43 protein-coding genes (1 of these 43 running past the window's edge) are annotated in these 57671 nt (G+C 58.5%); 24 read left to right on the top strand and 19 right to left on the bottom strand.

Features of this window, described 5'->3' with window-relative positions; genetic code table 11:
* Both KYK14_RS07295 and KYK14_RS07290 read right to left on the bottom strand, forming a co-directional pair.
* Window positions 1-393: the 5' portion of an anti-sigma factor gene (locus tag KYK14_RS07295; protein WP_219158134.1), read on the bottom strand. The gene continues 462 nt to the left of window position 1, outside the view; 393 of the gene's 855 nt are visible here — the first part of the coding sequence; it begins with the start codon at window positions 391-393; its stop codon lies beyond the left edge, outside the window.
* Window positions 394-395: 2 nt separating this feature from the next.
* Window positions 396-953 carry an RNA polymerase sigma factor gene (locus tag KYK14_RS07290; protein WP_343217066.1) on the bottom strand — a complete coding sequence of 186 codons (558 nt, stop codon included), beginning with the start codon at window positions 951-953 and terminating at the stop codon, window positions 396-398.
* Window positions 954-1187: 234 nt separating this feature from the next.
* Between KYK14_RS07290 and KYK14_RS07285 the strand changes: the two genes are divergently transcribed.
* Window positions 1188-2585, top strand: coding sequence for an NAD-dependent succinate-semialdehyde dehydrogenase (locus KYK14_RS07285; protein WP_219158132.1), 1398 nt, complete (start codon window positions 1188-1190; stop codon window positions 2583-2585).
* A gap of 149 nt (window positions 2586-2734) precedes the next feature.
* Here the strand turns inward: KYK14_RS07285 and KYK14_RS07280 are convergent, their stop codons facing one another.
* From KYK14_RS07280 to KYK14_RS07265, 4 genes are all read right to left on the bottom strand, one after another.
* A complete protein-coding gene (locus tag KYK14_RS07280) occupies window positions 2735-3508 on the bottom strand; it encodes a YdcF family protein (RefSeq protein WP_219158130.1) in 774 nt (257 codons plus the stop codon).
* A gap of 61 nt (window positions 3509-3569) precedes the next feature.
* The gene (locus KYK14_RS07275; protein WP_219158128.1) at window positions 3570-3911 is read right to left on the bottom strand and encodes a thioredoxin family protein; all 342 of its coding nucleotides are present in this window, start codon (window positions 3909-3911) and stop codon (window positions 3570-3572) included.
* A 215-nt stretch (window positions 3912-4126) separates the two neighbouring features.
* Window positions 4127-5917: a DUF885 domain-containing protein gene (locus KYK14_RS07270; RefSeq protein WP_219158126.1), complete on the bottom strand. Its 1791-nt coding sequence runs from the start codon at window positions 5915-5917 to the stop codon at window positions 4127-4129.
* A 229-nt stretch (window positions 5918-6146) separates the two neighbouring features.
* Window positions 6147-9743: an ATP-dependent DNA helicase gene (locus tag KYK14_RS07265; protein WP_219158124.1), complete on the bottom strand. Its 3597-nt coding sequence runs from the start codon at window positions 9741-9743 to the stop codon at window positions 6147-6149.
* Between the two features lie 397 nt (window positions 9744-10140).
* Between KYK14_RS07265 and KYK14_RS07260 the strand changes: the two genes are divergently transcribed.
* From KYK14_RS07260 to KYK14_RS07210, 11 genes are all read left to right on the top strand, one after another.
* The gene (locus KYK14_RS07260) at window positions 10141-10686 is read left to right on the top strand and encodes an RNA polymerase sigma factor (RefSeq protein ID WP_219158123.1); all 546 of its coding nucleotides are present in this window, start codon (window positions 10141-10143) and stop codon (window positions 10684-10686) included.
* A 199-nt stretch (window positions 10687-10885) separates the two neighbouring features.
* Window positions 10886-11920, top strand: a complete 1035-nt coding sequence (locus tag KYK14_RS07255) for a FecR family protein (RefSeq protein WP_219158121.1) — start codon at window positions 10886-10888, stop codon at window positions 11918-11920.
* An 18-nt stretch (window positions 11921-11938) separates the two neighbouring features.
* On the top strand, window positions 11939-13396 hold the full coding sequence (locus KYK14_RS07250) for a TonB-dependent receptor plug domain-containing protein (protein WP_219158119.1): 1458 nt from the start codon (window positions 11939-11941) through the stop codon (window positions 13394-13396).
* Window positions 13397-13477: 81 nt separating this feature from the next.
* On the top strand, window positions 13478-15397 hold the full coding sequence (locus KYK14_RS07245; RefSeq protein ID WP_219158117.1) for a TonB-dependent receptor domain-containing protein: 1920 nt from the start codon (window positions 13478-13480) through the stop codon (window positions 15395-15397).
* Between the two features lie 63 nt (window positions 15398-15460).
* Window positions 15461-16942 carry a SusD/RagB family nutrient-binding outer membrane lipoprotein gene (locus tag KYK14_RS07240; RefSeq protein WP_343217065.1) on the top strand — a complete coding sequence of 494 codons (1482 nt, stop codon included), beginning with the start codon at window positions 15461-15463 and terminating at the stop codon, window positions 16940-16942.
* A 104-nt stretch (window positions 16943-17046) separates the two neighbouring features.
* Window positions 17047-18681 carry an alpha-L-fucosidase gene (locus KYK14_RS07235; protein WP_219158113.1) on the top strand — a complete coding sequence of 545 codons (1635 nt, stop codon included), beginning with the start codon at window positions 17047-17049 and terminating at the stop codon, window positions 18679-18681.
* Window positions 18682-18849: 168 nt separating this feature from the next.
* Window positions 18850-21159 carry a glycoside hydrolase family 20 protein gene (locus KYK14_RS07230; protein ID WP_219158111.1) on the top strand — a complete coding sequence of 770 codons (2310 nt, stop codon included), beginning with the start codon at window positions 18850-18852 and terminating at the stop codon, window positions 21157-21159.
* A 6-nt stretch (window positions 21160-21165) separates the two neighbouring features.
* On the top strand, window positions 21166-22470 hold the full coding sequence (locus KYK14_RS07225) for a GntT/GntP/DsdX family permease (protein ID WP_219158109.1): 1305 nt from the start codon (window positions 21166-21168) through the stop codon (window positions 22468-22470).
* Between the two features lie 211 nt (window positions 22471-22681).
* Window positions 22682-23146 (top strand): RidA family protein, encoded by a 465-nt coding sequence (locus KYK14_RS07220; RefSeq protein WP_185283354.1) that lies wholly within the window; start codon window positions 22682-22684, stop codon window positions 23144-23146.
* 43 nt (window positions 23147-23189) lie between these two features.
* Window positions 23190-24296: a D-TA family PLP-dependent enzyme gene (locus tag KYK14_RS07215; protein WP_219158107.1), complete on the top strand. Its 1107-nt coding sequence runs from the start codon at window positions 23190-23192 to the stop codon at window positions 24294-24296.
* A gap of 3 nt (window positions 24297-24299) precedes the next feature.
* The gene (locus KYK14_RS07210) at window positions 24300-25373 is read left to right on the top strand and encodes a dipeptidase (RefSeq protein WP_219158105.1); all 1074 of its coding nucleotides are present in this window, start codon (window positions 24300-24302) and stop codon (window positions 25371-25373) included.
* A 61-nt stretch (window positions 25374-25434) separates the two neighbouring features.
* On the opposite strand, the gene KYK14_RS07205 is transcribed toward KYK14_RS07210, so the two are convergent.
* Both KYK14_RS07205 and KYK14_RS07200 read right to left on the bottom strand, forming a co-directional pair.
* Window positions 25435-26439, bottom strand: coding sequence for an endonuclease/exonuclease/phosphatase family protein (locus KYK14_RS07205; protein WP_219158103.1), 1005 nt, complete (start codon window positions 26437-26439; stop codon window positions 25435-25437).
* Window positions 26440-26576: 137 nt separating this feature from the next.
* Window positions 26577-28019, bottom strand: a complete 1443-nt coding sequence (locus KYK14_RS07200) for a M48 family metalloprotease (RefSeq protein ID WP_185283350.1) — start codon at window positions 28017-28019, stop codon at window positions 26577-26579.
* Between the two features lie 351 nt (window positions 28020-28370).
* On the opposite strand from KYK14_RS07200, the gene KYK14_RS07195 reads away from it, so the two are divergent.
* Both KYK14_RS07195 and KYK14_RS07190 read left to right on the top strand, forming a co-directional pair.
* Complete coding sequence (locus KYK14_RS07195; RefSeq protein WP_246601723.1) at window positions 28371-29780, top strand: DNA/RNA non-specific endonuclease; 1410 nt, start codon at window positions 28371-28373, stop codon at window positions 29778-29780.
* A 135-nt stretch (window positions 29781-29915) separates the two neighbouring features.
* Window positions 29916-31613 carry an ATP-binding protein gene (locus tag KYK14_RS07190; RefSeq protein ID WP_185283348.1) on the top strand — a complete coding sequence of 566 codons (1698 nt, stop codon included), beginning with the start codon at window positions 29916-29918 and terminating at the stop codon, window positions 31611-31613.
* A 98-nt stretch (window positions 31614-31711) separates the two neighbouring features.
* Here the strand turns inward: KYK14_RS07190 and bglX are convergent, their stop codons facing one another.
* The 11 genes from bglX to rsmA all read right to left on the bottom strand — a co-directional run bounded on the left by bglX (window position 31712) and on the right by rsmA (window position 47004).
* Complete coding sequence (gene bglX / locus KYK14_RS07185) at window positions 31712-34030, bottom strand: beta-glucosidase BglX (RefSeq protein ID WP_219158101.1); 2319 nt, start codon at window positions 34028-34030, stop codon at window positions 31712-31714.
* Between the two features lie 109 nt (window positions 34031-34139).
* Entirely contained in the window at window positions 34140-34937 is a 798-nt protein-coding gene (locus KYK14_RS07180) for a carboxylesterase family protein (RefSeq protein ID WP_219158099.1), read from the bottom strand.
* Window positions 34938-35107: 170 nt separating this feature from the next.
* Complete coding sequence (locus tag KYK14_RS07175; RefSeq protein ID WP_219158097.1) at window positions 35108-36469, bottom strand: glucoamylase family protein; 1362 nt, start codon at window positions 36467-36469, stop codon at window positions 35108-35110.
* Window positions 36470-36638: 169 nt separating this feature from the next.
* Entirely contained in the window at window positions 36639-38123 is a 1485-nt protein-coding gene (locus KYK14_RS07170; protein WP_219158095.1) for a RagB/SusD family nutrient uptake outer membrane protein, read from the bottom strand.
* 27 nt (window positions 38124-38150) lie between these two features.
* Window positions 38151-41444 (bottom strand): TonB-dependent receptor, encoded by a 3294-nt coding sequence (locus KYK14_RS07165; protein ID WP_219158093.1) that lies wholly within the window; start codon window positions 41442-41444, stop codon window positions 38151-38153.
* Window positions 41445-41569: 125 nt separating this feature from the next.
* Window positions 41570-42601, bottom strand: coding sequence for a FecR family protein (locus tag KYK14_RS07160; RefSeq protein WP_219158091.1), 1032 nt, complete (start codon window positions 42599-42601; stop codon window positions 41570-41572).
* Between the two features lie 148 nt (window positions 42602-42749).
* On the bottom strand, window positions 42750-43337 hold the full coding sequence (locus KYK14_RS07155) for an RNA polymerase sigma factor (RefSeq protein ID WP_185283342.1): 588 nt from the start codon (window positions 43335-43337) through the stop codon (window positions 42750-42752).
* A gap of 144 nt (window positions 43338-43481) precedes the next feature.
* Window positions 43482-44375 (bottom strand): nuclease A inhibitor family protein, encoded by an 894-nt coding sequence (locus tag KYK14_RS22425; protein ID WP_219158089.1) that lies wholly within the window; start codon window positions 44373-44375, stop codon window positions 43482-43484.
* Window positions 44376-44521: 146 nt separating this feature from the next.
* The gene (gene greA / locus KYK14_RS07145) at window positions 44522-44995 is read right to left on the bottom strand and encodes a transcription elongation factor GreA (RefSeq protein WP_185283340.1); all 474 of its coding nucleotides are present in this window, start codon (window positions 44993-44995) and stop codon (window positions 44522-44524) included.
* Window positions 44996-45139: 144 nt separating this feature from the next.
* Entirely contained in the window at window positions 45140-46090 is a 951-nt protein-coding gene (locus KYK14_RS07140; RefSeq protein ID WP_219158087.1) for an NAD(P)-dependent oxidoreductase, read from the bottom strand.
* A 128-nt stretch (window positions 46091-46218) separates the two neighbouring features.
* The gene (rsmA, locus tag KYK14_RS07135; protein ID WP_219158085.1) at window positions 46219-47004 is read right to left on the bottom strand and encodes a 16S rRNA (adenine(1518)-N(6)/adenine(1519)-N(6))-dimethyltransferase RsmA; all 786 of its coding nucleotides are present in this window, start codon (window positions 47002-47004) and stop codon (window positions 46219-46221) included.
* A gap of 132 nt (window positions 47005-47136) precedes the next feature.
* Here rsmA and KYK14_RS07130 point away from each other — a divergent pair, with 132 nt between their 5' ends.
* The 10 genes from KYK14_RS07130 to accB all read left to right on the top strand — a co-directional run bounded on the left by KYK14_RS07130 (window position 47137) and on the right by accB (window position 57589).
* Window positions 47137-48588, top strand: coding sequence for a leucyl aminopeptidase family protein (locus KYK14_RS07130; RefSeq protein ID WP_219158083.1), 1452 nt, complete (start codon window positions 47137-47139; stop codon window positions 48586-48588).
* Window positions 48589-48788: 200 nt separating this feature from the next.
* Complete coding sequence (gene pdxA / locus KYK14_RS07125; protein ID WP_219158081.1) at window positions 48789-49805, top strand: 4-hydroxythreonine-4-phosphate dehydrogenase PdxA; 1017 nt, start codon at window positions 48789-48791, stop codon at window positions 49803-49805.
* A gap of 104 nt (window positions 49806-49909) precedes the next feature.
* A complete protein-coding gene (locus tag KYK14_RS07120; RefSeq protein ID WP_219158079.1) occupies window positions 49910-52789 on the top strand; it encodes a glycoside hydrolase family 2 protein in 2880 nt (959 codons plus the stop codon).
* Between the two features lie 270 nt (window positions 52790-53059).
* Window positions 53060-53407 carry a helix-turn-helix domain-containing protein gene (locus KYK14_RS07115; protein WP_185283335.1) on the top strand — a complete coding sequence of 116 codons (348 nt, stop codon included), beginning with the start codon at window positions 53060-53062 and terminating at the stop codon, window positions 53405-53407.
* A gap of 77 nt (window positions 53408-53484) precedes the next feature.
* Window positions 53485-54018, top strand: a complete 534-nt coding sequence (locus KYK14_RS07110) for a YceD family protein (RefSeq protein ID WP_219158077.1) — start codon at window positions 53485-53487, stop codon at window positions 54016-54018.
* 48 nt (window positions 54019-54066) lie between these two features.
* Window positions 54067-54291 carry a 50S ribosomal protein L32 gene (gene rpmF / locus KYK14_RS07105; RefSeq protein ID WP_185283333.1) on the top strand — a complete coding sequence of 75 codons (225 nt, stop codon included), beginning with the start codon at window positions 54067-54069 and terminating at the stop codon, window positions 54289-54291.
* Between the two features lie 71 nt (window positions 54292-54362).
* Window positions 54363-55307: a phosphate acyltransferase PlsX gene (plsX, locus tag KYK14_RS07100; protein WP_219158075.1), complete on the top strand. Its 945-nt coding sequence runs from the start codon at window positions 54363-54365 to the stop codon at window positions 55305-55307.
* 58 nt (window positions 55308-55365) lie between these two features.
* Window positions 55366-56370 carry a beta-ketoacyl-ACP synthase III gene (locus tag KYK14_RS07095; protein ID WP_208306105.1) on the top strand — a complete coding sequence of 335 codons (1005 nt, stop codon included), beginning with the start codon at window positions 55366-55368 and terminating at the stop codon, window positions 56368-56370.
* A 125-nt stretch (window positions 56371-56495) separates the two neighbouring features.
* The gene (gene efp, locus KYK14_RS07090; RefSeq protein ID WP_187317753.1) at window positions 56496-57059 is read left to right on the top strand and encodes an elongation factor P; all 564 of its coding nucleotides are present in this window, start codon (window positions 56496-56498) and stop codon (window positions 57057-57059) included.
* 29 nt (window positions 57060-57088) lie between these two features.
* Window positions 57089-57589 (top strand): acetyl-CoA carboxylase biotin carboxyl carrier protein, encoded by a 501-nt coding sequence (accB, locus tag KYK14_RS07085; protein WP_208306104.1) that lies wholly within the window; start codon window positions 57089-57091, stop codon window positions 57587-57589.
* Window positions 57590-57671: the final 82 nt, after the last annotated feature.

Raw genomic sequence — 57671 nt, 5'->3', positions numbered from 1 at the left:
CAAGAAGTTGATGCCCACGCTCAGCAGCAGAAACGCAATAGAAGCGGCCATCAGCCAGTTGAAGCGAGGCGCAGCTGGTGCAGCTTCTTCTACCGGCGCCGAGCTGATGGAGCGCACCACCGGCTCGGGTGCGGCCACGGGCACCGGAGCAACTGCATCGGCGTCGATGGCAGCTTTCCAGCCGGCCAACACCCGGTTGCGCATGTCGGCAGGAGGTGTTTGGGCATACTGTGCCGCATAGCCGCTGAGGGCTTCAATCACGCTGTCCAGCTCCTGCCGGATAGCGGGGTGCATAGCAGACAGGCGTTCTACCTCTGCCTGTTCTACTGCTGGTAGCTCGCCGAGGGCGTACTGCTCCAGAATGCCTGATTCGATGTATTCCTGAATGTCCACGGCTATCGAATCAATTTTGATAATACCTTAATTGCTGCCCGGGCCCGAGTTTTTACGGTGCCCAACGGCAAGTCGAGTTCTTCTGCCACTTCGCTTTGAGTAAAACCGCCAAAGTATAACAGGTCAATCACTTGTTTCTGTTCAGGGTTGAGCTGATTTGTGATTTCCTGCAATCCAATATGCTCAGGCTGAAACCCGGAGGAGGCCGCCTGATGCATGGCACCACTATCCTCCAATGGTGTCATGCGAGTACCTACGCGGTACTGTCGAGAGCGGATTTTATCAATGGCTAAATTGCGGCAAATATTCAGTACCCACGTAAAAAGCCGCCCTTTGGACGAATCGTAGAACTGAAAGGAATGCCAGATTTTGACCAGACCTTCTTGCAACACGTCTTCGGCTATTTCTTCCTTCTTTACGATGCGCAGGATGACCCCGTACAGCGCTGCCGAATATTTGTCATAAAACAAGGTCATGGCTGACTCGTCGCGGTCACGCAAGCGCTGTACGAGCAGTTCCTCCGGGTAGGAGGTCGATGACTCTAGGGTAGTAGCTGACACAGATTAGTACAATAAATGGGCGAGTGAAGCAGCGGTGGGGAGGGCCCGATAGGGTGGCAAAATACGGGATAAAGTTTTATTCGCGCAGTGCGACTTGCTTTCCCCGGTGTGGCCCCTGCCCTACCCAGCCTTCTACGTGCTTTATGGTTGTGGTTGTGTTATAAGTTTTCGGGTGGGGTGGCCGCAAGCGTAAAGCCCGCGTAACTATATCCTTTCGACGCTTGTTTTTCTGTAATGGCTATCACCTCTATCAATCCTCATACCGGACAGGTGCTGCAAGAGTTTGCACCCTTCGCCTGGTCCGACACCGAAGAAATTCTGCGGCAGGCCCACGAGGCTGCCGCCACATGGCGCACCACCTCCTTTGCGCATCGCGCCGAGCGAATGCACCGCGCCGCCGCTCTGCTGCGGGAACGGGAGCAAGAACTGGCCCGCCTGATGAGCATCGAAATGGGCAAGCCCATTGCCGATGGCCGCGCCGAGGCGCAAAAGTGTGCCACCACCTGTGACTACTACGCCGAGCATGCTGATGCCTTTCTGGCTGATGAAGAAATCCGGACGGAAGCCCAACGCAGCCTAATTGCCCACGAGCCGTTGGGCGTGGTACTGGCCATTATGCCCTGGAACTTTCCGCTGTGGCAGGTTATTCGCTTTGCCGCGCCGGCGCTGATGGCTGGCAACGTGGGCCTGCTCAAGCACGCGCCCAACGTACCGCAGTGCGCCCTAGCGCTGGAAAAGATTTTTCACGATGCCAGTTTCCCGCCTGCTACCTTCCGCACCCTACTTATCGACACGGACCAAGTAGAAACGCTGCTGGCCGACGACCGGGTGCGGGCCGTGACCCTCACCGGGAGTACCCGCGCCGGTGCCAGCGTGGCGGCACTGGCTGGCAAATACCTCAAGAAAAGCGTACTGGAGCTGGGCGGCTCCGATGCGTTTATTGTATTGGCCGACGCTGATTTGAACGTGGCAGCCAAGAATGCTGCCCAGGCGCGCATGATCAACGCAGGGCAGAGCTGCATTGCGGCCAAACGCTTCATTGTGGAGCAGCCGGTAGTGGACGAGTTCACCCAGAAGCTGAAAGAGCACATGGCGGCCTTTCAAACTGGCGACCCACTCGACGAAGCCACGCAATACGGCCCCCTCGCCCGCCCCGACCTGGCCGATACGCTTACCCAGCAAGTGCAGGATTCCGTAGCCAAAGGCGCCCACGTTGTGCTGGAAGGCGGTCAGGATGCGCCTGGCGCTACCCTGTTCCGCCCCATGATTCTGACCAACGTACAACCCGGCCAGCCGGCCTACCACGAGGAGTTCTTTGGCCCGGTGGCGCTGGTGCTGGAAGCCCGCGACGCCGACGATGCCATTCGCCTCGCCAACGACTCGCCCTACGGCCTGGGTGGCTCCATCTGGACCCGCGACGTGGCGCGCGGCGAGGCCCTGGCCCGCCGCATAGAAGCCGGCGCAGTATTCGTCAACGCCATCGTGAAGTCGTCACCCGAAATGCCGTTTGGGGGCGTGAAGCAGTCGGGCTATGGGCGGGAGCTTTCCTACCTGGGTATTCGCGAGTTTGTTAATCAGAAGAGCTTGTGGATTGCGGCGGAGGAGAAGCCGGAAGAGAAGAAAACGGAGTAAGTTGATATAAAGGCATCTGTCATCCTGAGCAGAGCGAAGGACCTTCTCACGCCTGAGCGACAGGCGTAACAACTACTCGTTCAACTGGCAGAAGGTCCTTCGCTCTCCTCAGGATGACAGACGTTTTTTCTACTTACCATTTCACCATTTCAACAATACCCCAGCACCTTATACACCACATACCCAACCAATTCGTGGAGCAGTATACTCCAGTTGGCCAGGGCGCCGGCATCGGGTAGCAGCCAGTAAGCGAGGGTTGCCTGACGGTTAGCGGAGTAGTAGCCCGCCGGAAAAGGTATGGGGTGCAGCCCTACCTGCTGGAAGCAGCCCAGTGCCCGGCGCTGGTGAAAGGCGGAAGTCACCAGCACCAACGATTTGATTTCCGGGTGCTGAGTGAGTAGCTGCCGGGTGTACAGCGCATTTTCGCGGGTGTTGCGGCTGCGTTCCTCCAATAGAATGTCCTGCGGCGGCACGCCCGAGAGGCGCAGCAGCGTAGCCAGTTGGGCAGCCTCGGAGCGTCCGGTTTTGCTACCCCCTACCTCCCCCGAGCCACCCGACACGATGATGCGCCGGATGCGGCCGGCCCGGTACAGCCACAGGGCATTGGTGAGGCGGTCGGCACCGGTGCTGAGGTATACCCGATCGTGGGGCGACTTGCTGCCCTTGGTGATACCCGTGAGCAGCACACCGGCATCTAACCGAGTTGGCAACTGCGTGGGCCGCACCGGCGGCAGCTCCCAGGCCAGCAGCGCTTCGTTAAGGAGGGCGCCGTTGGTGAGCACCACAAACAGCACGGCGCAAGCCACCAACAACCGGCGCGACCACCTGGGACGGCGCACAACCACAGCACCCAGTAGCAACGCCAGCAGCCACACGGCTGGCATAATGGCGTAGAACAGAATCTTGGAAAGCAGAAAAAACACGCCCGCAAAACTACACAAGTGTAGAGTTGCGGGCGTGTTTAACGCGCAGATAACATAATCCTTACACGACTGGCGTAGGCGTGTAATTCAGTAGCTGAACAAGATACGCCTTCACTTCCTCTTCCGTTTTCAGCGTATCGCACTCCAGCATACGGCCTTTGTAATAAATGACAAAAAACGGAGCAACACGCTCATCCATCATCTTCTTCGCCACGGGGTTCTGGTCCGAATCGAGGCGCAGGAAGGCGATGCCCTGATACGATGGCTCGGCAGCAAACTTCTCGAACGGCGGCGCCAGCAGTTCGCAGACAGCGCAATTTGCTGAAGTGAACTTGGCAATCACCTTGGGGTAGTCATGAATCAGCGTGCGCAGGCCTTCGTCGTTCGTATCGATTATTTTCATGGACAGCATATTTCGGGCGGCAAAGGTAGGGGGTTGAGTGGGTGTCTGTCCTGCGCAGACACAAAAATGAACCCATAAATTCCCATATTGACATATTGCGTGGGCACACGCTACCATAGGAAGTAGATAGTCTACATGGAAAAGCCAGACGATGGAGTTGCTTAAACACCGTCGTCTGGCTTTTCCATGTAGACGATCAAGAAGATTCCTCTACGCTACTCAGCCTTTCTCAGCATTAGCTGCCGGATGTATTTCACCGGGGCGTTGCCGTAGCTCAGGAATTGTTCGTTGAACTTCTTCACGCTGAAATCGTTACCCTCGCGCTTTTTCACTTCTTCGCGTAGGCCATAAATATCGGTGTAGCCGCTGAAGTAGCTACTGAGCTGCACCTGGCTGAGGGTAGCGCGGCGCCACTTGTTGCGGGCCTCCGTTTCTTCCTGAAAACCGTCGCGGCGCAGCATGGCCACGGCTTGCGCCTCGGTGATGTTGCCGGCGTGCACTTCGTGGTCGAGGATGGCATTCAGGGTCACGCGCATGTTCCATTTGTCCCACATCAGCCAGATTTCGTCGGAGCCGCCAGCGTAGCCATTTTCCAGCATCATGCGCTCCGAGTACACGGCCCAGCCCTCAATCATGGCGCCGTTGCCGAAGATGCTCTTGATGAGCGAGGGCGCGCGGTTAGCATACACCAGTTGCGTGTAGTGGCCCGGAATAGCCTCGTGGATGTTCAGGATTTGCAGGGTGTAGTCGTTGTACTCGCGCAGGTAGCTCTCGGCCTGAGCGTCGGTGAGGTTGTCCAGGGGCTCCACGTTGTAGTAGGTGTCGGCTCCCTTATCGTAGGGGCCGGGGGCTGATACGCTGGCACCCGCGCCACCGCCGCGCATATATTTGGGCGTTTCGCGCACTACCAGCGGCTTGCTGGGGTCCTGGGTCAGCAGCTTCTTGTCGTCGACGAACTTGGTGAGGGTAGGAATCTGAGCCTTCACCGCCGCCACGAAGCCGTCCTTTGCCACGTGCTTAGCGGATAGCTTGCTGATGACCTGCTGAATCAGGGCCAGCGTGTCGGCGGGCTGGGGCTGATTGGGGAAATATTTGGGCCAGAGACGGGTAGCGCGCACTTGCATATCGCGCAGTAAGTCCTGCTTATGCGCCAACGCCTTCTGATACACCTGCTCAGCGGTGTAGCTCGACTGAATATCGTAAGCGAACTTCTTATCAAACAGCGCTTTGCCCAACCGGAAGCTGCGGAAATTCTTTTTCGGCAGCACTTCTTCCTTCAGAAAGCGCACGTACTCCTGCATGGCCAGCCGCGTCACGCCGATACGCGTGGTGAGCTGCTGCTTTTCCTGCTCCGACAGCCCCGAGCGAGCCACTGAATCGGCCAGTGCTTTCCCGAATACGTCCATCCCGCCCTGCGTTTGCAGAATGGCCAGTTCGGTGTGCTCTTTTGTAGGTCGACTAATATTGGCTTTGGCCGCTTCGTAATAGTCCGTGGTGCGGTTGATTTTCAGGGAGATATTGCGCAGGCGGCGGTCCAGGGGCTGGTAGCGGCCGTTCAAGATTTCGGCTACCCCCCCGCTAACGTTGTAGTTCGAGGGGTCCCACTGCCAGGCTTGCAGGGTGTCGTTGTACCAGCGGGCGCCGTGCAGGTAGTTCTGCATCAGCTGGTAATCAATCTGGTTGTCGGTTGATAGCTCGTTGAGCTGCCACGTTTGCATCTCTTTCAGGCGACGCGCCACAAAGGCGGCCTCTACCTGCCGCCGCCCTGCCGAGGGAATGGTCAGCAGCGAATCGTAGCGGTGGTAGCCGGCGCCGGAAGCCCACTCTGGGTTGTAATACCACAGCGAATCAATGAATTGCGTTTTGTATCGACCAAAAGCAGCATCGGGCTTGGCTTCGGCCTCCGCTATTTTACGGCTTTCCGAATCGCCTCCACAGCTAGCTAGCAAGGAAGTGGCAGCCAGCAGGGTAGGCAGGATAAGTTTTGAAGAGAAAAGGTGTGGCATAGGGGGTGGTTGAATGGGGAGGCAAGGTAGGAAGGTGAGAGATAATAGTTTATATGAGTCGTTTGTCATCCTGAGCGGAGCGAAGGACCTTATGCCCGCAGAACGGGCGTATGCGTGTCGTTCTGCGGGCATAAGGTCCTTCGCTCCGCTCAGGATGACAGGTATTTTTCTATTCCTACCCTGTTCTTACGATGGGCGGCTGCAAGCCGCCCCTACCCCAACCTTTCTCCTACCCTCCCAGCAACCCCACCAGCTTCTCCAGGCTCAGGCCACGGCGCTGGAACTCGGTGCCGAGCTTGAGCAGATGCAGCAGCGGGCCGGTGGTGCGCGTGAGTAGGGCGTGGGCGTGTGGGTCGGGGGTGAGGGGGATTTCCAGTTCCTCCAGCACGTCGGCGTAGAAAGTAGCGGCCACGCGGGCGTCGAGGATGACGAAGGCACCCCGGTCCTTCTCGCGGCGCACGAGGCGGCCGAAACCCTGGCGCAGCTTCAGGCGGGCCGCTGGGCGGTAGAACTGATTCCAGAACACGTCGTCGGCCTCGTAGCGCTTGCGGTGGCTGATAAGTACGTCGCCGAGCGAGGGGAACGGCAGGCGCCACACAATCACCTGCGAGAGGGTAGGCCCGGCGAAGTCTACGCCCGTCCACATGCGGTCTACCCCCAGCAGCACCGACTGCGCCACCCGCCGAAACCGCCGGATCTCCCACTGGCTGGCCCCACGCTGACAAATCAGCTCGATATCGTGCGCAGCCAGCGGTGCGGCCAGCCAGTCAGCGGCAAAGCGCAGGTCTTCCACGGAAGTGAACAACACCAGCGTACGGCCTTCCAACGCCACCAGCAGCGGCAGCAACGTGCGCAGCTGGGCCACGCGCCAGTTTTCCAGCGCCGCCGGTGTCAGCCCCGCCCGAAACGGCGGCAGGTAGGCCGGCACGCTGCCCAACACCGGCTCACGCTCCTCATCCTTGAAATCGAACACCGAAGCAATGCGCTCCTCTGCCACAAACGGCACCCGCTGATCCAGCTGACGGCGGAAGTAGTCGAGCTTATTCTCCACATACAGCGTGGCGGAGGTGAAGATGACCGTGCGAAACAGGTCGAACAACGGCGTAGCGGGCTCGTTGGCCAAGCGACCGGCGGCCTGCCGGGCTACGGCCTGGCGCTCTGCGAAGGTGGCGGCTGATTCATCTTCCAACTGCTCCAGCACGGCCAGGGAGGTAGGGTCGTGGGTGGTAAGGTAGGGCCAGAGGTCGTAGGGCTTGCGGATGAGATTCCAGCCCAGTTCGTCGTGGTCGCGGGTGCGCTCCAGCACCGGCACGAAGCCCCGGCACGGGAACTCCCCCAGCAGGCGCGTGAGCACTTCCACCTGCCCTAGCGCCGTATCGACCAGGCGCACGGTGCGCAGGCGCAGGCGCTCGTCGTGGTCGGGCGGCGAGTCGGATTCTTCCTCGTCCATGTCCACGGCATTGCCCAGGTTGAGGGCCGTGCCGAGCTGACGGGCAATAAGGCCCAGCTCGCGGGCGGCGGCGGTGAGTGGCGCCAGCAGCGGCCGAAGTGCAGCTTGCAGCGGCTCGGCCAGGGCCATGCGCCCTCCCCTACCCCCGTAGGCCGGACGTACCCATACCTCATCCTGCCAGTGCGTTTCGCCCAGCGGAAACGGCAGCCGCACCGCTTCTCGTCCGGCTGGCAGAAAGTGCTGCCCTACCTCCTGCAACGCATTCCGACTCACTAGCAACGGCTCGCGCACTGCCTCTACCGCTTGCCGCACCGTGCGTAGTGCACGACGGCGGCGCAACGGATCGGCAGCAGCAGCGGCGGCCGCTGAGGCCAAGTGGGCCGTATGGAGGGCATCGGCAGCGGCAGGTGTGTCGTGCATGGCTTCGGCTACCTGGTGCAGCAGGGCGGCCTGGTTCACGAGGTCGTGCAGACGGGCTTCGTCCCAGGCTTCGTAGGCGCGCTGCTCGGCGTCGGTAGCACCCGGGCGCTCGTCGAGCGGGATTTTGCTCCAAAGGGCGTATTCTTCGTCGCTGAAACGGGCGTCCAGCTCACGCAGCAGGCCTTCGGGCGGACGGCGCGTGCGCTCTTTTTCCGTTGGAGCAGCTTCTTCCGGCCGGCGCGGCACGGCGCTGGGGCCACCCAGCAGCGGCTCCACGATTTCCTCCACCAACTCACGGGCGTTGAAGGTGCGGGCCAGCGCCGAGCGGAAGTTGTCGGGGAAACGGTCGGCTTCGTCCACAATGCACACCTTGGCGCGTTCCAGCAACTGAGGGGGTAGGAGCGCCAGCTTGTGGTGATTCACGATAATTAGATTAGCTTCCTCGGCGCGTTTGCGGTGAGCGGGGTACACGCAGGCGGTGCGGTCGGGCAGCTTGCCGTGGCGGCAGGCGCGGTCGGCCGTCACGCGGCGCAACAGCCCGAACAACGCCCCGCCGAGGCGGTCGGCCACTTGGGGCGCAATGTTTTCTACCTCGCCGTGGGTGTCGCGCAGACGCAAGGCCAGGTACAGCCACGCCAGCCGCTCGGCCCAGTCGGCGGTGCGCTCGAAGCCGGCCTCGAAGTTCCTACCCAACGCCTCGGCGCAGAGGTAGCAGTTCTTGCCCTTCAACATGGCCGTGCGAATGGCCGCATAGCGGGGCACGCGCTTGCCATCGGGCTGACGCAGCAAAGCCGGCAATTCGCCGTGCTGCATCTGCTCCTGCAAGTTTTTGGTGGACGTAGCCACAATCACGGCCGCACCGGGTGCGATGCGCAGGTATTCCAACGCGGGCACCAGGTAGCCGAAGGTTTTACCCGTACCTGTGCCGGCTTCTAGGGCATACGGCCCTTCCTCGCCCGCAATGGCCCGCGCCACGAAGCGGGCGTAGCGCAGCTGGGGCTCGCGTACTTTCAACTCCTCGGCGCCTACCTGCTTGCGCAGCTCGGCAAAGGCTTCGGTTGCGTGTTCTTCTTTGAGCACCTGGTTGATGCCCAGGCCGGGCGTAGCAGCATCGTCGGGCTGGTCGCGCCAACGGGCCAGCCACTCCAGCAGCAGCTGTTGCGCCTGCTGGGCCTGGGGGCGCTCAGGAAACGGGGCAGGCTGGGGTAGGCGGCGCGGGGCAGCCGCGCTGAGCACGGGCGCATCGTCGCAGCAATTAGGCTGCTGGGCCAGGGCGCGCAGCAGCCGGAAGCCGCGCAGGGCCACCGGCCGGCGGGTCGCATCGGCTACAATGCTGTGCAGCAACGCGTAGGCAGGCAGCCAGGAGCCGCTGCCGGCGCCCTGCACGCGCAGCAGACTGGCCAGCACCCAACGCACGCTGCGGCGCATGGCGTGCAGCACGAAGGGCAATTGGGGTAGGCTTTTTTCGTAGCCGAGCCGCTCACGCCAGGCTTTGTCGGCGAGGAGCTTCTCCTTGAGGTCGTCGGCGTCATCGAGCACCTCGTGGGGTAGGAAAAACGCCAGAAGCTCATCTAGAGCCACGCAGATGGGCGCTTTCGGCATGTCGGCCAGCACCACCTGCTCCAGCCAGAGGCGCTCGGGCGAGGGCTGCCCGGCGCGGTCCAGGATCAGCAGGGCGTCATACTGCGCGAAAGCAACTTGCACCTCTGCTTTGCTTTCCAGCCAGGTAGGGGCTTCGGCGGCTTTTTCGTTGCTGATGCGGCAGGCCTGAAACACGGCCGCCGAATGCTCCCGCTCGGGGTTCAACAACCACGCTTGCACCTGAGCATCGGGCACCAGCGGCAGCAGGCCCACGTGCAGCAGCCCGTGCCCGTTGCCGGGCTGGTAGGGGCCGGTGGCAAACACGTGCACCACGGCCGCCCGCACAGGTTTCGCCGCCGAATCGAATAAGCTCATACTTCTTTGATCCGGCGCGAAGAGGGTGATGGCGCGCCGGGAGAAGCTTCAAAGATACGGTACATGCGTCGGTACTACACATGGCTATTACACGACGCTACACTGTTACTTGGTAGTTTCTGTGTCACCGTTAGCTGTACTGTTCAGGACTTCCGCTTTAAACAGGAATGACTCACGGCACCACAACTATAGCATCTCATACTTCTTGCGAATTTTATAAAAAATATTATATCAAAATAAATAAAGTACCATTACAATCTGTTTTTATTAAAAAAAGTTAACCAGGATTTAAGATTCATTGAATTAAATGGTATTTATGAGTTGGCATAGTAGGCTTTACTGTATCATACGGCTCCATTCATCGCGCAAACTTTATTTCTGATTCTACTAATTTCTCATGCCTTCAACTGAAGAAGTATTGGTGTTATGGAATCTTTTCAAGCAAGGTGACTGGAGCGCTTACACTACTTTGTATGATCATCATTTTACCCTATTAAATAATTACGGCTATAAATTCACTAAGAATGTTACTCTAATTGAAGATGCTATACAAGATTTATTTATTGGCTTATGGACTAATAGACAAAACCTAAGCACTCCTGTATCAGTCAAAAACTATTTATACAAATCCCTACGTAATATCTTACTTCGAAAAGCGCAAAATCAATCCCGCTTCGTTGAGCTTTCCGATGACAGTTCAATACTGTTTGAAATTTCTTTCGATCAACAAATAATAGTAGGAGAAGAAGAAAAAGAGCTACAAACTAAGGTTAATTTTTTCCTTACTAAGCTTCCGCCCCGGCAGCAAGAAATTATTTTTCTTCGTTTTTACGAAGATTTTGATTATCAAGAAATTGCCGATATCATGGGTATAACGGTATCCTCAGCCTATAAACTCCTTTACAAAGCGTTGCATAGCATGGAAGTGGCCTTAAACAAGTAACGCCACAGTTTGAGTGCTTTCACGCGGCTGGTAATCCAGCACTTCCTTACAACACATAATGCGTTGATATTCAATTTATTTGGCAAATAAATTTCTATTGTCGTTACGTCATCGTTATGTTTTTCTTATTTTTTCTTCTGGGGGAGGGATAATTCAGTACCCCCCAAGTCTATAGGAAGTGTACAGTTCGTGCGCTTCTATGGATTTTGCCAAATACGCTTCCTTCACCACAACCGACCTACTGGCAGACGATGACTTCGTTGCTGCGGTGCTTCGTCCCACAGCCGAGTCTACCTACTTCTGGCGGCAGGTAGCAGAGCGCTACCCAGCTGTACAGGTGGCCATGACGGAGGCAACCAGTGTTATTCGCGCTTACCGAACGCAGGACACGTTTTCCAACCAGGCACGGCAAGCAGCTGTTTGGCAGCGTATTGCGGCGGAGGCAGGGCCAGTAGCCCGTCCTACCCGGCAGCTTCCCCTACCCATGCCCAGACGCCGATTGGCGAGGGTGCTGCGCGCCGCGGCCGTGGCCCTACCCGTGGGTCTAGGCTCTCTCGCACTCTGGTACAACCAGGAGCAGCGTTTTCAAACGGCGTTTGGCGAGCTGAAAACCGTAGTGCTGCCCGACGGCACGAGCGTATTGCTAAACGGCAACTCGGTGCTGACTTACCAGCGGGGCTGGGGGAAAAACAGTCGCGAAGTATGGCTGCAAGGAGAAGGCTTTTTTCGAGTAGTACACCTCAATACGGACCCTGCGCACATTAAGCCCACCGAACGTTTTGTAGTGCATTGCCACGATTTATCCATTGAGGTACTGGGAACTACATTTAATGTGTACAACCGCCGCAAAAAAGTTGATGTGGGATTAGTATCGGGCAAAATTAAGTTAACCGACACAACAGCAACTGCGCCTACCTCGATGGTTTTAGCGCCAGGCGACTATGTAGAATATGCTGCCCACACCATTACGGCTAAACAAAAGTTAGCTCATCCCGAAAAACTAACTACATGGTCGAAACGGCAATTTGTTTTTACCAATGCTAGGTTAGTAGATATTTTACAGACGTTAGAAGATTCTTATGGCTACCAAATTAAATACGCAGATAACGCCATTAAGCAGTTAAAAATCGAAGGAGAAATACAGGTTACAGGGGTAGCGCCCTTATTAGAAATTATTTCAACCTCCTTACACGTGAACATCTACCAAAATGGAAAACAAATAATTGTTCACTAACTCTTTCAATTTAACTGCATGAGAAAACTTGACTCTACGGGTTCCGGTAAGTGGTGCGTTCCATTGCTGGTCGTTTTATTGAAGAGTGTTCCTACCCACGCGCAAGTGGCGTTTGCAGCACACACTACACCTCAAAAATCGTCCTATGATCAGCAGGGGCAATACTCCGCCGAAACCGCAAAAAAGCCGTTGCGGGAGGCTATCGACGAGTTGAAGTCCCGCTATCAGATTCAGGTGGCTTTCCAACAGGGCCTACTGGATGATAAGTACGTAGTGGCAGCGGCTGTTGCAGACCTTGGCAGTTCAAAACGAACAGCAGAAAATAGCCTGGCCCAGCTGCTGGTTGCGGTGCATTTGCAGTTCAAGCGCATTGGTGCTAAGCAGTATGTTATTTACTCCTCAACTAACACCCAACTTGCCGATGAAGTGGTGAAGGGGAAGGTGGTGCTGGAGGATGGCTCGGGTGTGCCGGGCGCCACGGTGGTGGTGAAAGGCACGCAAATTGGCACCGGTACCGATACCGAAGGCAACTTTGAGCTGAAGCTCCCTCCTGCCTCCCAGGGCCAACCCGTGGTGCTGGTGGCGTCCTTTATTGGGTATGCCAAAATGGAGGTGACGGTGACAAATCGGGCGGCTCCCCTCACCATCAAGCTCGCCAAGAGCGACCAAACCCTGGACGAAGTGGTGGTGACGGCACTGGGTATTGCCAAGCAAAAGCGCGATTTGGGCTACGCCGTGGCCGAAGTGAAGGGTGAAGACCTGGTGCAAGCCCGCGAAAACAACGTGGCCAACGCCCTCACCGGCAAGGTAGCGGGCGTGAACGTGGCGGGACTTTCCACGGGGCCAGGCGGCTCCAGCCGGGTAATTATTCGCGGCAACGGTTCGTTGTCGGGCTCGGCCAACAACCAGCCGCTGTACGTGCTGAACGGTATGCCCATGGACAACTCGGTGCCGGGCCAGGCGCCTACTGCCAACGGCGGGGGCACCAACGTGGACCGTGGCGACGGCATTGCCAGCATCAACCCCGATGATATTGAATCGATTACGGTGCTGAAGGGCGGTACCGCGGCGGCGCTGTACGGCTCGCGCGGCGGCAACGGCGTTATCCTGATTACCACTAAAAAAGGTAGGGCGCAGAAGGGTATCGGGGTGGAATTCAATTCGACCTCTACCATCGAATCCATTTCTGTTATTCCTGAGTTTCAGTACGAGTATGGACAGGGCGACGGGGGCGTGAAGCCGACTACTCTGGCCGCCGCCCAATCGACGGGGCGCCGGTCGTGGGGCGCGCGGCTCGACGGTTCCACTGACTATGTGGGCGTAGACGGGCAGACCCACCCCTACGTGGCGCAGAAGGACAACCTCAAGCACTTCTACCAGTTGGGGCGCACCTTTACCAACACGCTGGCCTTATCAGGTGGTAACGAGGGCATTGCCTACCGCTTTTCGCTATCGAACCTGGATAGTGAAGGCTAGCTGCCAGGCAGCACTTACAACCGCAAAACCGGTAACCTGAACCTGAGCGGGAAGCTGAGCCCACGGCTCAGCTACGAGGCTTTGGCCCAGTATAACATCGAAACGGCGAACAAACGCCCTAGTGCCGGCGACGCCCTAGCGAACCCCAACTGGTCGCCCTACATGATTGCCAATAGTGCCGACGTGCGCTGGCTGAAGCCGGGCTATGATGCGAATGGCTACGAAACCGTGTGGAACGACGCCAGCGTGGCCACCAACGGCTATTTCGTAGTCAACAAATTCCAGCAGGACGACCGTAAAAACCGCTTTATCGGGCAGGCCTCGCTGAGCTACGAGCTGGCGAAAAACTTGGTGCTAAAGGGCACCGTGAGCCAGGACCACTACGATTACAACTACCGCAACATCACGCCCACGGGCACGCTCTACGCGCTTACGGGGCAATACGCGGGCATCAAATCGGATGTGAGCGAAACCAACGCTTTGGCTACCCTTACCTATAATAAGCAGATTAAGGAGGTAGGGCTGTCGTTTTTGGCCGGGACTAATAAGCGGCGCTCGTCGCTGAACGAGTTGGACCAAGCAGGCACGGGCTTCACCATTCCGTTTTTCTATAGCTACAACAACCTGGCGTCGGGTACTACGCTCGCCCTGGCTCAGCGCCAGGATGTGAACTCGATTTTTGGCTCCGCCGATTTCAACTACAAGAGCTTGTTTTTCCTGACAGTGACTGGCCGCAACGATTGGTACTCCACGCTCAGCCCCAGCAACAACAGCAAGTTCTACCCCAGCATCAACGGCAGCTTTATCGTGTCGGATGTGGTGGACATGCCGCGCGCCGTGAACCTAGTGAAGCTGCGCGGCGCCTACGCCCAGGTGGGGCAGGGCGCGCCCGAGCCCTACGCCGTGAACCTGACGTACAGCAACGTACCCAGCTCAGGTAGGCCGTTGCAGAACGTGAGTAGCAACGTGCCCGGCTCCGGCCTGGCGGGTATTACCAACGCCAACCTGGGCCCGGTGCTATCGACTACCACGGAGGGCGGCCTGGAAGCCCAGCTGCTGGACAACCGCCTCAGCCTCGACCTGACGTATTACAACCGTCTGACGGACAACGACATCGTCAACACGACCATTAGCCCTACCTCGGGCTACAACAGCGTGTATCTGAATGCGGGCAAAGTGCGCAACCGCGGCATTGAAGCCCTGGTGAGCGGCACGCCTATTCGGACGGCTAATTTTTCGTGGAACACCAGCTACAACCTGGCCTACAACGACAACAAGGTGTTGCAGCTGGTGGAGGGAATCAACTCCATCAACCTAGCCTCGACGGTGGGCAACTGGGCCTACATCAATAACACGGTAGGGCAATCGGCCTTCGAGATTGTGGGCACCCGTATTCAGAAGGACGAAAACGGCAACACCGTGTTCGACGCGGCCAGCGGCTACCCGGTGGCTACCGCCCTGCAACCGCTGGGCAAGAGCGTGGCACCGCTGACCATGGGCTTCAGCAACGATTTCCGCTACAAGCGCTTGTCGCTGAACGTATTGCTCGACGGCAAGTTCGGCAACAAGGTATTCTCCATTAGTGAAGTGTACGAAACGCGCCTGGGCCTGCTGAAATCGACGCTACCGGGCCGCGAAAATGGGTTGCAGCTGACAGGCGTAACAAGCACCGGCGACGCCTATTCCCGCTTGGTGCCGGTGAGCGGCCTGCGCGCCTACTACGACAACTACAAGAACTACTCGGAGCTATTCCTGCACGATGGCGGCTTTATCAAGCTGCGCCAGGTGATTCTGGCCTACAACCTGCCGGCGTTTCAGATCAGCAGCTTCAAGCTGCAATCGGCCACTATTGCTTTCGTGGCGCGCAACCTGCTGATTCTGATGAAGCACACCAACTTCGACCCGGAGCAGAGCTTCAGCAACAGCAACTACCAGGGATTGGAGTCCATTGGCCTACCCCGCACCCGCTCGTACGGCCTGAACTTGTCCGTGAAATTCTAACTCTCAGCCCCCACAACGATGCATAGATTTTTCCTTAAGTGTGTTCTACTGGTCGGGGTTGGTGTGCTGACGCTGACCGCGTGTACTAAGGATTTCGAGGAAATCAACACCAACCCCAACGCCGTGGGCACCATCACGCCGGAGTACGTCTTCACCAAGGCGCAGTACGATGGGGTAGCCAACATGCTGTACTTGCTGCTGGGCACCATGCAGTACACCACTAGCTTCAACGATGTGGCCGGGTTTGGCTCCAAGTACATTGCCAGCCAGGTGAACTCGTCGTCGGCAGCCTTTAGCACCGCCTACCCCAATGCCTTGAACGAAATAAACCTGGTCATCAACGCCGTGAAGGACGACCCCGCCAAGGTAAACATGCTGGCCGCGGCGCGCATCTGGCGGGTGTACTGCTACAGCCGCCTCACCGATGTGTATGGCGACGTGCCTTACTTTCAGGCCAACCAGGGCTACACCGGCGCGCAGTATACCCCCGCCTACGACCCGCAGAAGGACATTTACGCCGATATGCTGAAGGAGCTGGACGAAGCCGCCACGAGCCTGGACCCCGCCAAGCCGACCTTCGGTGCCGCCGACCTGCTCTACAATGGCAATACCGCCCAATGGAAAAAGTTTGCCTACTCCCTGATGTTGCGCCTGGGTATGCGCCTGACTAAAGTAGATGTGGCCGCCGCCCAAACCTGGGCTACCAAGGCCCTGGCCGGGGGCGTGATTACCGAAGACATCGACATTGCGAAGGTCAACTACCTAGCTAGTGGGCAGATTATCAACCAGAACCCGCTGGCGTACAACCTGCTCATCAGCGACTACATTGCCGCTAACGGCAATACCAACCAGGAGGGCGGCAAGTACCAGAAGGTGTTTATCGACTACCTCAAGCAAACCCGCGACCCGCGCCTGGGCATCATTTCGGTGGTGTATACCGGGGGCACGCCCAACCAGACCGACACCGCCTTTGCCAAGCAGCAGGGCATGCCGGCCAACCTGAGCGCCAAGCCCGCCAACTTTGCCCAGCTGAGTGAGCCAAACCCCAAAACGGTCTTGCTTCTGAACTCGCCCCGCCTGGTTTTCACGGCGGCCGAGTCGTATTTCCTGCAAACCGAAGCCGCCCTGCGGGGATGGTCGAGCGGGGCAGCCCCTACCCTGTACAGCAACGGCGTGCGGGCAGCCCTGCGGCAGTGGGCCATCATCAGCCCCACCGACGGCGCCCTTTCAGCCCAACGGATTACGGCGTACGTGAACAACAACCAGTTGGTAGCGGGCAGCTTTGAGGAGCAGATGCAGCAGGTGTACACGCAGTTTTGGGTGAGCATTTTTCCGGATGCGCAGGAGGCCTTTGCTACCTACCGGCGCACGGGCTACCCCGCCCTCACGCCCAACAACTACCCCGGCAATGCTACCGGCGGCCAGTTTCCGCGGCGCTTTCTGTACCCGGTATCCGAGCAAAACCTGAACACGGCGGCCTATAACGCGGCCATTGCCCGCCAGGGCCCTAATACGTTGCTCACGCGGGTGTATTGGGATAAGTAGAATACTAGAAGCTAGTCCCCTCTCCTTTTTGGGGAGGGGGTTAGGCGCCCGCCAAGACGGCACGCCTACACGACGTTTCCACCCAGACACCTTACGCTTTCCGCATGAATCGAATACTACGGACCAGTCTACTCTTCTTTCTACTCTTTGGCGGCCACATTGCCCTAGCGCAAAACGACGTGGTGAACGACGACGAGAAAAGCAGCTACAATCTGAACAAGCCCGAGCGCGAGCAATGGCTAAAAAACACCGCCGCGGGCTTGTTTATCCACTTCAGCGTAGATGCGCAGTTGGGTGTAGTTATCAGCCACTCGCTGGTAGGCGCTTCGGATGAGTACGCCGACCGGTTTTTCAATGAGTTACCCAAGACCTTCAACCCCAGCCAGTTCGACCCCTACCAGATAGCGGTGCTGGCCAAGCTGGCGGGCATGAAGTACATTGTGTTCACCACCAAGCACCACGCGGGCTTTTGCATGTGGGACACCAAAACCACAGACTTTAACATCACCAAAACCCCTTATAAAAAGGATCTGCTGAAGGAGTTTGTGACGGCCACCCGCGCCGCGGGGCTGGACGTGGGCTTCTACTTCTCGCCCGAGGATTTCTACTTCCTGCACGCCAACCACTTGCCCATCAGCCGCGACAATGTGAAGATGGATGCGGCGCTGGCGAAGAAATACGAGGACTACAATCGTCGGCAGTGCGAGGAGCTGATGACCAACTACGGCAAAATTGACGTGTTCTTTATTGATGGTGAGCCCAAGGAAGTGGTGAAGGAAACCTGCTGGCGCTTGCAGCCCAACATTCTGATTACCCGCGGGGCCATCAAAACGCCCGAGCAAACCCTACCCGGCACGCCCATCACGCAGCCGTGGCTGTCGCCCATCACCATTGGCACGGCGTGGCAATACCAGCCCACCAACGAGCGGTATAAATCGGGCACCCAACTGATTGATTTGCTGATAGAAGCTCGCTCAAAGGGCGGCTCCTTGCTGCTGAACGTGGGCCCTAAGCCTAATGGCGCCCTACCCCAAGAGCAGGAAGACCGCCTGCGTGAGATGGCCGCTTGGTATTTTCTCAACCACGAAGCCATCGACAGCACCCGCGCGTGGGTGGTGAACAAGGAAAACAACGTGCTATTCACCGCCAAGGGTGACGCCCTGTACGCCATCGTGACGGACGTGGCCGACTGGAAGGAAGGCGAGCGGCGCACCTTTACGCTGCACTCGGTGAAGGCGCAACCCAATACCGCGGTGAGCGTGCTGGGCCAGAACAGCAAAATCATGGAATACAAGCCGAACCTCGACGTGAGCGCCCGCCACAAGCAGACCACCAACGGCCTGGAGGTATCGGTGGTGAAGGCCCAGCGTATCTACGACGACCACCGCTGGCCCAACGCCGTGGTCATCAAGCTCGACCACGTAGCGCCCGCCATGGCCGAGGCTGTAACCGTGGAAACCGGCACCGCCAAACCCGGCACTGCCGGCACTGCCCTGAGTGGCCGTCTCTACAACTACAAAGGCAAGCAGGTGACGCGCGCCCGCTTCGCCTACCGCGCCTACCGCGGCCGCGTGGAAACCCTCTACGCCGACCCATGGAAATATTCTGACTGGGTGAAAGTAGGACCCGACGGCCGCTTCACCGGCACCCTAAAATCCACCAAAGGCGCTATTGAGTACAAAGCTGTGGCCGAGCAGACCGGGGTAGCCGTGGAGGGCGACACCAAGCTGGTAAACTAGTAGCATGTACCGCACAGCGCTGCTTCGCAACCCGGCTGCCCCTTTACACTTCTTGCGCCTAGTTGCGAAGCAGCGCTGCGCGGTACATTCTGGCCTTAAGCGCAACGGCGACCCTCTTTGGGTGTCTCTCCCCTATCTGTATTTCCTAAACGCCCCATTTTGCTGCACTTGCTTTCCTCTTCCTACCGCCTCTGGATATTACTACTGCTGGTAGTGCTAGGGTGGGTAGGGCTGCTACCCACAAGCCAGGCACAGGCCACCGAGTTGCCCCTACTTCCGCGGCCGGTGCAGGCCACTACCACCGGGCAGGTGTTCACCCTTAGCCGGCACACAGCGTTGCGAGTAGGCCCTGGCCTATCGGCCGGGCCAGCTACCCGCTTTCGGCAATACGTGCGCCAGGTGAGCGGGATGGTCTTAGAGCTAAAGCCCACGAAGCGGCGTACCGATGTGCTAGTGCTGCAATTGGACAGCACGGCCGTGCCGCAGTCCAAAGGGTACACGCTCACCATCGACCAACGCCGCGTGACAGTGACCGGCCACGACGAGGCGGGCGTGTTCTACGGCTTGCAGACGCTAAGCCAGCTGGTACCGCCCGGCAAGGCTAACCGCGTATCGCTGCCCGGTTGCACCATCACCGACTATCCGCGCTTTCCCTACCGCGGCATGCACCTGGATGTGAGCCGGCATATGTTTCCGGTGGACACTATTAAAAAGTGGCTCGATGTACTGGCGTTCTACAAAATCAACACCTTTCACTGGCACCTGACCGACGACCAAGGCTGGCGCATTGAAATCAAGAAGTACCCGCACCTGCAAACCGTGGCTGCCTACCGCGACGAAACCCTGATTGGACACAAGCGCGACCTACCCCACCGCTTCGACGGGCAGCGCTACGGCGGCTACTACTCGCAGGAGGAGGTGCGGGAACTGGTGCGCTACGCCGCCCAGCGCCACATCACCATCATCCCCGAAATTGAAATGCCGGGGCACGCCTCGGCGGCGCTGGCAGCCTACCCCGAGCTGGGCTGCACGGGCGGCCCCTACCATACTGCTACTTTCTGGGGCGTGTTTGATGACGTGTATTGCGCCGGCAATGAGGCCACGTTCACCTTTCTGACCGATGTACTGGACGAAGTAGCGGCGCTGTTTCCAGGCCAATACCTGCACATCGGCGGCGACGAATGCCCCAAAACCCGCTGGCGGGCCTGCCCCAAGTGCCAGCGCCGCATACAGGAGGAGCACCTGCGCGACGAGCGGGAGTTGCAGAGCTACTTCATGCGGCGCATCGGTCGGCACCTGGCTACGCTGAATAAGCGGCTGTTGGGCTGGGACGAAATTCTGGAAGGCGGCCTACCCCCCGCGGCCACCGTGATGAGCTGGACCGGCGAGCAGGGCGGCATTGAGGCTGCGCGCCTGGGCCACGACGTGGTGATGACGCCCGAAAAACAGGTCTACTTCGACTATTTCCAAACCCTCTACCCCACCGACTCGCTGGCGGCCGGCGGCTACACGCCCTTGCAGCAGCTCTACCGCTACGAGCCCGTGCCCACCGAGCTAACGCCCGCCCAGGCCCGCCACGTGCGGGGCGTGCAGGCCAACGTCTGGACCGAATACATGCCCACGCCCGGCAAGCTGGAGTACATGGTGTTTCCGCGACTATTGGCTCTGGCCGAAATAGCGTGGTCGCCGGGGGGCGGGCGCAACTACCCCGCGTTCCTGCAACGCGTGCGTACCCACAATGCTGTGCTACACGCCCAAGGTGTGGCGCCTTCCCGCACCTACGACTGGCTGACCGATTCGCTCTGGGCTGGCCCCAAAGGGCTACCCATGCTGCAACTGCGCACTACCGCAGCTAACGGGGTCATCCGCTTCACCACCGATGGCAGCGCGCCTACCCCGCAAAGCCCTGTCTACCAGGCACCGCTGGCCATTCGACAGAGCTGCGTGGTGCAGGCCACTGTGTTTGAGGGCCCTACCCAGGTGCAACCTGTCTACCGGCGGGAGTTCACCCTGGGGCTTTCCACTGGCAAGCCCGTCGCGCTGGCCTACCCGGTGGCGGGCAGCTACCACCAGGGCCGCCCGCTGTGGGGCTTGGTGAATGGGGTAGCGGGCAGCCCCCGCTACAACGAAGGGCAGTGGTACGGCTTCAGCGGCACCGACCTGGTAGCGACCCTGGATCTGGGCGATGTGCAGCAGATTCGTACCTTGGGCACCCACGTGCTCAACTACCACTGGCAAAAAATGTGGCCGCCTACTGCGCTGGTCTTCGCCGTTTCCACCGATGGCGTGCACTACCGCGAGGTGTACCGGCACACGCAGTTTCCCGCAAACGGCATCAACCCGGTGTGCGCCACCATTGCCCCGGTGGCGGGGCGTTACGTCCGAGTTACGGCCCTCAACCAGGGTACTATTCCGGCCGGGGAGTACGGGGCGGGCGGCAAGGCCTGGCTGCTGGTAGATGAGCTGTACGTAAACTAAAATCTCATGACCCTCGCTCTTGTTCTGCTCTGCATTGTAGGCCTCGTCTTGCTGATAGCAGTTGGTAAAATCAACGCGTTTTCGGCCTTTCTGCTAATTTCCGTAGTCGCCGGGGTGGTGCTGGGCATGCCGCTGGCCGATATTCCGAAATCCATTGAAAAGGGCATTGGCGATACGCTGGGCTCGTTGGTGATTATCCTGTGTTTCGGGGCCATGCTGGGCAAACTACTGGCCGAAAGCGGCGCCGCCGAAAAGCTGGCCGCCGCCCTGATGCGCGCCTTCGGCCCGCGCTACATTCAGTGGGCCATGGTGGTGGCCGGCTTCGTGATTGGCATTCCGCTGTTCTACGGCATTGGGTTTGTGCTGCTGGTACCGCTCATTTTTTCGGTGGCGTATCAGTACAAACTACCTACTATCTACATCGGGCTGCCTATGTTGGCGGCCCTGTCGGTCACGCACGGTTTCCTACCCCCCCACCCCTCGCCTACGGCCTTGGTGGTGCAGTTTGAGGCGAATATGGGCCTGACGCTGGTCTACGGCCTGGCTGTGGCCATCCCTACTATCATCATTGCTGGGCCGCTGTTTGCCCGCACACTCAAGAGCATTGTGGCCCAGCCCTTGCAGGCGTTTGCCGCTACCACGCCCGCCGCCAACCCACCCGGTACGGCCAACAGCTTTTTCACGGCGTTGCTGCCGGTACTGCTGCTGATGCTGGCCGCCGTTTATCCTTTTCTGACGGGCCTACCCTTCCAGCGCCTGATGGCCCTGCTGGGGCAGCCGTCGGTGGTGATGCTGCTGGCCGTGGCCTACGCCACCTACTCACTGGGGCTGAAACAGGGCCGTAGCATGCCGCAGATTATGGGCATTTACGGCGACGCCGTGAAGGATATCAGCATGATTCTGCTCATCATTGGAGCCTCGGGGGCGCTCAAGCAGGTACTCACCGACAGCGGCGCTAGCCTGGCCATTGCCGAGCAGCTCCAGCACGTGGCCCTCCCCCCGCTGGTGCTGGGCTGGCTGATGGCGGCCATCATTCGGGCTTGTGTGGGCTCGGCCACCGTGGCGGGCCTCACTACCGCCGGCCTCATCGCCCCTTTGCTGGTGCAGACGCACACCAACCCCAACCTGATGGTGCTGGCCGTGGGCGCTGGCAGCCTGATGTTCTCGCACGTCAACGACTCGGGCTTCTGGCTATTCAAGGAATATTTCAACGTGAGCGTGAAAGACACGCTTCGCTCCTGGTCCGTGATGGAAGCCCTGGTGGGCGGCCTGGGGCTGGTGGGTGTGCTGGTGCTGGATGCGCTGGTGTAGCGACAACTACGTCTGTTGGTTATCTTATATAACTAGTGAACGGTGTAGAGACGCATATTTGCGTCTCGTCGTTGAACGACATCGGCCATGCGGCGCGGACGGTAAGACGCAAGTATGCGTCTCTACACCGTTCAGGTTGACTCAAACTACCGTCAACCATTCCACTTAAATGCCACTCAAAACTCAACACGTAAAACTCAATCCTTCTACCATGTCCACTCCTTCCGAAAACTTTGCCGCCACGGGACTGAACCTACCTCCCGCCCCTACCCCCCTGGGTGTGTACAAGCCCTACCTCATCGACGGCAAGTACCTCTACGTATCCGGCCACGGCCCGGTGCAGGATGATAAGAGCCTGATTATCGGCCGCATCGGCGACGCCCTGGATATGGAGCAGGGCAAGCTGGCTGCCCGGCAGGTAGGGCTCACCATTCTCTCCACCATCGCTACCCACCTGGGCAGCCTGGATAAGGTGAAGCGCGTGATCAAGGTGCTGGGCATGGTGAATTGCACCTCCGATTTCGAGCGGCATCCCTACATCATCAACGGGTGCAGCGAGCTGTTTGCGCAGGTGTGGGGCCCCGAAAACGGCGTAGGTGTGCGCAGCGCCGTGGGCTTCGGCTCGCTGCCGGATAACATTCCGGTGGAGATTGAAGCGCTGTTTGAGCTGGCGTAATCATCTTACCCCACCCAACTTGCTTCCCCTACCTCTCCCTATTATGCCAGAAGATTGGTTCCGCCTCAACAACCCCGACCAGCTGGATACGCCTACCCTAGTGGTGTACCTGGATAGGGTACAACGCAATCTGGCCCAGCTCACGGCGAGTATTGACGACGTAGCCCGGCTGCGGCCGCACATAAAAACGCATAAGAGTGCGGAAGCCACACGGCTGATGATGTCCGCTGGCATCCACAAATTCAAGTGCGCCACTATTGCCGAAGCCGAGATGCTGGCCGGCTGCCACGCCCCCGATGTGCTGCTGGCCTACCAGCCCGTGGGGCCTAAAGCCCAGCGCTTTCTTCAACTGGTACTACGCTACCCGCACACCCGGTTTTCCTGCTTGGTAGATCAGTACGAAACCGCACGCTACCTCGATGAGCTAGCCGCCGCCAGTGGCGTAACCGTTACAGTTTTTCTGGATTTGAACGTAGGCATGAACCGCTCAGGCATTGCGCCGGCTGCGGCGTTTGCGCTGTACCAGCAGTGCGCCGCCCTACCCCACCTCCACGTGGCCGGGCTGCACGCTTACGACGGCCACATTCACGAACCGGATCTGGCCGAGCGCACGGCGCGCTGTCACGCAGCGTTTGCGCCGGTGGAGGAATTGGTAACGCAATTGCAGTCTTCTGGATTTCATTCCATTGTGGTGGCGGGCGGCACGCCTACCTACCCCATCCACGCGGCGCGGCTGGGGGTGGAATGCAGCCCTGGCACGTTCATCTATTGGGACGGGGGCTACGGGCAGGCATTCGCGGAGCAACCGTTTGAGCCGGCGGCCCTGGTGCTTACGCGAGTGGTGTCGCTGCCTACCCCTACCACTCTGTGCGTGGATTTGGGGCACAAGGCCATTGCCTCGGAAAACACGCTGGACAAGCGCGTGACCTTCCTAAACGCCCCCGAATTGCGGCCCGTTGGGCACAGCGAAGAACACCTCGTGCTGGAAGCTGGCCCCGGACATCCATACCGGGTAGGCGACCTGCTCTACGGCCTGCCCCACCACATTTGCCCCACGGTGGCGCTCTACGAGCAGGCCGTCGTCATTCAACATCACCAACCGGTTGCGACGTGGCAAACCGTCGCGCGCGGCCGGACTCTTACCGTATAGCTTATGCTGATAGTCGATGCGCACCTGGATTTGAGCATGAACGCGCTGGAGTGGAATCGGGACCTGACCCAGCCCGTGGCCGCCCTCAACGCCCGCGAAGCCGGCCTCACCGACAAGCCCGACCGGGGCAACGCCGTGGTGAGCCTGCCCGAGCTGCGCCGGGGCCACATTGGGCTGGTGGTAGCCACCCAAATTGCCCGCTTCGTGGCGCCCGACAACCCGCTGCCCGGCTGGCACTCGCCCGCCCAGGCCTGGGCCCAAACCCAAGGCCAGTTGGCGTGGTACCAAGCCATGGAAGCCGCCGGCGAAATGGTGCAGGTGCACAACCTGTCTACTCTGGAGCAACACCTAACCCTGTGGGCAGACGATAATATGCCCGCCGAAACCAAGCCCATCGGCTACATCTTGAGCCTGGAAGGCGCCGACTCGCTGATAACGGTGGACTATCTGGAACAGGCTCACCGCTCTGGCTTGCGGGCTGTGGGGCCGGCCCACTACGGCCCCGGCCGCTACGCCCAGGGCACCGACGCTACCGGCCACATGGGACCAAACGGCCACGCCTTGCTGCGCGAGATGGAGCGCCTCAACATTATTCTGGATGCCACGCACCTGTGCGACGACAGTTTCTGGGAAGCTCTCGACCACTTCAACGGGCCGGTGTGGGCCAGTCACAACAACTGCCGCGCCCTGGTCAACCACAACCGCCAGTATAGCGACGAGCAACTTAAGGCCCTAATAGCCCGCGGAGCCGTGATTGGCGGCGCCCTGGACGCTTGGATGATGGTACCCGGCTGGGTACGGGGCGAGTCGACGCCGGTAGGTATGGGCTGCAACCTGGCGGTGGTAGTCGACCACCTCGACCACATCTGCCAACTGGCCGGCAACACCCTGCACGTGGGCATCGGCTCCGACCTAGACGGCGCTTTCGGCCGCGAGCAGTGCCCCTACGACCTCGAAACCATTGCCGATCTGCAACGCCTACCCAACTTGCTAGCCAAGCGCGGCTACTCCGATCAGGACATCGAAAATGTGCTGCACGGCAACTGGCTGCGTTTTTTGCGCCGGGCGTGGGCGTAGACAGCACTGGGTAGCAACACCTTTATCCGTTGCGGCGGGGGATAGTGGTGGGCTTCTAAGTTTAGTCTACCAGCACCAATTCCGCATACAGAGGAAAATGGTCGGAGTCGACGCTGGGCAGGCGTTTCAGCTCTACTAGCCGAAATTGTTTGGTGACAAACAGATGGTCGAGGGGCCAGCGGATGGGAAACCAGTGGGCATCGAAGGTGTTGAACAGACCGCGCCCCAGGTTCACGTTATACAGCTCGCCATCGGCCTCAAACATGCGCGTGGTGTGCGACCAGGACACGTCGTTGAAGTCGCCGCACACGAGGGCGGGGCGGGTTTCCTGCTTCACCATGCGGCCTACTTTGCGTAGGGCTACGTCCTTCATGCCCACACTGTTGGGGTAGTTGTCGGGGAAGGGCGGGGTAGGATGCACACCGTAGAACGTAACCACGCGGCCGTTGGGCAGGCGCAGGCCGGTACGGATGGAGGGCACGTTTTTCTGTTGCAGAATTTGCTCCTGTGGGTCTACCAGCGGCAGGCGCGAGTACAGCACCAGGCCGTAGGTATTGTCGCGGGGCAGCTCTAAGCGGTAGGGGTACTGCGGTTGCAGGGGGCGCAGGGCTTGCACCCACCACGTGTCGGTTTCTACGGCCAGCAGCACGTCGGGCTGCACGTCGCGCACCAGCTGGAGCAGCGGCGCGGCCTTGCGGTTTTTCATGTACACGTTGATTTCGAGCAGGCGCAGGCGGCCCGCCGGATTGCTGGCCTGGGCAGGCGTGGCATCGGGCACAGGCCGGGTAGCCAGCGGGGAATACGGCAGTAGCAAATGCGCCTGCAACGCCAGCCCTACCCCCGTGCCTACTAGCAGCAGCAGGCGCGCCGTGCGGTGGCGTTGCCAGCCCAGCAGCACCAGTCCCAGCAACACCAGCGCGTGCAGAATCAAGGTTTGAAACCGAAAAAAATCGAGCACCTGTAGCCACCACACTGATGCGTTGAATAGCGAAAGCAGGGTAACTACCAGGGCCAACGTACCCACCACTGCCAACAGGTAGCCGGCAATCCGTTTAAAAAAATGCATGAAAGAAGAGGTAAAGAAAGAACCGCATCAGGCAAAATTGGTCATCATGCCTTTTCTACGGATATATAAAGCCCCCGGCACGCTGAAACTACCATTTCGGCGTGCCGGGGGCCACTTGGGGCAGGCAGGGTTCGGTCCTACTTGCCTACCACCTTATAGAGCGTGCCCGCGCTGAGCTTATCCGTGGTTTTCATACCGTTCAGAATGGCTAGTTCCTCGTAGCGTTTACTGGGAATACCATTGGCCGCGAAAGCCTGCGCGAGCGTCTGGCCGGCTTTGGCGGTCTTGATGCGGATTTTCTCCGACTGACGGTTCAGCTTACTGGCCTCGGTGAGGCGGGCAAAACCCTGGGCCGTGCGCTGAAAGCTGGGGCCGTAGGTATCGAGCGTGTTGGGCGCGCACAAACCAATGAAGGCATACAATATTTTGCCATCCTGAATCACGTAGGAAAGCGTGCTGGCCGTGATGCTCTGCCGGCCGGTTTGCTGGTCTTGCCCTACCTGGCTCCCTTGGATAGCCACCGCCGGAAAGCCGTTGATGGTGGTGCGCGAAGCCTGCGGCGACTGCAACTTCAGCTGCTCGGCTAGGCTTTGGGCGGCGGCCTCAAGGGTGCCGTTGCCAGCCGTGGTCAGGATTTGCACAGCTTTGCCGTTGGGCTCGGCCATCTGGAACTGCGAAGGCGAGTTCTCCGACTTCCAGCCACTAGGAATCGGGAAGCGGAACTTCAGATCGGGGTGGTAGAACACGCCGCCTTCCACGAAGCCCTGGCGCGGGTCTTCGCCATAAGGCAGCCCTTCAATCAAGCGCAGGTAGGAGTTGCGGTTGACGGTGAGGGCGCGGCTGCCGGTTTGCCGTTTGGCATTGGCTGCCAGTTGCTTCACGGTGGTGTAGCGGTCGGCAGAGTTGGGGTGCGACGACAGGAAATCCGGTACGGCATCGGCCCCGCTGGCGGCCTGCTCGCGTTGCAGGGTCTGAAAGAAATCGGCCATGTTGCTGGCGTCGTAGCCGATTTTGGTGCTGTAGGCCACACCCAGCTTATCGGCCTCGCGCTCATCGTCGCGGCCGTACTTCAGGAACAGCAGCCCTACCCCCTGCGACAACGGCTGGGCAAGCTGCGCTATGCGGCTCGAAAAGATGGACCCCAGTAGCAGTGCCCCCGTGGCCAGAGTAGAGCGCGTTTGCTGCTTCTGGCCGTGCTTGGCCGTGATGTGCCCAATCTCGTGGCCCAGCACCCCGGCAAATTGCGCCTCGTTGTTGAAGTGCGCCATAATGCCGCGGGTGAAGTACACGTTGCCATCAGGCGCAGCAAAGGCGTTGATAACAGGCGAATCGACGATGGTGAAGTTGTAGCCGTAATCGGCGCGGTTGGATACGGCGGCCATCTGCTGCCCTTTCACGTCGATAAACTTCTGCAAGGCTGGATTATTGAGCAGACCGAACTGCGCAATCACCTGCGGATCGGGCTGTTTGGCTTGTTTGGTTTGTTGGGGCGAGCGAAAGGCCGTGGAACCTGCCAGGGGCAGCAGTAAGCCCAGCGCACCGAGGCGGGCATGGCGAGCAAAGAAAGAGACGAGTGACATGGCAAACAGGGAGAGAGGGTAGGAAAACAGAACAATAGCACCGGCTTCGTTAGATGGAAGCACACTGCTATCCTACGCTAGGCGAAAGTTGTACCAATCGTGGCAAAAGTAGGATAACAGCTAGGTATATACGCCATACTGTTCAACTCCCTACTAAGTTGCCTGGCTACTGACAAGGATGCCATATTGACGCAAAAAGTAGTCTGCTGGCTATCTAAAGCCTATTGTCGCAGTCCTGCTTGTCTGTTTCTAAGGCCAGCACACCAGCTAAAGAAAGGAAAGACCATATTTGACAGGTGTAGTACGATGCACTGCTGAGGTAGTCTCCAACTAGCCTAGTACTTTCGTGCTATGGCCCGACTTCTCCTGCTTCTCCCTGTAGCGCTACTTGCCTGCTCCCAGCAATCTGCTGAAACGCGCACGGCGGCCGTGGTGCTCCCTACCCCCGCCCAAACCGCAACTGCCCAGGCAGCCCCGCCCCTCACCGAAACCTTTGAGACGGGTAGCAAAGGCGCCTACGCTACCGCCGATGAGGCCCTACCCTCCGGCTCCTGGCGCTTTGCGGAGGCACTCATTGGCACGTCGGACCAGGACCATAAGGACGGCCAACGCGCTGCGCGCCTGCGCGAAGGCGGCCGGCTGGGCATGAATTTCGACGCGCCTACAGGCGTGCGCACCATCCGCATCAGCAGCGCCAGCTACGGCACCGACCCCGCCAGCACCTGGGAGCTATGGCTGAGCCAGGACGGCGGCCGGCGCTACGCACGGGTAGGCCAGCCAGTACGCACCGCTGGTGCGGGCTTGCTGACAACTACTTTCACAGTACCGCAAGCAGGACCGGTTCGTCTGGAAATCAGGAAGGCAGACACAGGCAAGGGCCGCCTGAATATTGACGACATTGAGCTGCTGAGCAACGGCAGCTCTGCCTCTACGCCCGCTCCTACTTCGCCTACCCCCTCACCTACCCCTACCCCCCAGTCGCCCAGCCCTTCAGCCCCCACTCAAGACCCTAGTTTGCTCCTTGGCAACCCCAGCGGGGCTACGGCCAGCCTGAGCACGCCGAATAATTACCTGCTGGTGAAGCCGCAGTACACGCTAAGCTACAACGCCCAGCGCGGCACGCCTACCTGGGTGAGCTGGCACCTGAGCAAAGCCGAAATGGGCTCAGCTCCGCGTCAGGATGACTTCCGCCCCGACCCCGCCCTACCTCGGCAGTTCTACCAAGTGACGCCGAAAAGCTACTCTGGCTCGGGCTTCGACAAAGGCCACAACTGCCCCTCCGCCGACCGCACTTACACGCTCGACGACAACTCGGCTACTTTCCTGATGACCAACATGATTCCGCAGGCGCCCAACAACAACCAGCGCACGTGGTCGGCACTGGAAGAATATGGGCGCAGCCTGGTGAGGCAGGGCAAGGAAATCTACATCGTGATGGGCAGCTACGGCCGGGGCGGGGTAGGCGCCAACGGCGCCGCCACCACCATCGACCAGGGCCACGTGACGGTACCCAAGCGCGTGTGGAAGGTGCTGGTGGTGCTACCCGAAGGCACTGACGATCTGCGCCGTATCGCGGCCGGGCAGGCCCGCATCATCGCCATCGACACCCCTAACGACAACAGTGTGAGCCCCAACTGGGGCCAGTACCGCGTGAGCGTAGACGCCCTGGAAGCCGCCACGGGGCTGGATCTGCTGAGCGCCCTGCCGGTGGCTGCCCAAACGCGCCTGCAAGTGGGGGTAGATACGGGTTCTACACGGTAAATATTCCGCCTTCTGCGCCAACTCAACACTATGTAACGTAAAACGTGCGGGTTGCTTCGTGTTGGCTGCCTACTTTTGCTTCGTATACTGTTACCAATTTGGCAACCGCTGTACTACACGCAACTTTACAGTCATATGAGTGCAGATATCCTATTTACGGGAGGCGGGGAAATGGGCGAGCGAATCAGAACACTCGATTGGTCCCAAACCAAGCTGGGGCCAGTGGCTGACTGGCCGCAAAGCCTGATTAGCGCCGTGCAGATTATGCTCGGCTCGCGCTTTCCGATGATGGTGCACTGGGGACCGGAGTTGATTCATTTCTACAACGATGGCTACGCCAGCATTCTACAGGGCAAGCACCCTGGCGCGCTGGGCCAGCCGGCGCAGGCTTGGTGGAGCGAAATGTGGCCTTTTCTGACGCCTATCTTCGATCAGGTGTGGGCCGGCAATACCACGCATTTTGAAAACCAGCTGGTACTACCCAACCGGCAGGGATTCGTCGAAGAAACGTACTTCACTTTCAGCCACAGCCCCATTCGTAATGAAAGCGGGCAAGTGGCCGGCATCTTCGTGACGGCCATAGAAACCACTACCACGGTGCTGAACCAGCGACGGTTGGCTATGTTCAGCTCCCTGATGGCCCACGCTGCCCTGGCCACCAAACCCGTAGAAGCCGCTCAGCACTTGGTAGCTTCCCTGGCTACCGACTCGCAGGATATTCCGTTTGCGTTGCTGTATAGCATCGATCAACCGGCTCAGCTGGCCCACCTAACGGGGTGGTTTGGCCTACCCGCCGGCGAGCCCACGGCTCCCAGCACTATCCCTCTCTCCTCCGATCGGTACTGGCCGATGGCCGAAGCGCTGTATTCCCGCCAGCCGGTACTGGTTGCTGATTTGGCTGCCCGCTTCGGAAGTTGGCCGGAGGGCGAATGGGCCGTGGACCCAAGACAGGCCCTTATGCTACCCCTGCGGCTACATGAGGCCGACCAGATAGTAGACAAAATCCTTGTGGTGGGCCTGAGCGCCCGGCGCCCCCTCAATGCCGATTATCAAGGCTTTTTCTCCCTGGTAGCCGATTACGCCGGGCGGGCTCTCAACCACGCCGCAGCCACCTACGAGGCCTACCGCCTTAACCAGGCGCTGCAAGAGGCCAATAACTCCCTGGACACCTTCGTGCACATTGCCGCTCACGACCTGAAAGGACCAGTCAATAATTTGCATAGCCTGCTGGAAGTGTACCACGAGGAGCCCGCTGGCACGGCGCAGGAACATGTGATGTCGCTGCTGAGCAAGGAGGTGCACCGGCTCACGAGCACCGTATCGGGGTTGCTGGAAATCCTGCGCAGCCAGCACACGGTGGCTCCGCCCGCCGAGAAGGTAGAGCTGCAAACGATTTTCAGCCGCGTCTACACCGACCTTATCGGTTATATACAGGCCCAGGATGGAGTCATTACGGCCGATTTCAGCCGGGCGCCGGTGGTGGTATGCCCCCCGGCTTATCTGGAGAGCATTCTCAAGAATCTGCTGCACAACGCCCTCAAGTACCGCGCCCCCGATCGGCCGCCGGTGGTGCACCTGAGCAGCCGCAGCCGCGACAATACCGTGGTACTGACCATAACCGATAACGGCATCGGCATCGACCTCACGCGGGATAAAGAGCGGCTGTTCAGCCCCTTCACTCGCCTCACGGCCGAGGGCGAGGGCGCTGGCCTGGGCCTCTACATGGTTCGCTCCCTGGTGCAGCAGCAAGGCGGCATGCTAGATGCCAGCAGCACGCCCGGCGTGGGCACCACCTTCACGGTGGTGCTGCCCGCTACCCGCATCAACGACTAGGCCTATACAACAAGCGCGCGACAAATACTTGTCGCGCGCTTGTTGTATAGGCCTTTGGGGGTAGTTGCGTCTCTACCTTGGCACGCAGCTCCAGGCTATTATTGCAGCTTGAAGCTGGCCATCTGCACGTCGCGGGAGTTGCCGCCTACCATCACCTGGAAGTCGCCGGGCTCGGCTACGAAGTTCAGGTCGTTGTTGTAGAACTTCAGGGCGTCGGGCGAGAGGCGGAAAGTGAGGGTTTTGCTTTCGCCCTTTTTCAGCATCACTTTCTGGAAGCCTTTCAACTCTTTTACGGGGCGCGAGAGGCTACCTACCATATCGCGGATGTAGAGCTGGGCCACTTCCTCACCGTCATAGTTGCCGGTGTTGCGCACCGTTACCTTCACTTCCAACGGCTGGTTCATGCCTAGCGTGGCAGCACTCAACTCGGGCTTGCCGTACTCGAACTTAGTGTAGCTCAGCCCGAAACCGAAGGGGTAGAGCGGCTCGTTCACCTCGTCCAGGTAGCGCGACTTGTACTTATCGAGCTGCACGCCGCCATAGGGCCGGCCGGTGCTCTTGTGGTTATAGTACAGCGGAATCTGGCCCACGGAGCGCGGAAAGGTCATCGTGATTTTGCCCGAGGGGTTGTAGTTGCCGAACAGCACATCGGCTATGGCGTTACCGGCTTGGGTACCTGCAAACCACGTTTCCAGAATGGCCGAAGCGTTTTCATCTTCCCAGGTCAGCGTGAGCGGCCGGCCATTCATGAGCACCAGCACCAGCGGCTTGCCAGTGGCTTTCAGCGCTTTTAGTAGAGCAAGCTGCTGACCGGGCAGGCCAATATCGGCGCGGCTGGCGGCTTCGCCGGTCATACCCTGGCTTTCGCCCACGGCGGCCACAATCACATCGGCCTGTTGGGCTACCTGCACGGCTTCCTTAATCATCTCCTCCGACGAGCGTTTGTCTAGCTCCAGGTCGCCGCCGTGGTGGTTGAGGCGGTCGAGCATCTGCTGGTCGTCGGCAATGTTGGCACCTTTGGCGTACACGATTTTCACCGCGCTGCCGGCCACATTCTTAATACCCTGCTCCAACGACACGGCTTGTTTCCAGTCGCCGGCGCCGCTCCAGTTGCCAATCATGTCGCGCTGGCTCTGAGCCAACGGGCCAACAAGGGCAATGGTCCCCGACTTCTTCAGGGGTAGGGTTTGGTTGTCGTTCTTCAGCAGCACCATGCTTTTGCGGGCAATATCGCGGGCATCGGCGATGAACTCTTTGTTCATGATGACCTTCTTGGCCCGCTTCTCCGACACGCCGTGGTAAGGGTCTTTGAACAAGCCGAGGCGGTACTTGCCTTCCAGCACGCGGCGGCACGCCAGGTCGATATCGGCTTGCTTCACGAGGCCATTTTTCAGGTCTTCGCCCAAGTGCTTTAGGAACAGTTCCCCTACCATGTCCATATCGGCACCGGCTTTCAGCGAAAGGGCAGCCACCTCTTTCTCGTTGCCCATGCCGTGGGCAACTAGCTCGTTGATGGCTGTGTAGTCGGTGGCCACGAAGCCTTTGAAGCCCCACTGCTGGCGCAGCAGGTCCGTGAGCAGCCAGCGGTTGGCGGTAGCGGGTATCCCGTTCACGTCGTTGAACGACGACATCACAGACCCTACCCCAGCATCGACGGCAGCTTTGTAGGGCGGCAGGTACTCGTTGTACATGCGCACCTTGCTCATGTCGGTGGTGTTGTAGTCGCGGCCGGCTTCGGCGGCGCCATAGAGGGCGAAGTGCTTGAGGCAGGCCATCACGGCGTTTTCCTTGGTGAGGTCGGTGCCCTGGTAGCCGCGCACCATGGCCTCGGCCATGCGCGAGCCAAGGTAGGCGTCTTCACCAGCGCCCTCGGCCACACGGCCCCAGCGCGGGTCACGGGCAATATCGACCATCGGCGAGTATACCCAATGTAGGCCGTCGGCGGAAGCTTCTTCGGCGGCAATGCGGGCGCTACGCTCCACAGCTTGCACATCCCAGCTGGCAGCCAGCCCCAGCGGAATTGGGAAGATGGTGCGGTGCCCGTGAATCACGTCGTACCCGAAGATCAGCGGAATTTTCAGGCGGGTTTGCTTCAGGGCCAACTCTTGCAGCTTGCGGGCCGCAATGGGCGTGTAGGTATTAAATACGCCGCCCACATTGCCCTTCGAGATGTTCTCGTTCACGTTTTGGCTCACCACCGGCCCCGTCACATCAAACCCCACCGACACCAGATTCAGCTGGCCGATCTTCTCTTCCAGCGTCATTTTCTGCATCAGATTATCGATGAACGCCTTCATCTTGGGGTCGTCCTGCATCACTTGGGGGGTAGGCGCTGGCTGTTGCTGCTGGGCGTGCAGCGGCGCCGTGAAGGTGAGGCCCAGCGTGAGCAGCAGGGCAGCGCGGGAAATTTTATTCATGGGTGTTATATGTGGGAAATTTGAGTTTAATGAATCAGTTCGGGAAGGTAACTGCTATGACTATCTCCGTCTTATTCTGAAGCAAGCAGAAACCGCCGTGGCCCCTACCCTACTTGTGTTGGCTGAACAGCCACGGCAGTAGTTCCGGTTCGGCAAAGGCGCTGTCCCAACTGTTGTGGTTTACGCCGGGATACTCGGTGTATTTCACCTGAGCGCCGGCCTGTTGCAGGGCCGCTACCATCTCGCGGGAGTATTTGGGTGCCACCACGTCGTCGGCGCTGCCATGGAAAACCCACAGCGGTAGGCGCTTGGCATAGCGTTTCACCGAAGAAGGCTCACCACCGCCGCAGATGGGAGTGGCCGCCGCAAACAGCTTCGGCTCGCGGTACAGAGCCTCAAACGTGCCCATTCCTCCCATCGACAAGCCCATGATGTACACCCGCTTTTTATCGACGTGCTCCTGGCGGCGCAGCTGCTGCACTAGGTCGAGGGCGGCGCGCAGGGGCCAGTTGGGGCCGTCGGCGTAGCGGAACTGGATATCGAGTGGGTGTTTCGTGCGGTCAATCTGGGTAGCGGCCCAGTAGCTGTTTTCGGGGCACTGCGGAAACACCACAATAGCCGGGAAGCGCTGCCGATTCTCGGGAGTCAGAAACAACTTGCTGCCGTGCGTGAGCTGCTTTTGATTGTTGGAACCCCGTTCCCCGGCCCCGTGCAGCACCAGTATCAGCGGGTACTTTTTGGCGGGGTCGTAGTTTTCGGGATACAGAATGCGGTAGGGCAGCGAGTGGCCGTCTTTGGCGGCGTAGGTGCGAGGCTGGAAACCGGATTCTTGTTGAGCTTGCGCGGTTGTGATACAAGTGAACGTCAGCAGGTAGATGAGCAGGTAGCGAAAGAGGGAATTTTGCATACGTGTAAGCAATCAGGTAACGTGGACTTCATCCCTATCTCCTCGGGGAGCCAACCGCTAGCAGCTAATAGCTATTAGCTGCTAGCGGTTGGCTCTTGTTCAACAAAAAGCTAATAGCTCCGGTATTGGCTCCTTGAGGAGATAGGGCTGGGGGCTGATGTAAATCGTTGCTATTTCTTCAATTGCGGGCTTTCGAGGCCTAGCTTTTTCAGACCCTTCTGCACGTCGGGGCTGCTCATGAAGAGTTTCCAGAGCAAGCCGGTGCGGTGGTTCTCAATCATGCCCACAATAGGGCCTTGGTCGATGGCGAGGTAGGACTTGGCCTGCCAGTTGTGTTCCTCGCTGAAAGCGTCCACAAAGCCATACTCGCCCCAGATTTTGTCGCCCAGGTCGTTGTAGAAGTGCTTCAACGCCCGCATCGACTCCTTAGGCGCGTAGGGCATGGCCGACAGCGCGGCAGTAGGCGAAATCACGCCCAAATCCTCCGTAGGCGAGTGCGCAGCGTAGCCTTTGTAGCTGTCGGAGGCGGTGAGGCCCCAGGTGTCTTTGCCGTAGCCTTTGTACTTCTTGGGGTTCTGCACGCAGTAGTCGTAGTTGATGCGCGTGTGGGCCTGGTTCTGCTGCCAGTAGTCGGCGTACTGGTCTTTGAGGCCGCGCGGGTCGATGCCCAGGAAGGAGTAGTGCGAGAAGAACAGTGGTCCGCCGTAGTCGAAGCCCAGCGGCAGAGTAGTACCCAGATATTTCTTGCCGTTTTTGAAGGCGTTGCCAGTGGCCCAGCCTTCGTCGTACACCTTCTTATCAATGCTGTAGCGCGGGGAGGCCGCCGCTAGCACGTAGGTCACGAAGCACTCGTTCCAGCCATGAATCTGGTGATTCATACTCCAGTCGTTGTTGGGGCTCCAGTGCCAGTATAGTACGTTTTGGTTTTGGGTGTACCAGCTCCACTCCACGCCTTCCCACATCCACAGAATCTTGTTGCGCAGGTTGTTTTCCGTAGGCGTATCCTTGGTGAAATACTGGCGGGCACAGATCAGCCCTTCGAACAGGAAAGAGGTTTCCACCAGGTCGCCGCCGTCGTCTTTGGGGCTGAAGCGGATAGTTTTGCCCGTTTCACCGTTCAGCCAGTGCGGAAACGCGCCGTGAAACATATCGGCCTTCCACAGAAAGTTGACGATCTTCCCTACCCGTTCAGCCGCCTGTTCCCGCGTAATCCACTTGCGCTCGGCCGCCACGATAATGGCCATGATACCGAAGCCCGTGCCGCCGGTCGTCACCACTTCGTCGCCGTAGTCGAAGCTCACGTTGCTGCGTTCCCGGGCCATGCCCGATACCGGGTGGCCGAAGTCCCAGAAGTACTTGAACGTCTGGCGTTGCACCTCGTCCAGCAATTGCTCGTCGGAAAGGTTTTTCTGGCGCGGGGCGGTGTAGGTGAGTTTGGCGGCCGGGGCAGTCGTTTGAGCGTGGCTAGCCAAGGGTAGCAGACTAGCGCCTGCCACACCAGCCGCCAGTAGGTAGGCAAAAGAAGTGTTCATAAGAGAAGGTGTAGGGTAGGAAAAGCGCGGATTTAAAAATAAACAGAACGTCGTGCTGAGCTTGTCGAAGCATCTCTACCGCTTCGTTAGGTAGTATTCAACGAAGCGGTAGAGATGCTTCGACAAGCTCAGCACGACGTTCTGTTTTTTATCTACTTAAACCGACAGATTAGTAGCCTGGGTTTTGGGTAATCAATCCGCCACTGATGTCGATGCGGTTTTGTGGAATGGGGAACACCTCGTTTTTACCGTCCACGAAGTTTTTGCCCACGGCCCGCAGTACGGTACCGGCGCGGCCCTGGCGCACCAGGTCCCAGAAACGGTCGTGCTCCATGGCTAGCTCCACGCGCCGCTCGCGCCAAATGGCTTGACGCAGAGCAGTTGGTTCGGTGGTCGTTACGTCGGGTAGCACGGTGGTGCTGGTGCCACGGGCACGCTTGCGCACCAGGTTCAGATCAGTCAGCGCCTTGGCCGAGTTACCCTGCTGGTTGGCAGCTTCGGCATTCATCAGCAGCACATCAGCGTAGCGCAGAATGCGGATGTTCTTGCCCGAATCGCCCATGCCGTTGGGCGAGCGGGGGTCGGTGGCGCGCACGTAGGCCTTCTGGTTGTAGCGGGGGTTGTCCACCACCGTTGGGATGGTGATACCGTCGCCCAGGTTTTCGCCAGCGTAGATGATGGTAGCCTGGCGGCGCGGGTCGCCGTTTTCGTAGGCGTTGTTCAGGTTTTCGGAGGGCACGTTGAAGCCCCAACCACCCGTTGGGATGGGTGCGCGTGGGCTCTGCACCTCGGCGTACTGCGAGCCACCACCGCCTTGCGGCAGGGTAGCGCACTGCACCTCAAAGATGGACTCGCTGGAGTTTTCGCCTTCCAGGTTAAACAGCAACGCGTAGTTGTTGTAGAGGCTGTACTCGCCTGAGGCAATTACAGCGTCGGTAAGGGAAAGCACCTGGCCCCAGTTTCCCTGGTACATATACACCTTGGCGAGCATACCTTGGGCAGCTCCCTTTGTGATGCGGCCTAGGTCGGCGGCGGGGTAAGCAGAGCGTACGGGTAGGGCTTCAATAGCCGCGTTCAGGTCGGCAATGATGAAGTCATACGTCTGCTCGCGGGTGGCGCGGGGCTTAGATGAATTGCTACCGTCGCGGGGTGGCAGCTCGTCGATGATGGGTACGCCGCCGTAGGTACGCACCAGATTGAAGTAGAAATAACCACGCAGGAAGCGGGCTTCTGCAATCAGGCGAGCCTTTAGAGCGTCGTCCATCTGGATGTCGGGCACGCGCAGAATTACTTGGTTGGCGCGGGCAATGCCCAGGTAGTGACCCTGCCAGAAACCATCGAGCAGACCGTTGGCGGCAGTGGCCGTGAAGTTGTCCAGCTCGCCCATGGCGGGCGCGTCGCCGGGGGTACTGCCCTTGTCGGCATCATCGGAAGCCACGTTGGCAATTCCGATAAAGGAAAAGGTATGTACCGAGAAGTCGCGCAGCTGATTGTAAACAGCGTTGGTGGCCTGCACGGCGCCATCGGAGGTAGCAAAGAAGTTTTCGCTCAACTCCTCGCCCAAAGGCTGGGTGTCCAGAAAATCCTGGCAGCTGCTAACGGCCATGCTCAACGAGAGGCTAGCCAGGGCAATGATATAGTGTTTCGCTTTCATGATGCGATGTGCTTATCAGGTTCTGAATTACAGAGAAATGTTTACCCCGGCGTTGTAAGAGCGCGTCACGGGCACCACGTTCAGCTCGATGCCGCGGCCGGCATCGTTGCCGCCTACCTCTGGCGAGAAGCCCGAGTAGTTGGTGAAGGTGAAGGGGTTGAGCGCGTTAACGTAGAAGCGGATGCTGCCTACCCCAAACGACTCAGTAAGAGCGCGCGGGATGGTGTAGCCCAGCTGAATGGTACGGAAGCGCAGGAACGCACCCGACTCAAGGAAGTAGCTGGAAACCTGCGGAATAACGTTCGACACACGCGGCTCGGTGGTAGAGGGGTTGGTGGGCGTCCAACGATCCAGGCGCGAGGCCTCGAAGTTTTCGTTGGTGAAGCGCACGGCCTTCTTACCGTTGTAGATTTTGTTGCCCGATACACCTTGCAGGTCCACAGCAATATCGAAGCCTTTGTAGGCGGCGTTGGTGTTCAGGGCGTAGGTCAGGTTCGGGATGGGCGAGCCCAGGCTCACGCGGTCGTTTTGGTCAATCACGCCGTCGTTGTTTACGTCGCGGAAGCGCAGCTCACCGGGAGCTTTGCCGCCAGGCTGGTTGGGCGCGGCTGCTACCTCGTCGGCGGTCTGGAAAATACCTATCACATCGAAGCCGTAAAACTCACCGATAGAAGTGTTCACGCCGCTGCGCGTTACCACGTTGCCGTTGCCCAGGCTACCCCCAATGATGGGCTGGCCGCCGTTGCCCAACGACACAATGTTGTTGCGCAGGGTAGAGAGGTTGGCGTTCACGCCGTAAGTGAATTCTTCCTTCACATCGCCACGCCAGCCCAGCGTAAACTCGAAGCCTTTGTTGTCGACGGTACCAATGTTGCGGTACAGCGCCCCTACGGCTACCGGCACCTGCGTCACCAAGTCGTTGGTGCGACGGTCGAAGTAGTCAGCCTCGAAGGTCAGGCGGTTGTTGAGGAAAGCGGTTTCAAAACCAATGTCCAGCTGGTTGATCTTCTCCCAGCGAATCTGCGACACGGTGGGGTTGGTTTCGGTTTTGCCAATGTTCAGCGACTCGCCGGGGCCGAAGATGGCGTTCAGGTTGTTGTTGATGCGGGCGTAGTACTGGTAGCTGGGCACGTTCACGTTGCCCACTACCCCGTAGCTGGCGCGCAGCTTCAGGTTGTCAAATACGTTGAGGTCTTTGATGAAGTCTTCCTCCGACAAACGCCAGCCGGCGCCAATAGCGGGGAAGTAGCCCCACCGGTCGCCCTGCGAGAAGCGCGAGGAGCCGTCGGCACGGAAGGTAGCCGTCAGCAGGTAGCGGTCCTTAAACGCGTAGTTGGCGCGGGCCAGGCCCGACTGAAACGCGTACTCACTAGCCGAGTTGTTGGCGATGTTGCCCTGGGCGTTGCCCACGTTCAGGTACCACAGGTCGTCGTCGTAGCCGGGCACGTCGTTGCGCTGGCCGAAGAGACTTTCGTTTTGGTCGCGCTGCATGGTGTAGCCAGCCAGCAAGGTCAGGCGGTGGTCATCGCCAAACTGCGTATCATAGGTCAGCGTGTTTTCCCACAGCCAGGTAGAGTTGGTGTTGGTCCGGCGGCCCAGGCGGCTACGGTCGTTGCGCTGGTTCTGCGACACGAAGTAGACAGGGGCATACACGCGGTTTTCGGTGTAGCCCAGATCGGTACCGAAGCTGGTGCGGAAGGTCAGGTTTTTCAGCAGGTTGGCTTCGCCGAACACGTTGCCAATCAAGCGGCCACCTTTGTTGCGCTCATTGTTATAAGCCAACTGCGCTACCGGGTTGGCCACGTTCTGGTTCAGCGAGTAGCTGTAGTTGCCAGTAGTGGGGTTGAACACCTGCTGGGCGGGGTCGGCGTTATAGGCATTGCCGAACACCGAGCCAGGCGTGATATTCTCCTGAATGCGGCTGATGGCCACGTTGGCGCCTACCCGCACTCGGTCGGTGAGCTTGTACTCGTTGTTGACGCGGAAGTTGATGCGCTCAAAATCCTGGCCTTTCACGATGCCCTGCTGCTTGTTGTAGCCGCCGCTGATGCTGTACGTTGACTTCTCCGAGCCGCCCGAAGCGCTCAGTTGGTAATCCTGAATAACGCCCTTGCGCAGAACCTGATCAAACCAGTTCACACCGTTACCATAGTCGTAGCCGGGGCCACGGAAGAGGTTGGTAGCGTTGGGGGTAGTGTTCAGAATGGCTTCGTTCAGCAGCGTTTGATACTCGCTGGCATTGGCCATGTCCACGCGCCTGGCAATTTCCTGGTAGCCCGCGTAGGCGTTCAGCGAAATGCGCGCCTTACCCGACTTGCCTTTTTTGGTAGTCACGATAATCACGCCGTTGGCGCCACGCACACCATAAATAGCCAGCGAAGAGGCGTCCTTCAATACTTCAATCGATGCAATATCGTAGGGGCTCAGGAACTGGATGTTGTTGGTGAACATACCATCTACCACAAACAGCGGCTGGTTGGCGGCGTTGTTGTCGTCGCCGGCCGTGCGCACCGACGTCACACCCCGGATCCGAATATTCGGTGCGGCACCAGGAGCACCTGAGGTGGAAGTGATGTTTACGCCGGCAATCTTGCCTTGCAGGGCCTGCTCGGCGTTGGCTACCGGGCGGTTGGCAATTTCCTCGGCCTTCACCGAGCCAATGGCGCCCGTCACGTCGGCTTTGCGCTGCGTGCCGTAGCCTACTACTACTACCTCATTCAGCGTCTTGGTATCGGCACCCATGGTGATGTTGATGGCCGTGCGACCATCTACGGGCACCTCCTGGGTGTTGTAGCCAATAAAAGAGAAAGTGAGGATAGCGTTGTCGGGTACCGTGAGGGAGTAGTTGCCCTCCACGTCGGTCTGGGTGCCGTTGGCGGTGCCTTTCACTACCACGTTCACGCCGGGTAGGCCACCACCCTTTTCGTCTAGCACGCGGCCGGTTATGGTGATGTCGGCTTGGGCGGGCTGCAATACAATACCGTTGTCCACCACTTCGTACTTCACCGCCACCGGTGACAAAATCGTGCGTAGTACCTCTACCAGCGGCTGGTTTACAGCTTTTACCGACACCCGCCGGGTTGCCTTAATCACCTGCGGGCTGTACATGAAGTGCGTGTTGGTCTGCGCTTCCAGCTCCCCGAGCAGGTCTTTAACGGTTTCGTTGTTTGCCTGCACCGTTACGGGTTGGTTCAGGATTTCCTGGGCTAGCGCTGGCCGGCCCCAGGCAATGCTAGTGCAAAGCATCAGGCCAAACAGTTGCAACAGCAGCACGCTCTTGAAGCGTTTGCCCAGCGGTGGGATTTGTAGAAGAGGACTCATACAGCTTGTTAGGGTTGGTGAGAAGGTTTGGGAATTAAGCGAAGCAGTAAAAAGAGTTAAACACAGTCGCAATCGTTTGCGGAAAGTTCGAAGAGAAGAGGCAACTAAAAGGAGTTGGAAATGTGTCAGGATTTGCAGCCCTGGCTATACAGCTGCACGTGCGCATCTACCGACTTATAGGTAGCGCCTAGGGTCTTACACAACAGACCTAAGTTACTGAATAACTGATCTTTTTGCAGCACAACGCTTACGGTGCAGTGTGCCAATGCCACCTTGTCGTAGAGAATTTCTACCCCGTAGGCTTGTTCCAGGGTGGCAATCACGTCGGCTACGGGCTGGTCGTCGAAGGAGAAGGTAGAGGGCGGGGTGAGCAAGGCAGGCTGGGCTACCAGATCCTTATGCAACTCGTGCGCAGCGGGCGAATACACTACCTGCTGGTTGGGGAGCAACTCCACAGCAGTGGGTACCACCGCCACGGTGGCTGCCGCCAGCTTGCGGGGCTGCACACGTACTTTGCCGCGCAAGACCTGCACCCGCGTGTTGGGTTGGCCAGCGTAGGCTTGCACCGTGAAGCTCGTACCCAGCACCGTAGTCAGCATTTGCTCGGTATATACCTCAAACGGCTGTTGTGAATTGTGAAACACGTCAAACGTAGCTTCACCTGATAGAAATACCTGCCGGCGAGCCGCCACAAAACGGCGTGGGTAGCGCAGACGGCTATGGGGTGCCAGCACCACCGTGCTGCCATCGGGTAGGGTGAGCCGGCCGGGCTCGGTGCGTATGGTCCATTCCATTTGAGCGGTGGCCACTCCCGGCACAGCGGGCTCTATCCAGGAGTTGGGTAGCTGCTGTAGTGCCGCTAGGCCAAGCCCTAGGGCCAAAGCCGCTGCGGCGGCCCAGCGGGTAGGTGTGCGCACGTACCACGGTTTGGGGGCAGCAGTTAGCGGGATAACCGGCGTTTCCAGGCCGGTTTGTTGGGCAATGCGTGCCCACAGTGCGCTTTGCAATGCTTCCCGCTCCTGCACGGTCAGGGGGGTGCTAGTGGGTACGTGTTGTTCCAGGGTAGCGTACCATTGCTCTACTTCGCGCTGCTCTGCGGGCGTGCATTCGCCACGCTGGTACCGCTGCAATAAGGTTTGAAAGTACGCGTCTGGCATAAGAGAAGCCTTGGTTTGCTCGTATAGTCGAACAACCGCGCTTTTACCCTAGTGCAGTCATAAAAAAACCTGCTGCTCAGACACGCACTAGGCCACTAATCACCCATTAACTAATTGACTATCAATATAAAATATTCAATAAAAATTTTTACTTTATCAACCAGAAAAAAAGCAACAATGTCAAAAAATCTTTCAACCGTACACGCAATAGCTTCAGGGCGCGCGTGAGATGATACTCCACCGTTTTGGGCGATAAGTGCAATTGATCGGCAATTTCCGCTACGCTCTGGTGCTCCAACCGGCTCAGCCGAAATACTTCCCGCGTCGACTCGGGCAGCTGGGTGATGCTTTCTGCCAGGGCCACCGACAGGTCATCGGCCGCCACTACCTCCTCAGTGCTTCGGTCCAACGCTAGCGGCTGTGCCTGCCGGTAGCTCAGGTAGCCCGCGTGGGTGGTGCGCACCCGCAGGTAGTCGATAATCCGGTATTGCAGGGCTTTGTTCAGGTAGTGGGGTAGCTTTTCAATCTGGCTACTGGCGCGCTTTTGCCAGAGCGCCGTAAACAGGTCCTGCACCAGCTCTTCGGCGGCCTCGCGCGAGCCCAACTTGCGTTGCGCGGTGCTAAACAGCTGCCACCAATACCGCTCGTAAATCTCCGCGAAAGCCCGCGCATCACCGTCGCTCAGCGCCTGTACCAGGGCTGCGTCGTCGGATATAGCGTGCGATTTTGGAGTCATAAGCTATTGAAAACGGAGAAGCGAATGTACGGTAAGTAGCAGATTCACAGCGCGTATCTATCGATTAATCATTTGTATTTATCTCTATAACAGCACAACCATAAAAAGTATACCCGCGCCGGGTGCCGGCGCGGGCTTGTGCTTTTAGGTTTCGCTGAGTTGCGTTTTAAAGCCCATCAGTTGTCCATTGGCTGTCTTGCCCAACACATACACCGGTATCTGAGGGCCCTCGCCGATGCGGTATACCTGCGTATCGTCCAGCTCCTGTTTCAAGAACATCTGCAACGCTTTGAAACGGTTGGCGGCCTCAACGGAGCCTTGGGGACCTTTATCGGCCGTTTGCTGGCGCAGAAATACCGTTAGCTCTTGCGTCTGCACAGGCTCTTCAGATGGTGCGCCTACCAGTTCGCGCACGGTTTCCGGAGTCAGCTCGGCCTGGGGCGCGGGGTAACGCACGGCTTCCAAGGGCGCTTCGGTTTCGGCTACGTAGCGTAGGCCCTGTGTGAGTTGGCGCAACTGCGCGAAGGGGCCATCGTTATCGGAAGCAGGAGCCGCCGCAGCAACGTTGCTGCCCACAGTTTCGCGCTCGGCCTTGCTTTCCAAAGGCGGGGTGTCCGCTGACCCTACCCCACCGGTATCGGTGGCAGGCACTTGGGCGGCAATGGCCGCCGCCAACTCCTGCATGCGCTCCTCGGGTACTTTAATTTTGGGGTTGGCGAAGTTCATGTCCGCCACGTGGTTCATCGGAATCAGGTGGATGTGCGCGTGGGGCACTTCCAGGCCAATCACGGCTACCCCGATGCGCTTGCACGGCACGGCGGCCCGCACGCCTTTCGCCACGCGCTGGGCAAACAGGTTGAGCGCCGCCAACTCCTGCGGGGGCAGGTCGAAAATGTAGTCGGTTTCCTTTTTCGGAATCACCAGCGTGTGGCCTTCCACCAGGGGCGTGATGTCGAGAAAAGCCAGGTGCGCGTCGTCCTCGGCTACTTTATAGGCCGGTAGCTCGCCGGCTACGATACGGGAGAAAATAGAAGGCATGTGGTAGGGGCGCCTTGCAGGCGTCCGTGGTTAGGTAGAACGATGAGTGAGTATATAAATACGAAAAGGGAAAGCCAACGTCTGACCTCCCCTTCTCCCATGCTATGATGATGCGCTACCCCAGACCGGGCGCGTACAACGCATCCCTACCGCGAAATTTCCAGAATCTCGAATTGTAGCTTGCCGGCGGGCACGGTAATCTCGGCCGTATCGCCGGCCGACTTGCCCAGCAGGCCTTTGCCGATGGGTGACTTCACGGAAATTTTGCCGGCCGCTAGGTTGGCTTCTTCTTCGGCTACCAGCGTGTAGTCGAGCACCATGCCGTTTTTCAAGTTTTTCAGCTTCACTTTGCTCATAATGAGCACTTTGCTGGTGTCGAGGTTGCTCTCGTCGAGTAGGCGGGCGTTGCCTACAATTTCTTCCAGCTTCGCAATCTTCAGCTCCAGCAAACCCTGTGCTTCTTTAGCGGCATCATATTCGGCGTTTTCACTCAGGTCACCCTTGTCGCGGGCTTCGCGCAGGTCGTCGGCAGCTTTAGCCCGACCACGAATTTTCAGGTCCTGCAACTCGTCTTTGAGTTTCTGCAAGCCTTCGGGGGTATAATAATTAACAGTAGCCATGTCGGGTTGGTGGATTAGCTAAAAAACAAGGAGAACGGTCAGCAGCGCCGACCGTTCTCCGAAACAGGTTTCCTGCAAATATACACATTCGCCACAAACCAAGCACGAGCACCGGCCCGATCCGGTAGCAGCGGTGCAGCGCGTCTACCCTGCGTGCCGGCGCAGGAAATCGTGGATTTTGCGAGCTAAAACCTCATTGATGCGGTGGTAGGACTGGTGCGTCCAGCCGCCGATGTGTGGCGTAAATAGCACGTTGGGGTCGGCTTCGAGCGCATCAAGGGTAGCGCGCTGGGTAGGCGTGAGGGTCGCTAGCTTTTCATTTTCAAGCACATCGAGGCCGGCACCGCGCACCTGGCCGGCAGCCAGTTGGCGTACCAAGGCGGCGTGGTCCAGCACCTCGCCGCGCGCCGTGTTCAGCAGCCAGATGGCGTTGCGGAATCCCGTCAGCATTTCCTCATTCACTACATGATGATTGGCCGCCGAATAGGGAATGTGCAAACTCAGCACCTCGGCCCGCTGTTGCAGTTCAGCCAATGAAACAAGGGTAGCAAACTGGTCGGGGGCGCAGTTGGGGTCGTGGTCGTATGCCAACACGGTGCAGCCGAAGCCCCCAAGACGACGGGCAAACGCCTTGCCCATGTGGCCATAGCCAATCAGCCCGATTACTTTGCCACCTACCTCCTCGCCGCGGTTGGCCTCGCGCCGCCATTGCCCGGCGCGCACCTCGCGGTCGGCCCGGCCAATGTTGCGCAACACGCTCAGCAGCAAGCCTACGGCAAACTCGCCCACGGCGTCCTGGTTGCCCTCGGGGGCATTCAGCAAGGTCACGTTGGCCGCGGCCAAGGCCTCTTCATCAATATTATCGACACCAGCGCCGGCGCGGGCTACCCAGCGCAGCGCCGGGCCGTGCGCCAGCAGCGCGGCGGTGATGCGCAGCTTGGAGCGCACCATCAGGCCATCATAAGGATGCGCAGCCAGGGCGGCAGGCACTTCGGCGGCGGTAAGGTCGGGCTGGTAGTGAAGCTGCACCCCAATTTCTGCCAGCATGTCGGGCAGGCTGGGGTGCATTTCGTCGATGCAGAGACAGGTTTTCAAGTTAAGAATGAAGAGTAAGAATTAAAAGATAGGATGCGCTTTGAGAGAGTAGCGCCGTTTGTAAGCTTTGTCATCCTGAGCATGTGGCGCATCAAGCCACATGCTCAGGATGACAGGTAAGGTAGGGTCTACTGCTTATGCTGCTCCACCCACTTCGTCAGTTCGACAAACTCCCCTACCCCTAGCTGCTCAGCGCGCTTGTCGAACACGGCATCCGTAGTAGCCTCGGCGGGCATACCGAAAGGCTTAAGGGCATTGCGCAGCGTTTTGCGACGAGTTTGAAAGGCTTGCTTCACTACCTGAAAAAACAGTTTTTCGTCGCAGCCCAGGTGCTCGGTGGCGTTGCGGGTGAGGCGAATAACGGCCGACTGCACTTTGGGCGGCGGGTTGAACACGTGCGGCGGCACCGTGAACAGGTATTCTACCTCGTAAAACGCCTGCAAAAGCACGCTCAGGATGCCATAGGTTTTGGATCCGGGTCCTTCGGCCAGGCGGTCGGCCACTTCCTTCTGTATCATCCCTACCACCTCGCGCACCTGCTGGCGGTGGGCCAGCACCTGGAAGAAAATCTGGCTGCTGATGTTGTAGGGAAAGTTGCCGATTATGCTCAGCGGCTCGCCGGGGAACAGCTCGTTGAGGTCCTGGCGCAGAAAGTCGGCGGAGATGATGCGGTCTTCCAGCGCCGGGAAGTGCTGCTGAAGGTAGGCCACCGATTCGCGGTCAATTTCCACCACCGACGTGCGGTAAGCCGGGTTTTGAAGGAGCGTGCCGGTGAGTACGCCCATGCCGGGACCAATTTCGAGCACCTCGCGCACACCGTTGGGTAGGCGCAGCGCCTCCACGATGCGCCGGGCAATGTTGGGGTCGGCCAAAAAGTGTTGACCTAAGTGTTTTTTGGCTCTAACAGAATCCACGGGCGAGGCGTTTAAGGAAAAGGCCGGACAAAGTGCCTACCTTGCGAATTGCCAAAGATACGCCCGAAACCGCCGTTTTGAGCGGCTCTGTTGTTCTCGCTTTCGACTTTCAGTACTTCTCCTACTGTCTTTATGCCTCTCCAACTCGCCTACGCAGCCGCTGCTCCAGCTGCCGCCGACACCGTTTTCATCCTACCCGCCGGCACCACCACACTGCCCGATGCTGCCGCTACCGACCTACCCGAAGCGGCTCGACAGTACGTAGCGGACCAGCTCGCCGCCGATAGCAAGCTCATCAGCCTCAACCACTTCACGCACCAGCACTACTTCGTGGTGGCCGCCGATAAGGCTACCCCTGCCCTCGCGGCCGAGGCCCTGCGCAAAAGCGGCCACCAGCTGCACGCCCGCCTGAAAACCGACAAAGTAGCCGCACTCTACGTGCAAGACCTCACCGCCGACTCGGCCGGCGCCCTACCCCTGGCCGAGGGCATCGCCCTCAGTGCCTACCAGTTTGCAGGCTATAAGACCGATGAGAAGTCGCAGCAAGCCCCTACCCTGGCGCAGCTCTACCTCACTGGTTCAGCCTTCACGACTCAACTGGTCCAGGAGCTGCAAGCAGTAGTGGAGGGTGTGTTCCTGGCCCGCGACCTGGTGAACGCACCGTATAATAAGCTCAACGCTACGCAGTTTGCTGAACGCATGGCTGCGGCGGGCGAAGAAGCCGGCTTCCAAACCGAAATTCTGGATTTGGTGCGCATTGAAGCCTTGCGCATGGGCGGCTTGTTGGGCGTGAACCAAGGTTCGCCCGAGCCGCCTACCTTCACTATTATGGAGTACAAGCCCGAGGGCGCCACCAACGCCAAGCCGTTTGTGCTGGTAGGCAAGGGCGTGGTGTACGACACGGGCGGCCTCAGCTTGAAGCCTACCCCCAACAGCATGGACATGATGAAGTGCGACATGGCCGGCGGCGCGGCAGTGGTAGGCACACTTTACGCGCTGGCTAAAAACCAAGTGCCCCTGCACGTTATCGGCCTAGTGCCAGCCACCGACAACCGCCCCGGCGGCCCTGCCTTCGCCCCCGGCGACGTACTGACCATGTACAGCGGCCTAACCGTGGAAGTACTGAACACCGATGCCGAAGGCCGCCTGATTCTAGCCGACGCGCTGGCCTTCGCCAAGAAATACGACCCCGCGCTGGTGATTGACATGGCGACCCTCACCGGGGCTGCCGCTCGCGCCATCGGGCAGGAGGGCATTGTGGGCATGGGCACCACCGACGATTACATGCAGCAGCTCCAGCAGTCGGGCCGCCGCGTGCACGAGCGCGTGGTGGAGTTTCCGCTGTGGGAGGAGTACGCCGAGCACATCAAGTCCGACATTGCCGACATCAAGAATCTGGGCCGCGCCGAAGCGGGTGCTATTTCGGCGGGCAAGTTCCTGGAGCGCTTCGCCGAGGGCTACCCCTGGATTCACCTCGACATTGCCGCTCCCGCCTACCTCATGGCGCCCGACAGCTACCGTGGCAAAGGCGGCACCGGCACCACCGTGCGCCTGCTCTACGATTTCCTGAAAACGCAGGCGTAAAGGGCTTTCTAGTAGTTAGTCGTTGAAAATCGTTTGTCATCCTGAGCTTGCGAAGGACCTTATCACGCTAGGACGAGTCGTTGTTACGCTTGTCGTTCACGCGTGATAAGGTCCTTCGCAAGCTCAGGATGACAAACGATTGGCTAACCCACAGAAATCGACAACTCACAACTTCACAAATTCACAACCTCACCATTTCCATGAGCCACCTTCCCCGCATCGGCATTTCCGTTGGCGATTTGGCCGGCATCGGGCCGGAAATTATTTATAAGACCTTCCTCGACACGCGTTTGCTGAAGTATTGCACGCCCGTGGTATATGGCATGGCTACGTCGCTGTTCGATGATTTTCCGGTAGATGAGCAGGTAGGACCGCTCACGTTCCGGCAGGTGCGCTCGGCTGCTGATATCGACCCCGGCAAGCTGAATGCGGTGACGTGCTGGGAGGAAGACTTCGTGCTCACGCCCGGCCAGCCTACCCAGGCCAGCGGCGCAGCCGCTCGCGAGTCGCTGCTGGCCGCCTGCCGCGACCTGAAAGCCGGCCTGCTCGATGGCATTGTGACGGCGCCCATCAGCAAGGAGAATACGCAGTCCGACGAGTTTCGCTACCCCGGTCACACCGAGTTTCTGACCAGCTTCTTCGGGGCCTCCGAGAGCCTGATGCTGCTGGCCAGCGACGACCTACGCGTGGCTACCCTCACGGGGCATATCCCATTGAAAGATGTGGCTACCCGCGTCACGCCCGAGTTGCTGCGTACCAAGCTGCAAATCCTGCTGAACTCGTTGCGGCAGGATTTCGGGATTGAGAAACCGCGCGTGGCCGTGCTAGGTTTGAATCCGCACGCCGGCGAAAATGGCCTACTGGGCACCGAGGAAGGCAAAATCGTAACGCCCGTTATTCAACAGTTTTTGCAAGAAGGCCACCTCGTGTACGGCCCCTACCCTGCCGATGGCTATTTCGGCACCGGGCAGTATCACCAGTTTGATGCTACCCTGGCACTGTATCACGACCAAGGCTTGATTCCGTTTAAAACGCTTGCCTTCGAGCGGGGCGTGAACTACACGGCGGGCCTACCCATCGTGCGCACCTCCCCCGACCACGGTACGGCCTACGGCCTGGCCGGCCAGTTCCGCGCCGACCCTACCTCCTTCCGCGAAGCCTTATATATGGCTTGCGACCTGGTGCGCCAGCGCGCCGGTCAGGTAGTGGTGTGGTAGCCGCCGCCAGATACAGGACACTACCGGATAGTTTGTGCCCGGCTTAGTAGGTACTTTACCTACCAAGCCGGGCACGGCCTTTTCCTCCCACTTACTATTCTATAGTGAAGCTCCTTCCCTTTTTGCTGCTGATCCTCGGCGGATTCTGCGCCCAGCCAGCCCTAGCCCAATCGGGTGTTCCGCAAAAGCAGGTACAGTACCTTTCGGGGCGCGACAACCGCCCCACCGTGCAGTGGGACTTCTACTGCACTGGCGGCCGCAAAAGCGGTTTCTGGACTAAAATTGCGGTGCCCTCGTGCTGGGAGCAGCAGGGCTTTGGCGCCTATAACTACGGCCGCGACTACAAAACCTACGGCAAGAACTTTCGCTTTGCCGATGAGCAGGGCAAGTACATGCACACGTTTCGGGTACCGGCCAGCTGGCAGCAGAAGCGGGTATTTATTGTGTTTGAGGGCTCGATGACCGATACCGAGGTCAACATCAACGGGCAGTTGGCCGGCCCCATCCACCAAGGCGCGTTCTACGAGTTCAAATACGACATCACCGACAAGTTACGCTCCAATGGTCAGGACAACCTGCTGGAAGTGACGGTGAGTAAGATGTCGGCGAACCAGTCGGTGAACAACGCCGAGCGATTGGCCGACTACTGGGTATTCGGCGGTATTTTCCGGCCCGTGTACTTGGAGGCCTACCCACAGCAGTTCATCACCCGCACCTCGGTTGACGGGCAGGCCGATGGACGCTTCGGAATGCAGGCCTACCTGCGCAACGCGCCGGCCAACACTCAGGTACAGGCCGAAATCCTCGACGCGGCGGGCAAAGTCGTAGGCACAGCGCAGGCCACCACAGCCGCCAACGACACCGTGGTGACGCTGCGTACCACCGTGCGCACACCCCAGCAGTGGACTTCCGAAACGCCCACCCTCTACCACGTGCGCACCAGCCTGAAATCGAACGGCAACACGCTGTACCAAACCACCGACCGGTTCGGGTTTCGGACCATCAAAATCCGGCGGGGCAAGGGCATTTTCGTGAATGGCACGCAGGTGAAGCTGAAGGGCACCAACCGCCACAGCTGGTGGCCCGAAACCGGCCGCACCCTCAACGACTCCATTCAGCTGGCCGACGTGCGTCTTATCAAGCAGATGAATATGAACGCTGTGCGCATGTCGCACTACCCGCCCGACGTGAAGTTTCTGGACCTCTGTGACTCGCTGGGCCTGTACGTGCTTGATGAGCTGGCCGGTTGGCAGAAAGCGTACAGCACGAAGGCCGGCGCGCCGTTGGTGCGCGAAATGGTGACGCGCGACGCCAATCACCCCAGTATTATCTTCTGGAGCAATGGCAACGAAGGCGGCACTAATAAGGAGCTAGACGACGATTATGCACTCTACGACTTCTCCCGCCGCCCCGTCATCCACGCCTACCACCGTCCCGGCAACCAGCACAACGGCATCGACACCAACCACTACGAGAACTATTACAGCACCAAGAAAATCCTTCAGGACTCGCTGATTTACATGCCCACTGAGTTTCTGCACTCCCAGGACGACGGCGGCGGTGGCACCGCGCTGGCCAATTTCTGGGAGTTACACTGGAAGTCGCCGCACTCGGGCGGAGGCTTTTTGTGGGCGTTGGTGGATGAGGGCATCGTGCGCACCGACCAGCGCGGCATCATCGACGTGAATGGGGTGAATGCGCCCGACGGCGTGGTAGGGCCGCACCGCGAAAAAGAAGGCAGCTTCTACGCTATTCGGGACATTTATTCACCTGTTAAAATCAGGCTGACGGAGCTGCCAGCCAAGTTTAAGGGCACAGTACCGGTGGAAAACCGCTACCATTTCCTGAACCTGAATCAGTGCGCGTTTCGGTGGGAGCTGGTGAATTTCCGCAAGCCTACCGACCCATTTACGGGTTACATCAGTCAGCAGAAAGGCACTGCTAAAAGCCCTGCCGTAGCTCCGCTGGCCACTGGTCAGCTCAAGCTGGACCTGCCCAAAAACTGGCAGCAGTACGACGCGCTAGTGCTTTCGGCCTACGACCCACAGCAGAACCTGGTGCAGCGCTGGACCTGGAAAACCGGCTCCAACACGCAGTTGCTCAGCGGTGTGCTCCCTACCCCCGCCAAAGGTGCGGTACAAGTAGCCGAAACCGACTCGACTCTGACGCTGACGGCCAGCAACATCAGCGTAACATTCAATAAAACCAACGGCCACATCACGGGCGTGAAGGGCAACAACGATGACAAACTATCCTTTGCCAACGGCCCGGTGCTGGTGAGCGGCACGGCTGCCTTCACCGGCCTCACGCACCGCACCGAGGCCGACGGCGAGGTAGTGGAAGCCCGTTACACCGGCGACCTGAAAGCCGTGCGCTGGAAGATGCACAGTTCGGGCTGGTTGCAGCTTGACTACGAATATGCCCTACCTGCCGGCGATTACCCATTTGAAGGCGTGAGCTTCACCTACCCCGAAAACTACGTGTTAGGTGCCAGATGGCTGGGCAAAGGACCCTACCGCGTCTGGAAAAACCGCTTGCAGGGCGTGGGCCTCAACGTGTGGGAAAACCCCTACAATGACACCCAAACCGGCGCCGCGCCCTGGATTTATCCTGAGTTTAAGGGCTATTTTGCCTATGTAGTGTGGCTGGAGATGAACACCGTAGAAGGCAAGTTCCTGGTTGCCAGTCCCGACCCTGGCCTCTACGTGCGCCGCTTCGAGTTCTATGGGCTGTCGAGCGTGAAGCCGTTTCCGGCCCTACCCGTTGGCAACTTGTCGTTTCTGGATGCCATTCCGCCGCTGGGCACCAAGCTGGCCCTCAACATCGACACCAACACCCCGAACCTTGGTCCAAGTGGCGAGCTGAACCACGTACGCGCCGGCGACGCGCCGAAGAAACGTACGCTCTACTTCTACTTCGGCCTACCCCAGACGGATAGTAAACCCCAATCCTACACGGCGCCGGTGAAGGACGATCTGTTTTAACCGTATGGAGCAACCACGTCACGGCACTTATGGCGTTGGGGTTGTTTAAAAGCCCTGAAGCCATACTACTGAGTAGATAAATTCAACGCTTTTCTCGATTTACAAATACCTTTTTACACACATAACTTTTCGCACAACATGTTGTTCCATAGCACACTATCATCTACACGAGCTTTATAAAATCTTTCCAAAATCGAAACTTTATTTCACGTCTGAAATTTATTCACGACCTTTGCATCAGCTTTTAAAAACCGGTTGCCCTTTAGTCGCATGACGCTTTCCACTCCAGCTCAATATCGCCAGGCGCTGCGCCGTTTGGATGCCTTGCTGGCGGTGGCAGATGCGGGGGAGGAAACGCAGGCACTGGTAACGGCACTGGCGCAGTACGAAACCCGACTGCAACACCTGCCCAGCCTACCCGTCACGCTGGCCGAAATGATTGAGCTGAAGCGCCAGCATTTGCAGCTCAAGCAAAAGGAATTGGCTCAGTTGCTGGAGGTGCCGGCCGGCCGCTTGTCGCAGATTTTGAGCGGCAAGCGACGCGTGACGTTGGACTTGGCCAAAAAGCTTTATGAACGCCTGGGCATTAGTCCGGAATTTATTCTGAAAACTGCCTAAGCCCTTTTCCGCGTCTGCCCGCACTTTCACAAACCGCGGAAATCTTTTTACTTTTGCCCCCTGCTATTCAGTCGACCGTGAAAAAAGACTCTCAATTTGACCTCAACATCGCCAAACTGGCGGATAAAATGCATCATTATGCATTTGAGTTGGGGCCGGACTTCTTCGCCCGATTTGATCAGCAATTGATTCAGGAAGGCAACCTACATGTGGATCTGAACTTGCTCAAGACGGACCGCCTGATGACCCTCGACTTTCATATCAAAGGTACCGTGCAGGTCACCTGCGACCGAAGCCTGGATGATTTCGATCAGCCGATTGACGTGCAACGGCAGCTCTTGGTACGCTTCGGCGACACCTACGCCGAGCTGGACGAGGATGTACTGCAAATTACGTCCGACACGCAGGTGCTACCCATTGCGCAGCACCTGTTCGACTATATCGGCTTGGCTATTCCGATGAAGAAGCTACACCCGCGCTTCCAGAACGAGCCCGACGAAAATCCTGATGCCGACAGCAAACTCATCTTCACGACTCGCACCGAGGGCGAAGATGACGATGACGACGACTACACTGACCCCCGCTGGAACGCATTGCGCAACCTGAATTAGCGCTTGGTCATTCAACATTTAACACTCAACATTTAACATTTCAATACTATGGCTCATCCTAAGCGCCGCACCTCCTCCGCCGTACGTGACAAACGCCGTACCCACTACAAACTGACTCCTAAAGCTGTAACGGCTTGCCAAACCACTGGCGAACTGCACCTGCGTCACAAGGCCTACGTGGTAGACGGCGACCTGTACCTGAACGGTAAAGTAGCTATTAAGGACTACGCTCCGGTAGCATCGGCTGCGGCTCCGACCGAAGACGAAGAGTAGACCCCGCTACCCCTCGCTGCTGGCCCCTCCCGGCCGATTAACCTGACCTTTGACTTCCTTAACACCCGTTCATGAAGATAGCCCTGGACGCAATGGGGGGCGATTTCGCTCCCCAGGCTGCCGTCGATGGTGCCGTGCTAGCCGCGCAGAAACTAGCCGGTAAAGCTCAAGTTGTGCTCATCGGCCAGGAGGAGGCTGTACGGCCGCTGCTCCAGCAACATGGAGCAGCGGCCGATAGCTTGGCTTTCGTACCCGCCACACAGGTAATTGCCATGGGCGAGCACCCTGCAAAAGCCTACCAGCAAAAGCAGGATTCGAGCATTGCCGTAGGCTACCGGATGCTACACAGTGGTGAGGTAGACGCATTCTGCTCGGCGGGTAGTACTGGCGCCATGCTAGTTGGTGCCATGTTCAGTGTGAAGGCAGTACCTGGTGTATTGCGCCCGGCTATTGCCAACTTTGTTCCGAAGCTGCACGGTGGCTATGGCATCTTTCTGGACGTAGGCGCCAATGCCGAGTGCAAACCCGAAATGCTGGAGCAATTTGGCGAGCTGGGTTCTCTCTATGCGCAATATGTATTAGGCATTGCTACCCCCAAGGTAGGCCTGATGAATTTGGGTGAGGAAGAAGGCAAAGGCACTGCTCTGCTGCAAGCCGCTCATCAATTGCTGAAAGTCAATCCGCATATCCACTTCATTGGCAATATCGAAGGGCGCGACCTGTTCAACGACAAGGCGGACGTGGTAGTATGCGATGGCTATACCGGTAACGTGATGCTGAAAATGGCCGAGTCGATTTATGATATTCTGGTTGAGCGTCATACCATCGTAGATCCGTTCTTCGAAAAGTTTAACTACGAAGCCGCTGGCGGTAGCCCTATCCTAGGCATCAACGACAATGCGATTATCGGCCACGGTGTAAGCACACCCACCGCTATTTGTAGCATGCTGGTGCAAGGCTATCAAATGGCCGAATCCGGTATTTCTGACCAAATCAAAGCTACCTTTAAGTCTTAGTGACGTTAGTCCGGCTCCGGCCGGACTTTGTGTTACCGCGCTTCTCTCTCCCCCAAAGATGAAGATAACTGCCGCCATTACCGGAGTAGGGTCCTACGTACCCGACTACGTGCTTACCAATCAAGAACTTGAAACTCTGGTAGATACTACCGATGAGTGGATCGTAAGCCGAACGGGAATCAAGGAGCGGCATATTCTGAAAGGCGAAAACCAGGGCACGTCGGTGATGGCTATCAAAGCCGTAGAACAGCTGCTTGCCAAAACCGGTACGCGCGCCGAGGAAATTGATCTACTGATTTGCGCTACTACTACGCCGGACCTGGTTTTTCCGGCCACTGCCAACATTATTTCGGCGGCCATTGGCACCACCAAAGCATTTAGCTTCGACATGCAAGCCGCGTGCTCGGGCTTTTTGTATGCCCTCACTACGGGTGCGCAGTTCATCCAAACCGGCACTTACAAGAAGGTAGTGGTAGTAGGAGCCGATAAGATGTCGAGCATCATCGACTACACGGACCGTTCTACCTGCATCATTTTTGGCGACGGCGCCGGCGCCGTATTGCTGGAGCCTACTACCGACGGCCTGGGCCTACTCGACCACGAGCTGTGCTCTGACGGCCGCGGCGAGCAGCACCTGCACCAAAAAGCCGGTGGCTCACGCCGTCCTCCCTCTGCCGAAACGGTGGCCAACCGTGAGCATTTCGTCTACCAGGAAGGCGCGGCTGTCTTTAAGTTTGCTGTGAAAAACATGGCCGACGTAGCCGCTCAGGTAGCTGACCGCAACCACCTCTCTGCCGACGACATCGCTTGGCTGGTGCCGCACCAAGCCAACAAGCGCATCATCGACGCTACGGCTCAGCGCGTGGGCATCGGCCCTGAGAAAGTGATGCTTACCATTCAAAAGTACGGCAACACTACCAACGCCACCATCCCGCTTTGCTTGGCCGATTACGAGCAGCAGCTCCGCAAAGGCGACAACCTCATTTTTGCGGCCTTCGGGGGTGGCTTCACTTGGGGCGCGCTCTATGTGAAATGGGCATACGACAGCGCTTCGCGCAATTAAGAATTACTAATTAGGAAGTATAAGATTGACCGTTTCAACAGGTTTTCACCCCATAATAGCGACCAATTTCACGTCCTGATTTTTTCAATTCTTAATTTTAAATTCCTAATTCCTAATTAAAAGAAATGGCTACTACCGCAGACTTCCGCAACGGGCTCGTGCTGAACTACAACGGCGACCTGCACGTCATCACTGAATTTCAGCACGTGAAACCCGGTAAAGGACCGGCTTTCGTGCGTACTAAAATGCGCAACATCAAAACCGGCAAAACGCTAGATAACACGTTTAATGCCGGGGTGAAGGTGGAAACCGCCCGTGTGGAGCAGCGCCCGCATCAGTACCTGTTTCAGGACGACTACGGCTACACTTTCATGGACAATGCTTCGTTTGAGCAGGTAGTGCTGCCCGAGGCTATGGTACCCTTTGCCGATTTGATGAAGGAAGGTCAGGAAGTAACTATTCTGTTCCACGCCGAAACCGAGCAGCCTCTCACGGCCGAACTGCCCACCACTGTAGACTTAGTAGTAACGTACACCGAGCCCGGTTTACGCGGTGATACGGCTACCAACACCCTCAAGCCTGCCACTGTAGAAACGGGCGCCCGCATTCAAGTGCCGCTGTTTATTGATACCGACACCAAAATCCGCATCAAGACCAGCGACTACAGCTACGTCGAGCGGGTTAAGTAATTCTGCCAGCAACTCCACCTACCGTGCTCATGAAAGCCAAAGAACTACAAGACCTAATCGACTTCATTGCCAAATCGGGCCTGAACAAAGTCAACATTGAAACCGAGGAATTTAAAATCTCGGTTCAGCGCGAGCCTAGCTACAAGCCGGTGATTAGCAGCGCAGCCCCTGCTCCGGCGCCAGCAGCTCTGGCTGCCCCTGCTCCGGCAGCAGCCCTACCCGCCGCTCCTGCTCCAACTGCAACGACCCCGCCAGCTCCAGCCTCAGAACCTGCATCCGCGGCTGGCAACTACCAGCCGTTGAAAGCGCCGATGATTGGCACCTTCTACCGTAGCAGCAGCCCCGAATCACCCGTATTTGTGCAGGTAGGCGATTTGGTAGAGAAAGGCCAAGTGATCTGCATCATCGAAGCCATGAAGTTGTTCAACGAGATTGAAGCCGAGCAGGCAGGCCGCGTGGTGAAGATTATGGTTGACAACGCTACCCCCGTTGAATACGACCAGCCGCTGTTCCTGATTGAGCCGATGTAATTTGTTGGGGTCTTGGGGTCTTAGGAGCTTGGGGTCTTAGTAGAAAAAGGAAAGGGTCTTGCGGACGTAGAGCTGGCAACAA

It is taken from the genome of Hymenobacter profundi (genome assembly GCF_019334315.1).
Classification (GTDB): Bacteria; Bacteroidota; Bacteroidia; order Cytophagales; family Hymenobacteraceae; genus Hymenobacter; species Hymenobacter profundi.
This window is presented reverse-complemented; position numbering and strand designations above follow the sequence as displayed.

Bases quoted from the DNA above. Each gene is read 5' to 3' on its own strand.
- KYK14_RS07155 (WP_185283342.1), bottom strand. From the start codon at position 43,337: ATGACTCCAAAATCGCACGCTATATCCGACGACGCAGCCCTGGTACAG.
- KYK14_RS07115 (WP_185283335.1), top strand. From the start codon at position 53,060: ATGACGCTTTCCACTCCAGCTCAATATCGCCAGGCGCTGCGCCGTTTG.
- KYK14_RS07195 (WP_246601723.1), top strand. From the start codon at position 28,371: ATGGCCCGACTTCTCCTGCTTCTCCCTGTAGCGCTACTTGCCTGCTCC.
- KYK14_RS07190 (WP_185283348.1), top strand. From the start codon at position 29,916: ATGAGTGCAGATATCCTATTTACGGGAGGCGGGGAAATGGGCGAGCGA.
- KYK14_RS07175 (WP_219158097.1), bottom strand. From the start codon at position 36,469: ATGAACACTTCTTTTGCCTACCTACTGGCGGCTGGTGTGGCAGGCGCT.
- accB (WP_208306104.1), top strand. From the start codon at position 57,089: ATGAAAGCCAAAGAACTACAAGACCTAATCGACTTCATTGCCAAATCG.
- rpmF (WP_185283333.1), top strand. From the start codon at position 54,067: ATGGCTCATCCTAAGCGCCGCACCTCCTCCGCCGTACGTGACAAACGC.
- KYK14_RS07225 (WP_219158109.1), top strand. From the start codon at position 21,166: ATGACCCTCGCTCTTGTTCTGCTCTGCATTGTAGGCCTCGTCTTGCTG.
- KYK14_RS07260 (WP_219158123.1), top strand. From the start codon at position 10,141: ATGCCTTCAACTGAAGAAGTATTGGTGTTATGGAATCTTTTCAAGCAA.
- KYK14_RS07270 (WP_219158126.1), bottom strand. From the start codon at position 5,917: ATGCCACACCTTTTCTCTTCAAAACTTATCCTGCCTACCCTGCTGGCT.
- KYK14_RS07220 (WP_185283354.1), top strand. From the start codon at position 22,682: ATGTCCACTCCTTCCGAAAACTTTGCCGCCACGGGACTGAACCTACCT.
- KYK14_RS07250 (WP_219158119.1), top strand. From the start codon at position 11,939: ATGAGAAAACTTGACTCTACGGGTTCCGGTAAGTGGTGCGTTCCATTG.
- KYK14_RS07180 (WP_219158099.1), bottom strand. From the start codon at position 34,937: ATGCAAAATTCCCTCTTTCGCTACCTGCTCATCTACCTGCTGACGTTC.
- KYK14_RS07215 (WP_219158107.1), top strand. From the start codon at position 23,190: ATGCCAGAAGATTGGTTCCGCCTCAACAACCCCGACCAGCTGGATACG.
- bglX (WP_219158101.1), bottom strand. From the start codon at position 34,030: ATGAATAAAATTTCCCGCGCTGCCCTGCTGCTCACGCTGGGCCTCACC.
- greA (WP_185283340.1), bottom strand. From the start codon at position 44,995: ATGGCTACTGTTAATTATTATACCCCCGAAGGCTTGCAGAAACTCAAA.
- KYK14_RS07170 (WP_219158095.1), bottom strand. From the start codon at position 38,123: ATGAAAGCGAAACACTATATCATTGCCCTGGCTAGCCTCTCGTTGAGC.
- KYK14_RS07235 (WP_219158113.1), top strand. From the start codon at position 17,047: ATGAATCGAATACTACGGACCAGTCTACTCTTCTTTCTACTCTTTGGC.
- plsX (WP_219158075.1), top strand. From the start codon at position 54,363: ATGAAGATAGCCCTGGACGCAATGGGGGGCGATTTCGCTCCCCAGGCT.
- KYK14_RS07275 (WP_219158128.1), bottom strand. From the start codon at position 3,911: ATGAAAATAATCGATACGAACGACGAAGGCCTGCGCACGCTGATTCAT.
- KYK14_RS07095 (WP_208306105.1), top strand. From the start codon at position 55,366: ATGAAGATAACTGCCGCCATTACCGGAGTAGGGTCCTACGTACCCGAC.
- KYK14_RS07265 (WP_219158124.1), bottom strand. From the start codon at position 9,743: ATGAGCTTATTCGATTCGGCGGCGAAACCTGTGCGGGCGGCCGTGGTG.
- pdxA (WP_219158081.1), top strand. From the start codon at position 48,789: ATGAGCCACCTTCCCCGCATCGGCATTTCCGTTGGCGATTTGGCCGGC.
- efp (WP_187317753.1), top strand. From the start codon at position 56,496: ATGGCTACTACCGCAGACTTCCGCAACGGGCTCGTGCTGAACTACAAC.
- KYK14_RS07205 (WP_219158103.1), bottom strand. From the start codon at position 26,439: ATGCATTTTTTTAAACGGATTGCCGGCTACCTGTTGGCAGTGGTGGGT.
- KYK14_RS07210 (WP_219158105.1), top strand. From the start codon at position 24,300: ATGCTGATAGTCGATGCGCACCTGGATTTGAGCATGAACGCGCTGGAG.
- KYK14_RS07165 (WP_219158093.1), bottom strand. From the start codon at position 41,444: ATGAGTCCTCTTCTACAAATCCCACCGCTGGGCAAACGCTTCAAGAGC.
- KYK14_RS22425 (WP_219158089.1), bottom strand. From the start codon at position 44,375: ATGCCTTCTATTTTCTCCCGTATCGTAGCCGGCGAGCTACCGGCCTAT.
- KYK14_RS07130 (WP_219158083.1), top strand. From the start codon at position 47,137: ATGCCTCTCCAACTCGCCTACGCAGCCGCTGCTCCAGCTGCCGCCGAC.
- KYK14_RS07285 (WP_219158132.1), top strand. From the start codon at position 1,188: ATGGCTATCACCTCTATCAATCCTCATACCGGACAGGTGCTGCAAGAG.
- KYK14_RS07200 (WP_185283350.1), bottom strand. From the start codon at position 28,019: ATGTCACTCGTCTCTTTCTTTGCTCGCCATGCCCGCCTCGGTGCGCTG.
- KYK14_RS07160 (WP_219158091.1), bottom strand. From the start codon at position 42,601: ATGCCAGACGCGTACTTTCAAACCTTATTGCAGCGGTACCAGCGTGGC.
- KYK14_RS07255 (WP_219158121.1), top strand. From the start codon at position 10,886: ATGGATTTTGCCAAATACGCTTCCTTCACCACAACCGACCTACTGGCA.